53 protein-coding genes and 4 pseudogenes (2 of these 57 cut by a window edge) are annotated in these 56113 nt (G+C 58.4%); 28 read left to right on the top strand and 29 right to left on the bottom strand.

Annotated elements, in window-relative coordinates; genetic code table 11:
* Nucleotides 1-271, bottom strand: the beginning of a protein-coding gene (gene dapB, locus NQ492_RS16135) for a 4-hydroxy-tetrahydrodipicolinate reductase (RefSeq protein ID WP_015547720.1). 491 nt of this gene lie to the left of the window's left edge; only the first 271 of its 762 coding nucleotides appear in the window; the start codon lies at nucleotides 269-271; its stop codon lies off the left edge, out of view.
* Between the two features lie 114 nt (nucleotides 272-385).
* On the opposite strand from dapB, the gene truA reads away from it, so the two are divergent.
* The 5 genes and pseudogenes from truA to NQ492_RS16110 all read left to right on the top strand — a co-directional run bounded on the left by truA (nucleotide 386) and on the right by NQ492_RS16110 (nucleotide 3841).
* On the top strand, nucleotides 386-1165 hold the full coding sequence (gene truA / locus NQ492_RS16130; RefSeq protein ID WP_015547719.1) for a tRNA pseudouridine(38-40) synthase TruA: 780 nt from the start codon (nucleotides 386-388) through the stop codon (nucleotides 1163-1165).
* Nucleotides 1162-1350: a PLDc N-terminal domain-containing protein gene (locus NQ492_RS16125; RefSeq protein ID WP_015547718.1), complete on the top strand. Its 189-nt coding sequence runs from the start codon at nucleotides 1162-1164 to the stop codon at nucleotides 1348-1350. The genes truA and NQ492_RS16125 overlap by 4 nt, the downstream gene beginning before the upstream one ends.
* A 468-nt stretch (nucleotides 1351-1818) precedes the next feature.
* A pseudogene (locus NQ492_RS16120) lies at nucleotides 1819-2469 on the top strand (heavy-metal-associated domain-containing protein); the annotation flags it as partial.
* Between the two features lie 151 nt (nucleotides 2470-2620).
* Complete coding sequence (locus NQ492_RS16115) at nucleotides 2621-3247, top strand: OB-fold nucleic acid binding domain-containing protein (RefSeq protein ID WP_009597723.1); 627 nt, start codon at nucleotides 2621-2623, stop codon at nucleotides 3245-3247.
* A gap of 33 nt (nucleotides 3248-3280) precedes the next feature.
* On the top strand, nucleotides 3281-3841 hold the full coding sequence (locus tag NQ492_RS16110) for a PepSY-associated TM helix domain-containing protein (RefSeq protein WP_015547716.1): 561 nt from the start codon (nucleotides 3281-3283) through the stop codon (nucleotides 3839-3841).
* Nucleotides 3842-3913: 72 nt separating this feature from the next.
* On the opposite strand, the gene NQ492_RS16105 is transcribed toward NQ492_RS16110, so the two are convergent.
* The 7 genes from NQ492_RS16105 to NQ492_RS16075 are packed head-to-tail and all read right to left on the bottom strand — an operon-like array spanning nucleotide 3914 to nucleotide 12694.
* Complete coding sequence (locus NQ492_RS16105; RefSeq protein WP_015547715.1) at nucleotides 3914-5137, bottom strand: DUF4857 domain-containing protein; 1224 nt, start codon at nucleotides 5135-5137, stop codon at nucleotides 3914-3916.
* A gap of 19 nt (nucleotides 5138-5156) precedes the next feature.
* Nucleotides 5157-5828, bottom strand: a complete 672-nt coding sequence (locus NQ492_RS16100) for a hypothetical protein (protein WP_014776532.1) — start codon at nucleotides 5826-5828, stop codon at nucleotides 5157-5159.
* A 9-nt stretch (nucleotides 5829-5837) separates the two neighbouring features.
* The gene (locus tag NQ492_RS16095) at nucleotides 5838-6725 is read right to left on the bottom strand and encodes an ABC transporter ATP-binding protein (protein WP_009597708.1); all 888 of its coding nucleotides are present in this window, start codon (nucleotides 6723-6725) and stop codon (nucleotides 5838-5840) included.
* A 22-nt stretch (nucleotides 6726-6747) separates the two neighbouring features.
* Entirely contained in the window at nucleotides 6748-7959 is a 1212-nt protein-coding gene (locus tag NQ492_RS16090) for a DUF4876 domain-containing protein (protein ID WP_015547714.1), read from the bottom strand.
* 43 nt (nucleotides 7960-8002) lie between these two features.
* Nucleotides 8003-9505 (bottom strand): DUF6850 family outer membrane beta-barrel protein, encoded by a 1503-nt coding sequence (locus NQ492_RS16085; RefSeq protein WP_015547713.1) that lies wholly within the window; start codon nucleotides 9503-9505, stop codon nucleotides 8003-8005.
* Between the two features lie 2 nt (nucleotides 9506-9507).
* Nucleotides 9508-9891 carry a hypothetical protein gene (locus NQ492_RS16080; RefSeq protein ID WP_227901092.1) on the bottom strand — a complete coding sequence of 128 codons (384 nt, stop codon included), beginning with the start codon at nucleotides 9889-9891 and terminating at the stop codon, nucleotides 9508-9510.
* Between the two features lie 10 nt (nucleotides 9892-9901).
* Nucleotides 9902-12694 carry a TonB-dependent receptor gene (locus NQ492_RS16075; RefSeq protein WP_015547712.1) on the bottom strand — a complete coding sequence of 931 codons (2793 nt, stop codon included), beginning with the start codon at nucleotides 12692-12694 and terminating at the stop codon, nucleotides 9902-9904.
* Nucleotides 12695-12912: 218 nt separating this feature from the next.
* Here NQ492_RS16075 and NQ492_RS16070 point away from each other — a divergent pair, with 218 nt between their 5' ends.
* Together NQ492_RS16070 and NQ492_RS16065 are read left to right on the top strand one after the other, a co-directional pair.
* A complete protein-coding gene (locus NQ492_RS16070; protein ID WP_009597720.1) occupies nucleotides 12913-13404 on the top strand; it encodes a flavodoxin in 492 nt (163 codons plus the stop codon).
* A gap of 2 nt (nucleotides 13405-13406) precedes the next feature.
* On the top strand, nucleotides 13407-13787 hold the full coding sequence (locus tag NQ492_RS16065) for a DUF2023 family protein (RefSeq protein WP_009597722.1): 381 nt from the start codon (nucleotides 13407-13409) through the stop codon (nucleotides 13785-13787).
* Between the two features lie 25 nt (nucleotides 13788-13812).
* Here the strand turns inward: NQ492_RS16065 and NQ492_RS16060 are convergent.
* The 5 genes and pseudogenes from NQ492_RS16060 to NQ492_RS16040 form a co-directional block, all read right to left on the bottom strand.
* Nucleotides 13813-14115: pseudogene (locus NQ492_RS16060) on the bottom strand (PfkB family carbohydrate kinase); the annotation flags it as partial.
* A gap of 71 nt (nucleotides 14116-14186) precedes the next feature.
* Nucleotides 14187-14594 (bottom strand): annotated as a pseudogene (locus NQ492_RS16055) (relaxase/mobilization nuclease domain-containing protein); the annotation flags it as partial.
* A complete protein-coding gene (locus tag NQ492_RS16050) occupies nucleotides 14579-14761 on the bottom strand; it encodes a plasmid mobilization protein (protein ID WP_231839960.1) in 183 nt (60 codons plus the stop codon). The gene NQ492_RS16050 and the pseudogene NQ492_RS16055, both read right to left, overlap by 16 nt.
* A gap of 85 nt (nucleotides 14762-14846) precedes the next feature.
* Nucleotides 14847-16655: a reverse transcriptase/maturase family protein gene (locus NQ492_RS16045; protein WP_259873402.1), complete on the bottom strand. Its 1809-nt coding sequence runs from the start codon at nucleotides 16653-16655 to the stop codon at nucleotides 14847-14849.
* Between the two features lie 546 nt (nucleotides 16656-17201).
* On the bottom strand, nucleotides 17202-17489 hold the full coding sequence (locus NQ492_RS16040; protein WP_118406431.1) for a plasmid mobilization protein: 288 nt from the start codon (nucleotides 17487-17489) through the stop codon (nucleotides 17202-17204).
* A gap of 456 nt (nucleotides 17490-17945) precedes the next feature.
* Here NQ492_RS16040 and NQ492_RS16035 point away from each other — a divergent pair, with 456 nt between their 5' ends.
* Nucleotides 17946-18464: a DUF3408 domain-containing protein gene (locus NQ492_RS16035; RefSeq protein ID WP_009596716.1), complete on the top strand. Its 519-nt coding sequence runs from the start codon at nucleotides 17946-17948 to the stop codon at nucleotides 18462-18464.
* 448 nt (nucleotides 18465-18912) lie between these two features.
* On the opposite strand, the gene NQ492_RS16030 is transcribed toward NQ492_RS16035, so the two are convergent.
* From NQ492_RS16030 to NQ492_RS16015, 4 genes and pseudogenes are all read right to left on the bottom strand, one after another.
* Nucleotides 18913-19920 (bottom strand): IS110 family RNA-guided transposase, encoded by a 1008-nt coding sequence (locus NQ492_RS16030; RefSeq protein ID WP_015546535.1) that lies wholly within the window; start codon nucleotides 19918-19920, stop codon nucleotides 18913-18915.
* Between the two features lie 380 nt (nucleotides 19921-20300).
* Nucleotides 20301-21505: pseudogene (locus NQ492_RS16025) on the bottom strand (phage integrase SAM-like domain-containing protein).
* A gap of 307 nt (nucleotides 21506-21812) precedes the next feature.
* Nucleotides 21813-23189, bottom strand: coding sequence for a dihydrolipoyl dehydrogenase (gene lpdA / locus NQ492_RS16020; protein ID WP_083810276.1), 1377 nt, complete (start codon nucleotides 23187-23189; stop codon nucleotides 21813-21815).
* Nucleotides 23189-24883: a C69 family dipeptidase gene (locus NQ492_RS16015; RefSeq protein ID WP_015546232.1), complete on the bottom strand. Its 1695-nt coding sequence runs from the start codon at nucleotides 24881-24883 to the stop codon at nucleotides 23189-23191. Before NQ492_RS16015 ends, lpdA begins: the two co-directional genes overlap by 1 nt.
* 218 nt (nucleotides 24884-25101) lie before the next feature.
* Between NQ492_RS16015 and NQ492_RS16010 the strand changes: the two genes are divergently transcribed.
* From NQ492_RS16010 to proC, 3 genes are all read left to right on the top strand, one after another.
* The gene (locus tag NQ492_RS16010) at nucleotides 25102-26328 is read left to right on the top strand and encodes a WD40-like domain containing protein (protein WP_044054006.1); all 1227 of its coding nucleotides are present in this window, start codon (nucleotides 25102-25104) and stop codon (nucleotides 26326-26328) included.
* A 103-nt stretch (nucleotides 26329-26431) separates the two neighbouring features.
* A complete protein-coding gene (locus tag NQ492_RS16005; RefSeq protein ID WP_022061126.1) occupies nucleotides 26432-27109 on the top strand; it encodes a YggS family pyridoxal phosphate-dependent enzyme in 678 nt (225 codons plus the stop codon).
* Between the two features lie 38 nt (nucleotides 27110-27147).
* The gene (gene proC, locus NQ492_RS16000) at nucleotides 27148-27930 is read left to right on the top strand and encodes a pyrroline-5-carboxylate reductase (protein ID WP_195285621.1); all 783 of its coding nucleotides are present in this window, start codon (nucleotides 27148-27150) and stop codon (nucleotides 27928-27930) included.
* 186 nt (nucleotides 27931-28116) lie between these two features.
* Here the strand turns inward: proC and NQ492_RS15995 are convergent, their stop codons facing one another.
* The 6 genes from NQ492_RS15995 to NQ492_RS15970 form a co-directional block, all read right to left on the bottom strand.
* Nucleotides 28117-29316: a M23 family metallopeptidase gene (locus NQ492_RS15995; RefSeq protein WP_015546230.1), complete on the bottom strand. Its 1200-nt coding sequence runs from the start codon at nucleotides 29314-29316 to the stop codon at nucleotides 28117-28119.
* A 10-nt stretch (nucleotides 29317-29326) separates the two neighbouring features.
* Nucleotides 29327-29899 carry a DUF3109 family protein gene (locus NQ492_RS15990; RefSeq protein ID WP_015546229.1) on the bottom strand — a complete coding sequence of 191 codons (573 nt, stop codon included), beginning with the start codon at nucleotides 29897-29899 and terminating at the stop codon, nucleotides 29327-29329.
* The gene (locus NQ492_RS15985; RefSeq protein ID WP_044054004.1) at nucleotides 29896-30879 is read right to left on the bottom strand and encodes a D-alanine--D-alanine ligase family protein; all 984 of its coding nucleotides are present in this window, start codon (nucleotides 30877-30879) and stop codon (nucleotides 29896-29898) included. Before NQ492_RS15985 ends, NQ492_RS15990 begins: the two co-directional genes overlap by 4 nt.
* A 1-nt stretch (nucleotide 30880) precedes the next feature.
* On the bottom strand, nucleotides 30881-31690 hold the full coding sequence (locus tag NQ492_RS15980; protein ID WP_015546228.1) for a nicotinate-nicotinamide nucleotide adenylyltransferase: 810 nt from the start codon (nucleotides 31688-31690) through the stop codon (nucleotides 30881-30883).
* A gap of 1 nt (nucleotide 31691) precedes the next feature.
* Complete coding sequence (gmk, locus tag NQ492_RS15975) at nucleotides 31692-32255, bottom strand: guanylate kinase (protein WP_015546227.1); 564 nt, start codon at nucleotides 32253-32255, stop codon at nucleotides 31692-31694.
* Between the two features lie 124 nt (nucleotides 32256-32379).
* The gene (locus NQ492_RS15970) at nucleotides 32380-33240 is read right to left on the bottom strand and encodes a YicC/YloC family endoribonuclease (RefSeq protein WP_015546226.1); all 861 of its coding nucleotides are present in this window, start codon (nucleotides 33238-33240) and stop codon (nucleotides 32380-32382) included.
* A gap of 277 nt (nucleotides 33241-33517) precedes the next feature.
* Between NQ492_RS15970 and serC the strand changes: the two genes are divergently transcribed.
* The 7 genes from serC (at nucleotide 33518) to NQ492_RS15935 (ending at nucleotide 39882) form a co-directional block, all read left to right on the top strand.
* Nucleotides 33518-34591 carry a 3-phosphoserine/phosphohydroxythreonine transaminase gene (gene serC / locus NQ492_RS15965; protein WP_015546225.1) on the top strand — a complete coding sequence of 358 codons (1074 nt, stop codon included), beginning with the start codon at nucleotides 33518-33520 and terminating at the stop codon, nucleotides 34589-34591.
* A gap of 83 nt (nucleotides 34592-34674) precedes the next feature.
* Nucleotides 34675-35598: a 3-phosphoglycerate dehydrogenase gene (locus NQ492_RS15960; RefSeq protein WP_044054692.1), complete on the top strand. Its 924-nt coding sequence runs from the start codon at nucleotides 34675-34677 to the stop codon at nucleotides 35596-35598.
* Between the two features lie 79 nt (nucleotides 35599-35677).
* Nucleotides 35678-36925: a DUF1015 domain-containing protein gene (locus NQ492_RS15955; RefSeq protein ID WP_022061116.1), complete on the top strand. Its 1248-nt coding sequence runs from the start codon at nucleotides 35678-35680 to the stop codon at nucleotides 36923-36925.
* Between the two features lie 310 nt (nucleotides 36926-37235).
* Nucleotides 37236-37463, top strand: coding sequence for a 4Fe-4S binding protein (locus NQ492_RS15950; protein ID WP_015546223.1), 228 nt, complete (start codon nucleotides 37236-37238; stop codon nucleotides 37461-37463).
* 3 nt (nucleotides 37464-37466) lie between these two features.
* Nucleotides 37467-38561 carry a 3-methyl-2-oxobutanoate dehydrogenase subunit VorB gene (locus tag NQ492_RS15945; RefSeq protein WP_015546222.1) on the top strand — a complete coding sequence of 365 codons (1095 nt, stop codon included), beginning with the start codon at nucleotides 37467-37469 and terminating at the stop codon, nucleotides 38559-38561.
* Nucleotides 38562-38567: 6 nt separating this feature from the next.
* Entirely contained in the window at nucleotides 38568-39335 is a 768-nt protein-coding gene (locus NQ492_RS15940) for a thiamine pyrophosphate-dependent enzyme (protein ID WP_015546221.1), read from the top strand.
* Between the two features lie 4 nt (nucleotides 39336-39339).
* A complete protein-coding gene (locus NQ492_RS15935; protein WP_015546220.1) occupies nucleotides 39340-39882 on the top strand; it encodes a 2-oxoacid:acceptor oxidoreductase family protein in 543 nt (180 codons plus the stop codon).
* 106 nt (nucleotides 39883-39988) lie between these two features.
* On the opposite strand, the gene NQ492_RS15930 is transcribed toward NQ492_RS15935, so the two are convergent.
* Nucleotides 39989-40384 carry a hypothetical protein gene (locus NQ492_RS15930; RefSeq protein WP_118406326.1) on the bottom strand — a complete coding sequence of 132 codons (396 nt, stop codon included), beginning with the start codon at nucleotides 40382-40384 and terminating at the stop codon, nucleotides 39989-39991.
* A 544-nt stretch (nucleotides 40385-40928) separates the two neighbouring features.
* Between NQ492_RS15930 and NQ492_RS15925 the strand changes: the two genes are divergently transcribed.
* Nucleotides 40929-41621 carry a peroxiredoxin gene (locus tag NQ492_RS15925; RefSeq protein WP_015546218.1) on the top strand — a complete coding sequence of 231 codons (693 nt, stop codon included), beginning with the start codon at nucleotides 40929-40931 and terminating at the stop codon, nucleotides 41619-41621.
* Nucleotides 41622-41726: 105 nt separating this feature from the next.
* On the opposite strand, the gene fmt is transcribed toward NQ492_RS15925, so the two are convergent.
* The 4 genes from fmt to NQ492_RS15905 form a co-directional block, all read right to left on the bottom strand.
* Nucleotides 41727-42698: a methionyl-tRNA formyltransferase gene (gene fmt, locus NQ492_RS15920; protein WP_015546217.1), complete on the bottom strand. Its 972-nt coding sequence runs from the start codon at nucleotides 42696-42698 to the stop codon at nucleotides 41727-41729.
* Between the two features lie 3 nt (nucleotides 42699-42701).
* The gene (locus tag NQ492_RS15915; RefSeq protein WP_022061338.1) at nucleotides 42702-43925 is read right to left on the bottom strand and encodes a bifunctional 3,4-dihydroxy-2-butanone-4-phosphate synthase/GTP cyclohydrolase II; all 1224 of its coding nucleotides are present in this window, start codon (nucleotides 43923-43925) and stop codon (nucleotides 42702-42704) included.
* On the bottom strand, nucleotides 43900-45402 hold the full coding sequence (locus NQ492_RS15910) for an LptF/LptG family permease (protein WP_015546216.1): 1503 nt from the start codon (nucleotides 45400-45402) through the stop codon (nucleotides 43900-43902). The genes NQ492_RS15915 and NQ492_RS15910 overlap by 26 nt, the downstream gene beginning before the upstream one ends.
* A gap of 85 nt (nucleotides 45403-45487) precedes the next feature.
* The gene (locus tag NQ492_RS15905; protein ID WP_022061339.1) at nucleotides 45488-46318 is read right to left on the bottom strand and encodes a metal ABC transporter permease; all 831 of its coding nucleotides are present in this window, start codon (nucleotides 46316-46318) and stop codon (nucleotides 45488-45490) included.
* A 99-nt stretch (nucleotides 46319-46417) separates the two neighbouring features.
* On the opposite strand from NQ492_RS15905, the gene mtaB reads away from it, so the two are divergent.
* The 7 genes from mtaB (at nucleotide 46418) to NQ492_RS15870 (ending at nucleotide 54704) form a co-directional block, all read left to right on the top strand.
* Nucleotides 46418-47716 (top strand): tRNA (N(6)-L-threonylcarbamoyladenosine(37)-C(2))-methylthiotransferase MtaB, encoded by a 1299-nt coding sequence (gene mtaB, locus NQ492_RS15900; RefSeq protein WP_044054003.1) that lies wholly within the window; start codon nucleotides 46418-46420, stop codon nucleotides 47714-47716.
* A 35-nt stretch (nucleotides 47717-47751) separates the two neighbouring features.
* Complete coding sequence (locus NQ492_RS15895) at nucleotides 47752-48540, top strand: hypothetical protein (protein ID WP_138266363.1); 789 nt, start codon at nucleotides 47752-47754, stop codon at nucleotides 48538-48540.
* A gap of 7 nt (nucleotides 48541-48547) precedes the next feature.
* A complete protein-coding gene (locus tag NQ492_RS15890; RefSeq protein WP_231839861.1) occupies nucleotides 48548-49993 on the top strand; it encodes a TrkH family potassium uptake protein in 1446 nt (481 codons plus the stop codon).
* Nucleotides 49994-50001: 8 nt separating this feature from the next.
* The gene (locus NQ492_RS15885) at nucleotides 50002-51549 is read left to right on the top strand and encodes a hypothetical protein (protein ID WP_015546212.1); all 1548 of its coding nucleotides are present in this window, start codon (nucleotides 50002-50004) and stop codon (nucleotides 51547-51549) included.
* A gap of 85 nt (nucleotides 51550-51634) precedes the next feature.
* Nucleotides 51635-52105, top strand: a complete 471-nt coding sequence (locus NQ492_RS15880; RefSeq protein ID WP_015546211.1) for an NfeD family protein — start codon at nucleotides 51635-51637, stop codon at nucleotides 52103-52105.
* Between the two features lie 8 nt (nucleotides 52106-52113).
* A complete protein-coding gene (floA, locus tag NQ492_RS15875) occupies nucleotides 52114-53085 on the top strand; it encodes a flotillin-like protein FloA (RefSeq protein WP_022061344.1) in 972 nt (323 codons plus the stop codon).
* Between the two features lie 68 nt (nucleotides 53086-53153).
* The gene (locus NQ492_RS15870; RefSeq protein WP_083810170.1) at nucleotides 53154-54704 is read left to right on the top strand and encodes an alpha/beta hydrolase-fold protein; all 1551 of its coding nucleotides are present in this window, start codon (nucleotides 53154-53156) and stop codon (nucleotides 54702-54704) included.
* Nucleotides 54705-54746: 42 nt separating this feature from the next.
* On the opposite strand, the gene NQ492_RS15865 is transcribed toward NQ492_RS15870, so the two are convergent.
* On the bottom strand, nucleotides 54747-55514 hold the full coding sequence (locus NQ492_RS15865) for a CDGSH iron-sulfur domain-containing protein (RefSeq protein ID WP_015546209.1): 768 nt from the start codon (nucleotides 55512-55514) through the stop codon (nucleotides 54747-54749).
* 74 nt (nucleotides 55515-55588) lie between these two features.
* Here NQ492_RS15865 and NQ492_RS15860 point away from each other — a divergent pair, with 74 nt between their 5' ends.
* Nucleotides 55589-55741: a hypothetical protein gene (locus tag NQ492_RS15860; protein WP_153811586.1), complete on the top strand. Its 153-nt coding sequence runs from the start codon at nucleotides 55589-55591 to the stop codon at nucleotides 55739-55741.
* A 5-nt stretch (nucleotides 55742-55746) separates the two neighbouring features.
* Nucleotides 55747-56113: the 5' end (the start) of a hypothetical protein gene (locus NQ492_RS15855; RefSeq protein WP_044054690.1), read on the top strand. The gene runs 1067 nt beyond the window's last position; only the first 367 of its 1434 coding nucleotides appear in the window; it begins with the start codon at nucleotides 55747-55749; the stop codon falls past the right edge of the window.

The following is a 56113-nucleotide window of genomic DNA, read 5'->3' as shown; positions in this document are numbered from 1 at the left end:
GGCACAGCTCCTGCAACTCCCCGAGGCGGTCGGTCCAGCCCGTCGTGCCGCTCACCGCCGCCACGCCGCATTCGATGCAGGTGCGGATGTTCCGGTAGGCCGTTTCGGGCGTCGTGAACTCCAGCGCGACGTCGATGCCCGCCAGATGTGCGGCGTCGAGTTCGTGCGCGTTGTCCGTGTCGATAATCAGAGCCGCTTCGTGCCCTCTTTCCGTGAGAATCCGTTCGATTTCGCGGCCCATCTTGCCGTATCCTATGATCGCTGCTTTCATTTGTTTTGTCGAAATATTCGTACAAAGATACGAATTATTTATGAATCTAAACGCAGGAGAGCGTACAATAGTATTCCGGAATTTCGTATATTTGCCGGACAAATCATTTCCGGTATGCGCTATTTTCTCGAACTCCGGTACAACGGGGCCGCCTACTGCGGCTGGCAGCGGCAGCCCGACCAGCCGTCGGTGCAGCAGACGCTCGAACGGGCGCTCGCTACCCTGCTGCGCGAACCGGTTGCTCTGACGGGCGCCGGGCGTACCGACACGGGGGTCAATGCGGCCTATTACGTGGCGCACTTCGACTGCGAACGTCCCGTCGCCGATCCTGCGCAGACGGTCTACAAACTCAATTTCCTGCTGCCGGGCGACATTGCCGTGGGCAGCATGACGCCCGTGGCGGAGGATGCACACGCCCGCTTCCACGCCCGCGAACGGGAGTACCGCTACTTCATCGAGCCGCGCAAGAATCCCTTTACGCGGCACGAGACGTGGCAGTATTACGTGCCGCTCGACGTCGGGCGGATGAACGAGGCGGCGGCGATGCTGACCGCGTACGACGACTTCACCTCTTTCGCCAAGCTCAATTCGAACAACAAGACCAACATCTGCCGTGTGAAGGAGGCCGTCTGGACGATCGACTCCCGCGGCACGATGTGTTTCACGATCCGTGCGGACCGGTTTTTGCGGAATATGGTGCGGTCGCTGGTAGGCACGCTGGTCGACGTGGGGCGCGGACGTTACACGCCCGACGGGTTCCGCTCGATCGTCGAGAGCCGCGACCTGTCGCGGTCGAGCGCCGGCGCGCCGGCCCAGGGGTTGTTTCTCTCGGACGTGGTTTACCCGGCGGACATATTCGAACATCAATGTTTCTCTAAATTCAAAATGTTATGATTGGAACGATTGTTTGGCTGATCGGCCTCGTGTGCGCAATCTGGTGCGTGCTGGACATTTTCAAAAAGAACATCTCCACGGGCGGAAAGGTCATCGCGGCGGTCGTGGTGCTGCTCACCAGCTGGGTGGGGCTTGCGGTCTACTACTTCTACGGCCGCGACCATTTGCAGGAGTGGTTCAAATAACCGTCCTGTGCAGGCGAAAACATGCGGCGGACCCACAGAGGTGCGGGATTAAAGTAATGTAACGACTTGATTTATATGGTAGTTACATTTTTGTATAGGAGAGTAGGTAACGAGAAGGCAACGGTTTGTTTTCAGCTTCTTGCGCTCAAATACCGCATTTCAAATAACCTATCGCAAGATACGAAAAATTTTCGAGATGGGCAAATTAGGCAGGGTCAACCGGCGAGTGCAATTTTAAGAAATTAGTTTAAAGAACTTTTTTAGACGAAGAAAATTTTAATTTTCCCGATGTCTTCTGTTCATTGTATTGCACTTGTTTAATAAACTCTTCCGTTAACACAAAGAAATCTGCCCCCATTCAGTATATATTGCCTGATGGTTTATTCTGATTTTCAATTGCCCCTTTTCTGTCAGGGGAAGCATATGAATCGACAAAACATACTTTTGTACCGATAGTTTTTGCAATTTTCTTATGACAAAAGAATTCGCTGCCATGGTCGCTGTGTCGCAATGGTCGGGGACGGCATCAACGACAGTGCGGCGCTGGCGCAGGCCGATCTGGGCATTGCCATGGGGCAGGGGAGCGACATTGCGATCGACGTGGAGAAGGTCACGATTCTTTCGTCCGACCTGACGAAGATCGCCGCGGCGGTCCGCCTTTCGGCCGCGACCGTGCGCACCGTTCGGCAGAACCTTTTCTGGGCGTTTATCTACAACCTGATCGGCGTGCCTGTCGCCGCTGGCGTGCTCTATCCGCTGACCAGGTTTCTGCTCAATTCGATGCTCGTCGGGGCCGCCATGGCCCTGAGTAGTGTGAGCGTTGTGGCCAATAGCCTGCAGCTGAGTACAAAACGGCTCGGCACGAAAGCCGTCCATAAAATAAATACAGAATTTATAACCAAAAAACAAACAGCCATGAAAAAAGAGTATCGTATCGAAGGAATGATGTGCAACCACTGCCGGATGCATGTCGAAAAGGCCCTGAACGGCATCGAAGGTCTCCGTGCCGTTGTTACTCTCGATCCTCCTGCCGCGACGGTCGAATTCACTGGGCGGGAGCCGGAGCTGGCCGAATTGCAGCGGGTGCTGGGCGAAGATTATAAGATCACGGAGCGTTGAAACCCCGGTCTCGGAGCGGCCGCTATCCATCTATAAAGGTATTGCGGCTCCTGAAAACCCCTAAAATTAGGTATTGCCGTTCCCGGCGTAATGTCGTTTCTTTGTATTACTAAAATCTGCCGAGACGCTGCGGGACGGCCCGTTGCGCCGAATGCGGAAAACGAAGAAAAAATTCAAACCGATTATGAGACATTTCGTTTATTGTGCGGCGCTTGCAGCCGCCGTATTTTTCCTTGCTGGGTGCGGCGGGAACCCGAATAAAAAGAACGCTTCGGAGACTCAAACCTCAGAAACGCAGAGTTCCGTCATGGAGGTCGATAACCTGCTCGCCGATGCTGAGAAGTTGACCGGCGGCAAGGTGACGGTCGAGGGCGTCTGCACGCATATCTGCCGCCACGGGGGCCGCAAGATTTTCCTAATGGGAACCGACGATACGCAGGTGATCCGCATTGAAGCCGGAGAGAAGATCGGCAGCTTCAAGCCCGAATGCGTGAACAACGTCGTGCGGGTGACGGGCACGCTGGTCGAAGACCGGATCGACGAGGCTTACCTTGCCGAGTGGGAGCTGCGGCTCAAGGACCAGATCGCCCGGCAGCACGGCGAGGGCGAAGCCGGATGCAGCGCCGAACATCAGGCCCGCGGCGAATCGGTTGCCAGCAGCACCGAAAAGCGTATCGCCGACTTCCGTGCCCGTATCGCCGACCGCAAAGCCAAAGAAGGCAAGGAATACCTTTCGTTCTACCATGTGGACGGCGGGAGTTATGAAGTTTTGAAATAAGAAGTTTTGCACGTCATGGGGACACGGTCGTTTATGTCCGCCGTGAGGAAATGGAGCAGGCCCGTTCACCGCGACCTCTCCTTTTTCTTTTCGGGCGTACTGCTGATTTATGCGGTTTCGGGCTTCATGCTCAACCACAAACGCGATTTCAATTCCGATTATTCGGTGCGCCGGACCGAGCTGGTCTTCGCACAGGAGATACCGCGCGCCGAGCAGGAGTGGACCCGTGCGCGGGCCGAGGAACTGCTCCTGCGCGTCGGCGAGGAGGGCAATTACCTGAAACATTACTTTCCCGAACCGGACCGGTTGAAAGTCTTTATCCGGGGCGGCAGTTCGCTGACGGTCGATCTGGCGTCGGGACACGCCGTCTACGAGTCGATCCGCAAGCGGCCCGTGCTGAGCAGTCTGAACCGGCTGCATTACAATCCGTCGCGCTGGTGGACGGTCTTTTCGGATGTCTTTTTAGCGGGATTGATCGTAATCGTGCTTTCCGGGCTGGTGATGATGCGCGGCCCGAAAGGATTGCGGGGCCGCGGAGGCGTCGAGCTGATCGCGGGGATTCTGATTCCGCTGCTGTTTATTTTCCTGACCTGATCCGGGAAACTGCGTGTGATAAAAGGGCGGACGTCGAAAACGTCCGCCCTTCTCTTGCGTATGGGTTTGTTGTCATCGTTTTGCCGTGCCGAATACCAGCAGCGGGACGAAGAGGAAGAGTCCGAACAAGACGACGCCGACGGTCTGCCAGAGCCGTCCGCCGGGCGATCTGCGGCGGATGAGCGCATAGAACGCGCCGAGCACGAGTCCCAGCCAGAGGGCCTGAAACGACACCTCCGCAATCCGGGGCTTTACGTAGCCGTCCAGCGGCGAGGTGAACGACAGTTCGAAGGGAAACAGGTATTTTGCGTATTCGGCCCATGCCTGCGGTTTCTCTTCGGGGCGGTATTCGTCCGCCAGTGAATAGTCGCGGGCGTTCACGGCGACATAGCGTTTCGATTCGGCGCCTTGGATGGTGACCGTCCAGTAGAACATGTCGCCGATGATCATCATGTTCTCCCGTGTGGGGCCGAATTTCCCGACGGGAATCTCGTGCAGTTTGTAATCCTCCGCACCGAGCGTATAGAAACGCTTTTCGCTGTCCACCAGAAAACCGAGACTTTTGCGGTCGGCGAACTCCGTGACGAAAATCTGGCCGATTTGCAGCGAGTCCGCAACGTCGGTACGGCGCACGAACGGGCGGCCGCGGACCTGCTTCATGTGGTAGACGCGCAGCGCGTCGTCCACCAGCAGGTAGCCGTTGTCGTACCGCTTGCGCGTCGAGGGGTTGCCGGAGACGACGCGGGCCGGGAACGAAAATCCCTTGTCCCGCAGGACTTTGGTGAATGCCGCGCTCTTCTTTTGGTCGATGGTGTTGGTCTCCATATCGACGAACTCGATTCCCTCGCCGGTGATGCGGAACACGTCCGTCGCCGGTTCTAAATCGATGCGGTCGGGCATCGATTCCAGCAGTTGATAGACCGTCGGTCTGCGGCGGTTGATTTCGCCGGGCGACGTGCGGAACATGAAGTTCGTGCGCTCCACGTCGCGCGATTCGACCGCCACGCCCTCGATTTCGGACGGAAACCTCCCTTCGGCGGCGAGTTGGCGGTAATAGAACGTCGGCAGGATACTGTCGAACTGCTGCTGGGTGTAGGTGTTGCCCTGCAGATCGCGTCCGGCGACGTTGTTTTCGCGGTCGAAATCCACCGATGCGAATCCGTGCGTCACGCAGCTGTAGAGCGTGAACGGCGACCACGAAGGCGATGCGAACACGAACGCGTAGCACCACGGCAGCAGCCATGCCAGCAGAAGCGCCGCAAGGAGGATTATTCCGGTTTTGATACTCTTTATCATAGATTTGTCGTTTTGCGGGTTAATCCTGACATCCCTGCTTGAAACGGTATACCGAAAGCAGCGGGAAGAACAGCGAACATACCAGCAGCAGCGCCAGCCACGGCAGCATGCCGTCGTAGGCCTGCGGGGTGTCGGAGAGGAAGAAGATCCGGCAGACGCCCACGGCGATCAGCAGATTCGCCAGCCGCCGTTTCCATGTGGGTTCGAGACAGATCCATGCCGTCAGCAGGTAGAGCGTCAGCCCGGCCAGATACCACGGCAGCGCCGTCAGCAGAATCCGCGCGACCAGTTCGGGCGCCAGCAGGGCGTGGAAGTACCCCCACAGCACGGCGGTTTGCACGATGAACAGCAATGCCAGCGCTCCCAGCCCGATGCCTGACATCAGCAGAATCATCTTCCACTGTGGAAAGGGCAGGTGAAGCGTCAGCTTCAGCCGTTTCTGGGCCATTTCGGGGACGAACTGAACCACTGCGAGCAATACGCCCAGCAGGGCCGGCAGGTATTGGAGAATGTCGATGAAGACAACTTCCTTTTCGAGCATCACCTCCCAGACGTGCGCCGCACCCTTGAAGGTTATCACCCGTTGGACGCGCAGCAGCGCATAGGCGGTGGCTCCGAAGAGGAACAATGCGCTCAGCGGATAGAAGCAGCGCATTTTGATCCACTCTTTGTAGAATATGGCTTTGATCATAATTCGGGTTTAGTATTTTCCGGTCAGTCCGATGAAAGCGTCTTCGAGGTTCAGCGTTTCGCCGCGCAGGTCGCTGCAGACAATGCCCGCGCGCTCCAGCACGCCCTGTACCGTCGCAGGGGAGTCGAACGAATAGAGTTCGGCGCGCCCGTTCACGACGCTCGGGTGGTAGAGGCCGTCGCCGGCGGGGATCGTGACGTCGGCGCCCGGCGTGAAGGTGTATCGCCGGAACGTGCCGAGCAGTTCGCCGACGGGCATCTGTACCAGAATGCTTCCGTAATCCATGATGATACAGTCGTCCACGAGCTTTTCCATGTCCTGAATGATGTGCGAGGTAAGGAAAACGGTCTTCTCCTCGCTCTGCGCATAGTCGCGCAGGTATTCTACGAACAGGCGGCGGTAACCGGGGTCCAGTCCCATCGAGAAGTCGTCAAGCACGAGCAGATCGGCGTTCTGGGCGAGAATCAGCCCTAAGGCCACCTGCGAACGCTGTCCGCACGACATGCGCGAGATGCGCTGCCGGGGCGCCACCTTCAGCATTTCCATCAGTCCGTAATAGGCGTCGCGGTTCCAGCGGGGATAAAACCGCGCATAGAACCGTTCGATCTGCTCGATGGTCATGAAGGCGTACTGCACGTGTCCCTCGATCAGCAGGGCGATCCGGGCGCGGGTTTCGGGCCGCATCGTGCGGATATCCTCGCCGAAGATCAGACACTGTCCGGCGCGCGGTTGGAGATAGCCGCTCAGAATGTTGATGGTCGTGGTTTTTCCGGTGCCGTTTTTACCCAAAAGTCCGAGGATCCGCCCGCGCGGAACCTCGAAACTCAGGTCTTTGTATATCAGCCGCTCCCCGTAACAATGGGTGAGGTTGCGGCATTCGATGACAGAATCGGTCATAAAGAATGGTCGTTCTTCCGGCTTACTTGATCAGCGACGCCTTCGTATTGGACTCGAAGTCGTTGGTCGAGTTGTTCGAGTCGATGAGTTTGCCGTCGGAACCGGTCTTGCGGATCACCGACTTGCCGAAGCGGTAGGCATCTCCGTCGGCCGTACCGCACCATGCGTAACCTGCGTCGAGCGAAGCGTCCCACGGGGCGATGTAGTATTCGTCGCGGCAGCCCGTGTTCACGGCGTCGAGCACCCATTCGTTAGGCACGCGGTAGCAGTTGCGCAGCGGCATCGTGTAGTCCGAGCCGTTCGGGGAGTGGAAGATATACTGGGCGTCTTTGAGCGGGTATTCGGCGAGGAACTGCTTTGCAGTCAGGCCGACGGGCGGCATGGCGATAGCCACGGCGTTGAAGCCGCGGTTGTGGAGCACTTGGACCGTCAATGTCGAAGCGTACCATTTGTCGAGGTTGGGCACGTCGGGGTTGTCGATATCCAGATAGTTCTCGTTCGACGAAACGTCGTACCACTCGAAATCGGCTTTCGTGGCGTCCCACGAGTTCGGGTTGCCGATGGTGTGGTTCTGGGCGTTGTTGACGACGATCAGCGACTCGCCGGCTTTGACCAGCACATCCTGTCCGTGGCCGGGAATGCAGTAGAACGCATTGCCCGCACAACACTCCTTGCGGAAGTCCTTGCCTTCGATCATCTCGCTGTTCATGCCCGAATTGAGTCCGCTCGAAAGGATCAGCATCATGCCGTCGGCATAGAGGTCTTCGTCGGAGTTGTTACGGATCTTGATGTACTGGTCGCCCAGCCACCTGTCAGGCTTTCCCGTTTCGGGAAGCGCCGTGCCTGTGAAGTAGATCTCCTCGATCACGAATTCGCCGGCTTGCAGCGTGATGTCGCTCTGTTTGATGGTTACGGTCGCCAGAACGGTGCTCTTGCCGCTCCGCGTCACGTTCACGACGGTCGAACGTTCCGTCCCCGTTTCGTTCTCATCGACGGACAGCACCAGCGCTTTGCCCGAAGATTCGGCTTTATTGATCTGAACCCACGACGCAGCATCGGCGGGAATATTCACGTCGAAATTTTCCTCGGGCACGTTTACCAGCACATTGCCGCCGAGCGCGCGCAAGATTTCGGATACGACGACGGGATTGACCGTTTCTTCGGGATCGTCGGTGCAGGATGCGAAGCCCGCTGCGAAGAGGGCCGTGGTGAGAATTAAGAAAAGCTTTTTCATAATTGGTTTTTATTATTGGTTTGACAAATATTGGTTCGATCGTTTAGAACAGGATGCCGAACGTCGCCGTCAGAACGTGTTCGGACAATCCTCCGCTGTAAAACCGGGGCGTCCACCCCGCCTCGGCGAAGCAGGCCAGATTCCGGCTCAGGCGGCGTTCGGCCCGCAGGGACACCTCGGGGGCGACGGCCCGGCCGCTCAGCCGCGCCGCCGTGTAAGTCAGGTATTCCGAAATGTTGTTCAGCACGTTGCTGAGCGAAACCTCCTCGTCGGGCGAGACGTAACAGCCGATTCCTGCCGTCGCTTTCACGCGCCACTGCGGACGGAGCCATTCTGCGCTGCCGCGTACCGCTCCGCAGAACTGCGCGAGCCGCATCCGCCGTACCGGGTAGGCGTACGTGGCCGTGGACTGCCGCCATTCCGCGCGGGGACTGAGCATGTAATTCACCGTGCCGCGCCGCCATTCGACGGTCGCTTCGGCGTCGGCGTGCCAGATACGGTTCTTATACATCGCCTGTTCATCGACGATGACGCTGTGTCCCGTACGGTCGGCTATCATTTCGATACTGCGGCGCAGTTCATAGCCGCCTCCGGCGCGCAGGCACCAGCGGCCGCTGCGGTAGGCTGCGGAGAGGGTCGCCTGACGGGTTTTGAGCCGGGTTATGGGGACCGTGTTGTTGGATTTGTTGAGCCGCTCCGTCGTAAGGCTTTCGAATGCGGCACGGGCATACCAGCCTTTCGCGTGCCGCGGCATGAGCTGTGCCGCCAGCAGACAACCCTTTCCGTCATAGCCGATGTTGAAACTCTCGCTGTTCAGTGAATAGCGGGTGTAATAACTGCCCAGTCCGGTCATATACAGCTCGGAAGAGCTGGCGCCGGGCGGATAGAAAAAGTCTATGTCCTGATCCTGTTTATAGAGCCGCCCCTGCAGGTCCAGCCCCAAAACGTACTGAGGGAACTGCATGCCTACGCCGAGTTTGATCGTGAAATCCGACACGACGTTGTGGGGCCGCGGATCGACCTGACGGTATTCCTGTCCGGCGCGGTAGTCGCCCCGGATCGCAAGGTCGAAGCGTCCCACCCGGTGGACATAGCCGCCGCCGAAAGCATATTCCTCGGTCGAGAGGTTTCCTCCGGCGGAATCCGCCGTGATGCAGGGATAGAGCAGCAGGTAGTCGGCCGTGGAGTTCCAGCAGACGTTGCGGCGGTTGCCGCGGACGTACCGGGCGTCTGCCCACGTTGCCGACCGCTCGCTGAGCCGCCGGTAGCTTTCGGCATAAAATCCCCCGTCGAAGGCTCCGTCGCCCAGCGGCTGCAGCAGCGCCTCCTGCTCACGGCGCAGGTCGATGCGGAGCGAGATCTGCGAAAGCGACTGTTCGCTGCGGTAGAGCATCATCGCGGGCGACTCCGTATGAAATCCGGCTACGGCCCGTTCGTCCTCCGCGCTGAAAACGGAAGAACGCTCCAATACGCCGAGCGTATCGCGCTGGGCGGAAGCGGCGGCGGGCAGCAGCGCCAGTATCGACAGGAAAAGGGCCTTCATCATCGTCAGATCGATTTTAGTAACAACACGATCGATTCGCTGTCCTCTACCCAAGTCATTGCTGCTGGAATCTGATTGTAATCCGTGCAGCGCAGAATCTTCTTTTCTCCGGTCGAATAGGTCGCGTCGGCTTCGACGATGAACGTGTAAACCCCTTTGCGGAGCCGTATTGTCGCGCTGTTCTGTTCGGCGGCGGGAAATGGCACCCGCTCTCCGGAGTTGATATTGTCGAAGTAGGAGATGTCCGTGCGTATTTCCAGCTTTTCGACGGGGCGGCTGTCCGGCATCACGAACCGGATGGACAGTTCGGTGAAAATCGAATCGTCTTTTTCGCAGGCCGAAAACAGCAGTGCGGAGAGCAGAAACAGGGTCCGTATGGTAGATTTCATCATCATCGCATTACAGTTTGAAGTTGAGTTCCATGCCGAAATAGGGGCTGGAATAGCGGCGTACCAGTGCGCTGGTCTCGTTTCTGTACGAAGGACTGTATGTGAACAGCCGGTTTACGAAAATCGCAATGTTGAGCCGGTCGCGGTAAAGCCGTTTCGAGATTTTGAGATTGACGTTCATACTGAAAGGCGTGAGACGGTAGAGATAGGCTTCTTTCGATACGTTGTCGTGGATCATATGCTGCAAAATACCGTCGGCTGCCGACTCGGCCGTAAACGGATGTTCCTGTAACTGCAGGTCGAGGTAGCTGGTCGGCGCAGGATTGCACCATTCGGCCTTCATGCCGGAAAACCACTGGCATTGGAACGACGTGGAGAAAATCAGCCCCAGTTTGGGAATCTGGGTGTCGAGCAGGAAATTGGTGTTGCATACTTCGTGAAACGTGTTGTCGTCCTGATCGTAAAGCCCGATGTAAGGATAGGGCGTCCCTTCTGCGAGCTGTACGGTCGTCAGGACGTACTGGGGTTCGCTGTTCTCATAGCGGGTTTTGAAATAGGCGCCCGAGACGATGAGTTTCGTGGCCAGCGCCCGGATGCGCCGCGTGGAGAGCGAGAATTCGATGCCCTGCTTGAATGTGCGGCTTCCGTTGGTCTTGACGCCGACGGTCTGGAATACCGTTTTGTCCTTGTAGGGAAGCCATTCGAGCTGCGGCGGTCCGGTGAACTCCATATCCTTGAGCGGTCCGGTGTCGTATTCGCGGTAGGTCCGGGTGAGTACGTCGGTCGAGGTGCGGAATCCCGAGGTCATATTCTCCCGGAAATAGGTTACCGACAATCCGTATCCGTTCCACTCCGCATTGCCGCGCACCTCCCATTTGAAGTTCCGCGCCGCCTTCAGGTCGTAATTGGTGGGGTCGTGCTTGAAGACTTCCACATTGATACGGCGTTTCGATTCGTCGTCCGCCGGGAAATAGTTGAGCCGCGTGTAATAGGAGTAGTCCGGTTCGGGGAAGAGCTGGTCGAGCGTAGGCGTTTTGGTGTGCCATCCCGCGCCGCCCGCGAATGTGATGCGCATCGGGTCGCCTGCCATGTCGAACGCCGGAAGCGTCACCGAGAGGTTGGCACGCGGATCGAAATGGAATTTGCCCTGCAGGGTGTAACGGCTTCCGAGATTGGCCATGGCCGTCGTACGCAGTCCGGCCATTATCTCGATCCGCCACTCGCCGGCCGTAATCGTCGTATTGTCCTCCAGAAACGCCGAGAGCCGGTGCAGCGCCGGCAGGGCGTCGTAACGCCGCGGATGGGAACTCATCAGGTCGGTAAATGGGCGCGTCACGTCGTAAAGCAGACCGCCGCCGTAATTTTTCGACATGTTCCATTCGGCTCCGATGCGGATCGTGTTGCGGCTCAGCGGGGTGTCGGCTCCCAGCAGGGCTACCGCCTTGGCGTTGGCGTAGAACGGTTTGTTGTCCACCTGCAGGGTCGCTTCATAGCGGACCGGCAGCACTTCCATATCGAAGACGCCCTCTTCGACTGCCGTGCGTATAGGGACGTTGCCGCTGTTCGCTCGGTAACGCCAGCGGTCGATCAGGTCGAATTCGGAAGAGACGGAAGCGGAAAAATCGAAGCTGCGGAAAAAATTCGCACCCTTGGATTCGGCGGTGAAATTCACCGCCGCGACGACGTTGTTGTAACTCGATTTGTAGCGTTCGAGGGGGATGCCCGCCGGGCCTTCGTCGATATCCCGGTCGCTTTTTTGGCGGTCGAAAGAGCCGGTGTAGTCGAGCGATCCGCCCAACGTGTAACGGTAGGCCGAGGTGCTTTCCCAGCGTTTCTTCATGCGCCACGATCCGGTCGCACGCTGGTAGTTCTGGCGCGTATTGCGCGGGTCGTCGTGGGAGTTGAGCCATGTCGCGCCGACGTTCATCGTCAGCAGGTCGGCCGGAGCGCCCCATTCGAATCCTTTGCCGACATAGAGCAGCTGGCTGCCCAGATCCGCTTTGAAGCGGGCTTCGAGGTTGCGGCCTCCCTCCTTGCGCTTGATCTTGATCAGTCCGCTGGTCAGATCGCCGTATTCGACCGACGGAATGCCCTGCTGAATCTCTACCGAAGCTATTTCATCGGTCGGCATCGTGCGCATGTCGACGCCTCTGTTCAATGAAATATTATTGCCGACGGTCGTTCCCGAATTGTATGTCATGCCCGCGTCGTTCGACATCGGAATTCCGTCCATGACGAACGAAACGCCGAGCGATGTAGTCTGGTAATCGCTGTTCGAGGTGCCGATCTCGCGCAGATGAATGTGGTTCGAGGAGGAAAACGAGGGGTCGGAGGCCCGTCCGCCGGGCAGCAGTTCGAGCAGGTCCCCGAAACTCGACGGCTGGATGTGGTTCATCGCGTCCCGGCCGATATGCACGCCCGAGACCGGTCCCCGCACTTGGGTCGCCGTGATTACGACCTCGCGGATCTGCGTGTCGCTTGTCCGGAGCCGGACGGTCCGCAGCATGTCGCTGCCGCTGACGGGCCGTACCTCCATCCGTTGGGAGACATATCCGATATATGAGATATCCGCATTGTAGGTATTCGCGGGCAGGGTGAAACGTGCCCGGCCCTCCTCATCGGTCGTCGTCGCGTAGGCCTTTCCCCCCCCCGACATAGGAGTCAGCGCCACCGTAGCATACGCCAGCGGATTGTGCAGGGAATCGGTAACTTCGAACGTGATCCCGGCGTCGGGCCGGCCGGACTGCCCGTACGTGTACGCAGGCAGCAGGATAAATAGCAAATATTTCAGGAGTAGCCGCATAGTTCTGTTTTCACGGGACAAAAGTATAGCGCCCCGGCATATGCGGCAATCGCCATATCTTGGTAAATTGCATTGCAATCATCACCAATTAATAATGAGTTGCGTTCGTGCGGCATCCCATCATAATGCTATCCGGCCGCGCCAAAACCCCTAAAATCCGGTATTGACGATCCGGTGGGAATGCTGTTTCTTTGCCGTAAACCAAAAACGACGAAATTATGACTGGTATCTTTTTCGGCAGTACGATGGGCACGACCGAGGCCGTGGCTGCGGATATTGCCAAACAATTGGGCGTCGCGGACGCCGATGTACACAATGTGGCCGATACGCCGGCCGGCGAAGTGCAGAAATACGACCTGCTCGTGCTGGGTTCTTCGACGTGGGGCGCAGGCGAATTGCAGGACGACTGGTACGGCTTTTTGGATCAGCTGAAGGCGCAGGATCTGAGCGGTAAAAAGGTGGCGCTTTTCGGCTGCGGCGACAGCGGTTCCTATCCCGATACGTTCTGCGATGCCGTCGGGCTGATTTACGACGGCTTGCAGCAGAGCGGCTGCACGTTCGTCGGAGCCTATGCGCCCGAAGGGTATGACGAAACAGGTTCGCTGGTCTGCCGCGGCGGAAAGTTCGTGGGACTTGCCGTCGATGAAAGCGCGCCCGACAAGACCGACCGGCGGGTTGCCGCATGGTGCGAACAGATTAAAAACGAGTAACGATGAGCGCCGAGGAGTTCAGCCGTTACGATTCGATGAAGCTGTTCCTGCACCAGATTTACGAGTTCCAGAAAGGTGTACGGAGTCTGGTGCTCTGCACGATGTGCCGCACCTGCGCTTCTCTGCTCTCCGAGCGGCTGGAAAGGCTGGGTATCGCTTACCGGATTCAGTCGGTGACCGACAGCAAGGTGAATCTTTACTTCGGCAACCGCATGTGTCTGGAGACCGTGGCGACATTCATCCACAAGCCGCTCAACGAACTCTCCGCCGAGGAGGATTTCATGCTCGGCGCGATGCTCGGCTACGACATCGCCGGGCAGTGCGAACGTTATTGCAAACGAAAGTCTCCGGGTGTTTCATCAGAACAAGCGGCGGTCAACTGACCGCCGCCTATTCCTTCCTGATCTGCGCCGTGAACGAATCCCCCGCGCCGACACCGTCGGCCACTTCGACGTGCGGCGTGGCGACGTACGACATGCCGTCCGGAGTGAATACATGGCTTCCGACGGCGCCGCAGGTGAGTATCACGGTACGGAGTCCGTATTTTTCGAGCAGGTCGCGGCACTGCGCCTGTATGCCGAACATCCGGCTTACGACGGTCAACTCCTCGTCGTTTGTTTTCAGAATATTGCTGCGGCAGAGCGAGTCGTGGACCACCTCCGGCGAATAGAAATGCTGCCGCAGGTTGATGTCGAAGATCTTATAATGTCCCGCTGCGCAAAAAACGGAACCGCGGAAAAGCCACAGTCCCGATTCTTTGCCGTTGCTCTCCGTTATTCTGTTTCGAAATCATGCGACAGCTTATGTCCGTTCTCATCGACACGCAACGATACGATATGGAGGTGCTGCCGATCAATGTCCTTATGTTTGAAGACGATATAGGGCTGATCTCCGTAACCCATCTTCTGCATGTATTCATTTGCGATTTCCCGCAACTGTTCGTCTGTCAGCCTGTCTTCCGGTGAAGGGTTCAGCGAAGCATGGAAGACCGTATTGGTCGTTCTGCGGTTGGCTTCGAGGTAGGGCCAGAAACTATCCATGCAGGCATCGATATCCAGTCGTACGTGTTTATCGAACGGTTCGAGCATCTTCTGCCAAAGCGGCACCTCGGCTTCATCCTTATCCACTTTCTCCTTGTTATAGCGCAAAGCCCCACCGGGCGAGGAACCCGATCTTATATTCGCAACCACTCCTTAGCTTGTTTTGCAAGGTTGAGAATCTCGATACTCAGAGCCTTTAATTCTCTCGTTCGCTGTTCCAAAGCAGCGATCTGATGCGGGATCGCGATGTTGGAAAAGTGCGAATTGATGACCTTTACAATCTGATTATGTAGGCTAAGTACCCGGCGCCTTGTCATATTTCTATGATAGGTTTCCCAATACTCGCCTCCGAACCGGACGTACACCTTCCAGCGTATCCGGCTCTCCGCTAATATTGTCAGTCTAAAACGTTCCATGATGTATCTTTTGATGACAGCTGCCGCAAACGGCCATAGCCTTACGCCGTCTGGCAATCATCAGTTTTTCCCAATTCTCCTTGCCTTTCAGTTCTCCGAGTTTACGCACATGGTGCATAACCAGATTGTCCGTAGCACCGCACAACTCGCATTTCCGAGCTTTCAGCCTGTCTATAAGGCTTGTGGTGCTGACGCCGGGCATTGGATTCGGGCATCTGTCAATCGACCGATCATAAGAAGGTCTTTTTCTTTTGAACCCTTCATTGTATAAGCGACGTTCTTTTACCTGGCCGTTTTTTACCGTATACCCGACTGTAAAGACTCCGTTGCGTTTGTATTTCCGGCAAATTCGTCTTACTGTGGTTCGGTATTTCCCGGCAAAGGTTTTGTACATACTGTACTGCATGATGTAGTGAAAAGTGTTCAGTTCAGAAGCGTTGTTAGCTATCGAGTAATAGTTGTAAAACCCTCTGATCTCGGCATTGTAACTGTCAAGGATTTCAAGGTCGTCATTATTGATAAGTTCCGACCGGTGTTTGGGAATCCATTGCTCGTGCCCGTTATGATAGCTGAATTTCAGCACGCAGAGTTCCAGCAATTTTTTCTTTATTACTTCGGTCGTTACCTTTAATCTGACCTTGTTTCCATACACACGGGACAGGCTTCCCCGTTTGTTCCGTTTTTGCAGGTTCGACCTGCGGACAGTCACCTCATATCCGAGGAATTTTGCAGGCTTTTCAGTATGAGTGATGAGCGTTTTCTCATCCGATAATTCCAATGCCAGTCTGTCTGCAAGGAAACGCTTTATATCGTCCTTGATCTTTACGGCATCTTCTTTACTGCCGATAATTCCAATGAGGAAGTCGTCGGCATACCTCACATATTTAAGCCTCTTGAAGTTTCCGTCCATAGGTGCGAAGCACGGCATCGCGGATCGGGTTTTGTCTATCTCTTTAAGCCGGTTAACAAGCACTTTTCTTTCTACATTATTTGTCGCTGTTTTGAGTTCACGCATAACCAGCCTCTTTTGGTAAGTGAGAACTTCGTATTCCCGTTGCTGTCTTCCCCTATCTCCCTTGTCGAATTTGGAAGCATATTCTTTCATGTACTTATCCAGTTTGTCCAAATAGATATTGGCCAATATCGGACTGATAATTCCACCTTGCGGCATTCCGCTGTACGTTCCATGAAATTGCCATTGTTCCAAGTAACCCGCTTTTAGAAATTTTCTGATAAGTCGTATGAATCGTTCGTCGGAGATACGTTCCTTTAAGATGTCGATCAGAATATCATGATTGACATTGTCGAAGAAACCTTTTATATCTCCTTCGATGAACCACTTCTTACCCGTAAAAGTCTTCTGTACGGCATTCAATGCGGTGTGGCAGCTGCGATGCGGACGGAAGCCGTGCGAAGTATCTTCAAAGTGACCTTCGTAAATAGCTTCCAGTACCATTCGTACTACCTCCTGCACCAGTTTGTCGTCGAAAGAGGGTACGCCGAGAGGTCGTGTCTTTCCGTTTTTCTTCGGGATGTGCACTCTTCTCGATGGCTGGGGAGAGTAGCTTTCGTCTTTCAACGAAAGGATCAGTTTCTCAATGCGGGAAAGGCTCATACGGTCGATGGTTTTCCCGTCTGCACCTTGTGTCATATTACCCGGCTTGGCATATATTCGCTGATAAGCCAGATAATACATTTCCTCATTGAAAAGAATACGATAAAGCCTCTCAAACCTGTATTCCGTGGTTTGACTATGCTTTGTCAGACTGTTTAATACTCTTGCGGGACTTCTCATAATGCCTCTCGCATTTTCCGTTAATCGTATTAATGAATATTAGCTGCCGCCCTTCGCCTTGTACGAGGCTTTCCCCCGCGCGGACTACTACGGCGGCTCCGTTACCATACCGGATATTCATAGACCTTCGTCCAATAGCCTTACGGCATTCCGGTTTAGGTAATCCCCGTTTGCGATATAATAACTATGGCGCGACAGATTGTCGGATATGACGTCCGCCTTTTACTGCTTATTGCAGTTGCGTCGTGATAAGTTCTTGCTCTCTCTGTACAACTACCACAATGAGAGTATCACGATATGACGAGTATAGTTACCTTAACGTCACAGTTTCGCTAGGTACCGCTCAGGCTGTCATTCAATCAATCCGGATTTTATCCTCATACCTGTCTTTCATCACCCCATTCAGTCGCAGTCCGATAACTGACTGACTTATGGTTTACCCCCGACATGCTACACTCCCTGTCCGGTTTCCCTTTCAGATAAGTCGGTTGATGATAGGTTATTTTCAAAGAACACTTACCTAATAGCTTGCCATCGCTATATTTATTATATCGCCTTGACGGGCACACAGTTATTCCCCAGCTTTTGAAATTGGAAATAAAAGTCATTCAGCCGGGCAATAAACTGCGTCTTCGACGGGTCGCGTTTGATGACGACAAACTCCTCGGCGAAGATTCTTTTGACGATAAAACGGCTCCGGTTATGCTCCGATCCCGCCTTATAAAGCATCTGCTTAAAGCGGATATTCTCCTCCGTGGTGAGTTTGAAATTATACCTGTGGACTCTGGGATCTGTCGTTGTCGGGCGTCCGATCCTCTTTTTTGAACTTGTCATATCGTAGGTTGTAAGGTGGCGTGACTCGGGAACGCCACCCGGCCTCGCAGAGCGAGCACCTTTCGTATGCCGAAAATTTTTTCGGCATACGAAGGTACAGCTCGCTCGCCTCAAGTGAGGCGAAAAATCCGCGGCGGAAAAATTTTCGAAAAATCTATGCCAAACCTCCGCTACGGCTTCCGAGGGTGGGTCGTTTCCCTCTGCAATATTACAACCATGCGGGCGCCAAAACAAACCCTCGGTACGGACTGGAGCGGTCTGGAGCGGACATCGGAACCGAGGTATTTCACCCAGTTGTATCTTGCAGCATGAAAGGTCGATTTTCTTATTGCGTTCATTATCCCGATATAAACTGCATGAAATAGAAAACGGTATTTTGAATGGTTTAACCCAATAAACCAGACATACATACTCTATGCTCGTATGGCTGACAATCAATCTCAAAAACGTTGCACCATGGATTCATTAAAGGAAAAAGACAACCCCGCACCCAATCCTGCTAAGCGTCCCCGTATCGAAGTCGACGAGGAACTGATGCGTCAGATGATCGCCGGACAAGCCCCTTTGGACTCGGAAGTCGTCCGCAGGATTCCCGAGCCGGAAGAGGAAGATACGAACGCTCTTGAGGAAAACACATCGGAAACGGTATCCGGAGCATCGGCACCGACTGCTGAGAAAACAGGCATAGACTCCACTGCGAGTACCGTAAAAGAACATTCCGGTTTCCGTCGGAAAAAGCTCACGCTACCGGATTTTGAACGCACGTTCTTCGCTCCGGTGGATTGCCGCAACCGCTCTGCGATCTATGTCAGTACCCGAACCAAGCACAAAGTATCGGAAATACTCCACCTGTTAGGGAATGAGAGTACAAGGCTTACGGCCTTGGTCGACAATATGCTGCGATTTGTCATGGACATTTACAGCGGTGAGCTGAATTATCTCCACGAGAAGAAGAACAACAGACGACCGTTTTGAACAGACAATGCGAATTATAACGGACAGCTGAACGAAACGTCGGGAGCGGTTGTTATGCCTATTGGGGTATATGACGTGCGTGTCGTGGATTATGGCTATTGGAGGGGCAGTCCGCAGGGTAGCGTCCGGGCCGCAGAAAGCCGCCTATTCCGACGGTAGAATTCTAAGATAAAACCAAATAAAAGCTGCAAAAAGTTTCATGCCCGGAAATTGTCATTTTTTGTCGTAGCGTTTAGCAAAATGATTCTGGTTATGGGATGCAAGGCCGCGAAGCGCTTGTATAGCCTTGCATCCCATAGTCAGAATCGTTAATTTGCGGAGTACGGAAATGACAATACATTAATTATGAGTAGGTTCGGCTCCCAATTAGACGGACTGTTCCGACAATAAGATTTTGAGATTTTGAATGATCTCAAAATCTTATCGAATGGCAGATATGTATGCCGGATTATATCTGCAACGCTACATATGGTGTTCCACGCCTTACGACGGCAAAGCATCTGGCGGCGATTTTGGCCCTCACAGCATTCAGGACGCTGAATTTATGTTTACCTTCAGCCGCTTTGCGTTCGTAATATGCCTTTAGTTGCGGATCACACCTGATGGCAATCAGTGCACTGCGGTTCAGTTGTACTTTAATGTCTCGATTCGCCATGCTCGATGTGTGGCATCCCCCGCGAACGCTTGTGCCGGAGCTATGTTCGAACGGAGCCAGCCCGCAATAGCAGGCAAACTTGCGGTGGTCTGTGATTTTGGTGAAATTAAGCGTCGAACAGAGCATCACAATGGCCGTGATCGGCCCTACACCTTTGATGCTGGTCAGCAGCTTGTAGTTCCGGCAAATGTTGCTGTCGGCGGCTATCAGTTCCTTCATTTCCCGTTCGATGGTTTTCATATGAATTTCTGCATACGCGATCTCCTCCTGGAGCATGGAACGTTGAATAGATACATCCGCGAATTTCTCTTTGTAGTCTAATTTTTCGAGCAACACCAGTTTCGCTACACGTTGTTTTGCCAGATGAGCCCTTAAGATCAGCCATGTGCGCAACTGACACAGCTCCTTCTCTGCAGGCAGATAAAGGGCTATCTTCCGATAGTGAGTGATCGCATACTCGGCGATACGCCGGGCATCCACTCTGTCTGTTTTGCCACGGGCAATACCCATCGAATACTTGATTACCAACGGCGAGATCAGTGAAAAATTGAAATTCAGCGTCCTGTCGGAAGCACAAACCGCCATCTCGGATATGTAGCTCCCCATATCCTCGGCGCAGAAAATCACATCGTCGAGCAGAATACCATGCCGCTTCTCAACCCAGTGCAGACACGAGCAGATCCCTTTTCGGGAGTTGGCGAATTTGCGGTGAGCCATCTCGTTTGCATCCTCGAAGGCGACCAAAGACGCATCGAAAGTCTCTTTCGACACATCCAGACCCACATAATACAAATAGTGCATAACTTGTTAGTTTTGTGAGAGTCGTATGCTATCACATGTACCAGGTCTTCAAACCTACAATTCTAAACAGCCATTCTCTCTGGTTAATGGAGTCGCAGTCCAAATCTACCGCCAAGCCTCAAAGCTTACGACAAGCCCCGGTTCACTGCGACTCCATATCGAAATTACCTGTGATTACATCACGCTGCAAATCTACATGCGACCAGCAAAATGCCGGAGATGGAAATACGCAAGGCTCGCCCTTTGGGCGATTCGCATGGCCTTGCGTATTTTCATCTCCGGCGTTTAATTCCCTGCCGGTGGGAAAACTTACATCGAAAATTACCCTGCCATTGACGAAGCAAGATCGGAAATCGAACTAGCTGTAAGATCGTAGGCCATTACTGTGCGACCTTGAAGACGCTGCTGAGTTTCTCGCTTAATGCCGCCATATCCTGTCCGATCTTGTCATTGGTGATTTTGGCATAGATTTGGGTCGTGGTGATCCGTTTATGTCCCAGCATCTTGCAGACCGTTTCCAGAGGCACGCCTTGCGTAAGCGTGACCGTCGTAGCGAAGGTATGCCGCGCCATGTGGATCGTCGGATTGAACGACAATCCGGCATGTTCAGTGTTTTATAAGTGCCTTTAAGCGGAAAAACCTTCTCGCTTGTGCGATATGTATCCTTATAACGCTTGTAGAGCATTTCAGCGGCGGGAAGGAGTTTGACTCGGAATTGCGTACCCGTCTTCTGGCGTCTGTCGATAATCCACCGCTCTCCGTTGTCGTCCGTATGGATGTCCGCGTGGGTGAGTTTCACTACGTCCGCATGGCTCAAACCCGTAAAGGCGCAGAAGACGAAGGCGTCACGGTTGATGCCCGTCCGGTAGTTGGGGAGCCTGACATCCATGACGGCCTGCAATTCCGAAGCGGATAGATAACGTCGTTCAGCGTATTCCGCTTTGACATAGAACCCGGCGAAAGGATCGACGGCAATCCAGCCGTTCTTATACGCCGTGTAGGTCATCAGCTTCAGCTTCTTGAGTGTAGAATGGATCGTCCCGGAAGCAAGACCCTTTACCGTGGAGAGGTAGACGACGAACTTTTCCACGAACTCCCGCTTCAGCTCTTTGAACGCAATATCCTTGACGTGGTATTCGTATTCGAGGAAAGAGGCAAGGCGGTTACGGCGTTTGCGGTAATTGTCATAGCTCGAATAGGCGCGGTCTTTGCCCACACGTTTGAGAAAGCCTGCGAGGTATTCGTCGAAAGTCTGTAACAGCAGGCGGCAGTCGTCCCCCATACCCAGAAAGGCGTTACGGACTTTTTCGGCCGTAACATACGAATCCCGGTCGCAGAGACGCTGGTACTGCTTGCCGATATTGGTCTTGATATTCTCCAGATTCTCGTTGATGCGCTGCGATTCGAGGCTTCTGCCTGCGGCTTTGTTCGCTTTGGCATCCCAGAGAGAAGAACGGACGGTGAGTTTGCAGCTGAACTGCGACATCGTACCGTTGATCGTGATACGACCCATGACGGGAACCTGACCCGATTTTTCGGACTGCCGTTTCACATAGAAAAGGACTTTGAAAGTGCTGCGTTGCATAATAACTTGAACTTTGTGGATGGGTTAAACGTAATGTCAAGTTATTTGGTATGCGGTAATTCGATGCAACGAACTGAAAACGAATGTTTTGATGCAAATCAAAGCATTTCGGGCAGGTAACGGATAAGTAACGAAACTCACCGTTAAACCTGCCCGATTCTGCTATTTTATTGCTTCGGGCACATGCGGAAAAGAGAATTAAATACTTATAAACAAGACATTTACTCTTTTCTGCATATTCCGTTACCTACAAATACCGAACCATGAAGGTCCGCCGCATGTTTTTTCCGGGGATGGCCGGAGGCCTTTACAGGTGGATCGCCGCGCCCAGGGCCGCTTCGGCGGCTTCCATGACGCCTTCGTTCATCGTCGGATGGGCGTGGATCGTGCGGGCGATCCGGTGGGCCGTGACGCCCAGCGTGCGCGCCAGCGTCGGCTCGGCCAGCATCTCGGTCACCGACGCCCCGACCATGTGCGCTCCCAGCAGGCGGTCCTCTTCGTCGAAGAGCAGTTTGACGAATCCGTCGCGGTCGCCCGCCGCCGTGGCCTTGCCCGATGCGGTGAAGGGGAAGCGGCCGGCTTTATAGGCGATGCCGCGCTCCTGCGCCTGCTGTTCGGTCATGCCGACCGACGCCACTTCGGGCTGGGTGAAGATGCACGACGGAATGGTCGTGTAGTCCACCGGCGCGGGGGCGAGTCCGCAGATGGACTCCACGCAGCAGACGGCCTCGGCCGAAGCCACGTGCGCCAGCGCCGGACCCGGCACGATGTCGCCGATGGCGTAGACGCCCGGAACGTTGGTGCGGTAGAATTCGTCCACGACGACCTTGTCGCGTTCGACGGCGACGCCCAGCTCTTCGAGGCCGATGCCTTCGATGTTGGATTGGATGCCCACGGCCGACAGCACGACATCGGCCGTCAGGGTCTCCGCGCCTTTTTTGCCCTCGATCTCCACTTCGCAAAGCCCTTCGGCGTTGACCTTCACTGCTTTCACCGTGGTCGAAGTGAGCACCGTCGCGCGCAGTTTGCGGAATGCGCGCTCCATGGTCTTCGACACCTCCTCGTCTTCGAGCGGCATCATGCGGGGCATGTATTCGACGATGGTGACCCGCACGCCCAGCGCGGCGTAGAACCACGCGAACTCGCTGCCGATGGCTCCCGAACCTACGACGATCATTGATTCGGGCAGGCGCGTGAGCGTCAGCGCCTGCCGCGACGAGATCACATGCTCGCCGTCGATGGGCATGAAGGCCATTTCGCGCGGCCTGGCTCCCGTGGCGAGGACGATGTGGTCGGCCTCGTACTCCGCCCCGTCGACGTCTATGCGCCCCGGGGCCGTGAGCCGCCCGAATCCGGGGATCAGGTCGATCTTGTTCTTGTTCAGCAGGAACCGCACGCCCTTCGACATGGTTTCGGCCACGCTGCGCGAACGCGCCACGATGGCTTCGAGGTTGGGGCGCACCTCCCCTGCAAGTTCCAGTCCGTAATGCTCCGCGTTTTTGCAGTATCCGTAGACCTGCGCGCTCTTGAGCAGCGCCTTGGTCGGGATGCAGCCCCAGTTGAGGCAGACGCCTCCCGGTTCGGCGCGCTCCACGAGCGCCGTCTTTTTCCCTAACTGCGCGGCGCGGATCGCCGCCACATAGCCTCCGGGGCCGCTGCCCACGATGATGATGTCGTACCGCATCATTTCACTACTTTTAGTATTTCACCATTGTCTTTGGCCACGGCGCGCTTCCATTTCTCGTTGTAGCCCGGGAACTGGATCTTGCCGGGAATCTGTTTCCCGTTGCCGTTGTCGACGAAATGCGCCGCAGAGCCGTCGCCGTCGAGGAACGTCAGCACGTCGCCGTGCTCGCTCTTGACGTTGCCGTCCATGTATTTCACCAGCAGGTAGTTGTTGAGCCGCTGCCAGCGGTCGAACAGCTGCTGCGCCGTCTCCACGCTCAGCTGCGTGAGGTGGCTGCGGCGTGCCTCGGGCGACATTTTTCCGACTCGGGCGTTGAGCGCCTGCACGTTGCGGAGCATGTCGTTCTCCCACTTGTCCGTGACCTTGCGGATGTCCGCGGAGATCATGTCGTAGCGCATGTAGGCGAAATTGGTCGTGCGGTTGAAGAGCCAGAACGCCGACGTGGGCGAATATTCGAGCATCGAGCCGTTGTCCTCGCGGAAACACCCGGGGACCTCCTGCGCCGAGCAGAAGATCGGCGTCAGGCACGAGGTGGCCGCGTCGTCCACGCCGAACCAGAGGATGCCCATGTCGCGCGTCACGTCGGGCCGGGCCTGCGCCACGAACCAGAATCCGGTCTGCTGGGTGGCCGTGGCGCGCTCGTTGACGTACTTCACGCCGTCGACCTCGAATTCCATCGGACGCCAGCGGTAGGGGCAGTTGTGGCCTCCGGCGCCGAGATCCGCGGTCATGTCCATCGGGGTCCCCTCGTAGTGGTCGCGCATGCAGTCGAAGAGCGTCTTGGGCGACACCTTCGCGCGGGGCTTGACCCACAGCGGCATGCGGTTGTCCTTGTTGTGGCCCATCGCGTAGTCGGTGTATCGGTCCATGTCGTCGGCCACGGTGCGGAAGAAGGCCCACACGCGGGCTTCGCAGGCGCGCATGCCGCCGAAGTCGAGCGGCGCGTAGGCGTCCGAGAAGCTGAAATCGGCGTCCGGGCCGTTGTAGTAACCCATTTCACGGGCGAACGAGATCACGTCCGGGGAGTAGAGGCAGTTCTCGGGATCGTCCTTCGGGAAGGTGGTGATGCGGGCCTGGTTGGCGTGGGCCGAGACGTAGCCGTCGGGAATGCGGCGGGCCACCCAGACGATGCCTTTGCGGGCGTTGCCGCCCTTGCCGTCGTCCTTGAAACCCTTGCCGATCAGCTCCATGATCCACGCCTCGTCGGGGTCGGCGATCGAGAACGACTCGCCGCTCGACGCGTAGCCGTAGGTGTCGGCCAGCTCGGCGATCACGCTGATGGCCTCACGTGCGGTTTTGGCACGCTGCAAGGTGATGTAGATCAGCGACCCGTAGTCCATGCGGCCCGTCGAGTCCTCCAGTTCGGGGCGGCCTCCGTAGGTCGTCTCGCCGATGATGAGCGAATGTTCGTTCATGTTGCCGATGGTCGACCAGGTTTCGCGGACCTGCGGGATGTCCGTCAGGTAACGGCCTGTGTCCCATTCGTAGACGGGCAGCATCGCCCCGGACTTGTGTTTGCCGCCGGGGGTGTGGTACAGTGCGCCGTAGAGCGCGTGGGAGTCCGCCGCATAGGTGACCATCACCGAACCGTCGGTCGAGGCACCTTGGGTGACGATGAAATTGGTGCAGGCCGACGCCGCGCCGTATGTGAGGGCGGCCGCCGCTGCAAGAATCAATCGGATTTTTTTCATGCTTTTCAGGTTTTGAGACCAAAGATACGAAAAAGTCGGATGGATTCAAAACCGAATCTTCCGACTGATGAATAAAAGTGTCGTTACGACGCCAAAGATGGAAAACAAATCGGATAACGGCGAAAAAACGTTATCTTTGTGAGCGGATACGCTTTCTGCGCACCCCGGAAATACCCCCCCCCGGAGTGGTGGTAAAAATATGAAATCCAGCTATTTGAATGAGAAAGATGCTGTTTCTGCTCCTTTCCGGGGCGATCTTCGGGGCCTGTTCTTCGGACAAGGACCGGGTTCTCGTTTTCGTGAAGAACGTCGTCATGCCGCCCGATTCGTGGGTCTTTGCGCCCGGCGACGGGGTGACCGTCTCGGCCGAAGGGTTTGAGGCTGATGACGAAATCATGCTCGAAATCCATTGGCAGGAGAGTGCCGAAGGGTTCGCTCCGGAGGGTTATGCCAAGGGCGTGCGCGGGATCGTCACGGTGCGTTCCGCCACGAGCGTCACCTTTCTGGCCCCGGGGCACTACCCCGCTTCGACGGTTCGGGTGCTGTTGCTCCGCCGGGGCCGGATGATGCCGCTGGGCAAGATCCGCGTTGCCGACGGAACCCCGAAAGCCGAAGCGCTCTACGGCATTTCGAAATCCGATACGGACGAAACCCTGATCGAGCGCATCGACCTGTCAACGGGCGGGGTGACACGGGTTGCGACGCTCGGCATCGGCCGGGGAATCGCCTGCGCCGTGGGGCTTCCCGGCTCGGGCTGGATTTACGGCGTCTGCTCCGGTTCGATGGCAGGTTTCGACCTCACGATGAATTATTATGACGATTTCGGGTACCGGAATTACCTGTTTGCCGGGCAGGTCACCGATTCCTCCGTCGGACTCATTTCCCACGACGCGGGGCGGCTGACGCTGACGACCCGAAGCGCGACCCGCTCTCCCTCCCCGGCTCCGGTCTCCTGGCAGGTGCCCGACGAGGTCGTGCAGACGCTGGCCGTGCAGCCGTTCGTGCGGGTCGGTTCCGACCTGCTGCTCGCGCAGCGCAATGCCGACGGGACGTGCGCTCCGCTGGTGTTGAGGGTCTACGGCGGGGCGGGACCGGGCGAAGCCGTCGGGGCCGATGCGATGATCCCCTTTTGGACCGTGGTCGCCTCGGCCGACGAGCCGGACAGGATGGTTCAGGCGGGCGGCTATGCCGTTTCGGCCGGGGGCAAAACGCAGCTGCGGCTGTTCAACGCCGCCGGTGACGGCGCTTTCGGCGAGACGCTGGCCGAAGTTCCGGGCACGGCGCTTTCGGTCACGGAGTATGCTCCCGATAAGGATTCGCTGGAAATCTACCTGCTGTGCGAGGCGGACGGCATGCGTCGCATCCACGTCTACGATGCGCTGAAGAAGACGCAGCGAACCCTTCCCGGGGAGTTCGGCTGCTCGGAGATCGTCATGGCGAAATAGTGTTTTCGTGCAGAAAAACGAGTCGCAGACCCGGATTTTTCCCGGGTCTGTTTCGTGTTGTACGAATTTTGCGTATTTTTACCGGGCAAATACCGAAAAACTTATGTCTTCAATAGCCTGTCAACTGTCGTTCGTGCGCTCGACGCTTCCCGAGGGGGTGAAGCTGGTCGCCGTGTCGAAAACCCACCCTGCGGAGGCGATCCGCGCGGCCTACGACGCCGGCCACCGCGTTTTCGGCGAGAGCCGCCCGCAGGAACTGCGCGAAAAACACGAAGCCCTGCCCAAGGACATCGAGTGGCACATGATCGGCCACCTGCAAACCAACAAGATCAAATACATCGCCCCGTTCGTCGCGCTGATCCATTCGGTCGACAGCGCGCGGCTGGCCGAGGCTATCCAGCGCGAGGCGGCCAAGTGCGGCCGGACGCTCGAAATCCTCCTGGAGATCCACGTCGCCGAGGAGGAGACCAAAACGGGCTGGAATATGGCCGAACTGATGGAGTATGTCCGCACGGCCCCGTTTGCCCGTATGCCGGACGTCTGCGTGCGGGGCGTGATGGGCATTGCCACCAATACCGACGACGGCACGGCGATACGCCGCGATTTCATGGAGCTGAAACGCTGTTTCGAACTGCTGCAACCCTACTTCGGACCGCGGTTCGACACGCTGTCGATGGGCATGTCGCACGACTATCCGCTGGCGGTCGAGTGCGGCTCGACGATGGTGCGCGTCGGCTCGTTGATATTCGGCCGGCGCGGGCTTAAGAAGCCCGTTTTATGAGTGGTTGCTGTACGAATGATAAATTATACCAGACTTATATGAAAATCGGATTTCTTGGATTCGGAAATATGGCGCAGGCCATGGCGGGCGGGCTTGTCCGCTCGGGGGCCGTGCAGCCCGGCGACATCGGCGCGTGCGCGCGCGACCGGGCGAAACTGCGGAGCAACACGGAGCCGCAGGGCTTCCGGGCTTTCGACGACGCGGCGGCGGTCGCGGAGTTCGCCGATCTGGTCGTCGTCGCCGTGAAACCCTATCAGGTCGAGGCGGTGCTTGCGCCCGTCCGGGAGCTTCTGGCGAAGAAGATCGTCGTATCGGTGGCCGCGGGCGTTACGTTCGACGACTGCGAGCGGATGCTCGCCCCCGGCACGCACCATTTGAGCATCGTTCCCAATACGCCCGTTTCGGTCTGCGAAGGCATCATCGTCTGCGAACGCCGCCATTCGCTTTCGGACGGGGAGTGGCGGCAGGTGGAGGCGCTCTTCTCGAAGATCGGCCTCGTCCTGCCGATGGACACCGCCCTGCTCGGCATATCGAGTGCCGTCTGCGGCTGCGGCCCGGCGTTCGTCGCCATGTTCATCGAGGCGCTCGGGGACGCTGCCGTCAAGCACGGCGTTGCGCGTGCCGACGCTTACCGCATGGCGAGCCAGATGATCGTCGGGACCGGGAAATTGCAGCTCGCCTCGGGGCAGCATCCCGGTGCGATGAAGGACGCCGTCTGTTCGCCCGGCGGAACGACGATCGCGGGCGTCGCCGAACTGGAGCGCAAGGGCTTCCGCGGCGCGGTGATCGACGCCATCGACGCTATTCAGAATAAAAAATAACCCGCCCGCCTAAAAGGCGGGTTTTAGGGGCGGATAGTGGCTTCGGGACGCTTGTCATCCGGTTCTGCGCCCGGGGCCGGAAATCGTTTTTTGGGGGCTGCGGGACGAAGCGACGCCGTTTGCGTCCGAATAGGAAAACCGCCGGACCTTGCGAAAAGGTCCGGCGGTTTCTCATCGGGAGCTGCCCTATCGCACCCGCAGCGAGCGTCCGATGCGCAGCACGGTGGTCGATTTGATGCCGTTCAGGCGGCAGATGTTCGTCACGGTCGTTCCGTAGCGCCGGGCGATGCCGCCCAGCGTGTCGCCCGAACGGATCTTGTAGTATTTCATGGCCGCTTTCTCGGCGGCTTCCTTCTTGTCCTGCTCCTCGTTGGCGATCTCGTCTTCGAAATCCTGTCCGGCGTTGGAGTAGATACTGAAGAACGACTTCTTCAGGAGGAAGGTCTCGCGGCTCAACGTTCCGTTCTTGAAATCGATCAGGCGTTCGGGGTCGAACGACTGTCCGTAGTAGCGGGTCTCGAAGTGGAGATGAGGTCCCGTCGACCGGCCCGTCGAACCGCCCAGACCGATGATCTGCCCCGCCTCGACCCATTGGTCGGGTTCCACCAGACGTTCCGACAGGTGGCCGTAGTAGGTCTCCAGCCCGTTGTCGTGGCGGATGATCACCAGGTTGCCGTAACCGCCCCTGTTGTACTGCGAGATGCGTACGCGGCCGCAGAAGGTGGCGTAAACCGGGTCGCCTGTCTTGAGCGGCAGGTCCACGCCCTGATGCTGGCGCCGGCGTCGCGGACCGTATTTGCCGCGCGGGTGCACCGAACCCTGATAGGGGCAGTGGTAACTGGTCAGCGAGTCGACGAGGTCGATCACCACCGATTTGGGCATTTCCGACATGTCGACCTCCTTGTAGGGAAAGAGCGTCGTCGTGTCCCAGTATTTCTCGAAAATCGTGCTGTCTTTGGCCACCTCGCGGTTGAGGACGTATTTCCACGAATTGTTGCTGTACAGGATCACCTGCACGGCGTCGTTTTCCGTGGCGAGGGTGTCGAGCACGGTCAGCCCGTTGGTGTCGAAAATGGACTCGATCTTCGTGGGCCGGAGACGGAGGCGCAGCGCCGCCACGGAATCCGCCGCGGCCTGCTCCGGGTCGACGACCGGATCGGGAGCGGCAGTCTCGCTCTCAGCCGTTTCATCCCGCTGTTCGGCAACGGCGACGAGGTTTTGCAGCGAGTCGATCAGCGCGGCCTGCCGCGACGCAACCAGGCGCAGCGAATCGGCCGCGGCGATTTCGCGGGCCGCCGCCTCTGTCGTTCGCGTGTTTTTGGGCTTGCGGGCCGTCGCGGTGAAGACCATCGAGAGGGCGATAAGGGTGAAAATGTATTTTTTCATAATCTCTTTCTTATTGTTGCTTGATCAGCTCTTCGGCGGCTTCCAGCGCCTTGTAGAATTCCTCGCCGAAACGGCGGACGATCGGTTCCCGGAGGGCTTTGTAGACCGGAATGCCCAGCCTGGCGCCGCACCGGCGGGCCGGAGCGCACACCGACCAGCGGTGGTAGTTGAGTCCCACCGTGCCGTTCGAGAAGCGCATCACGCGGATCGGATAGAGGTGGCACGAAATCGGCTTGCGGAACGGGGTTTTGCCTTCGGCCCACGCTTTTTCGATGGCGCAGAGCGTGACGCCGTTTTCCGTGTAGGTATAGGCGCACTGGGCGTCGTCCACGAGCGGCGTCGTCAGGTCGCCGTCTTCGTCGACGACCATGAATCCCTGCCGTTCGACCGACTCGATGCCTTCCGCCGTCATGTAGGGCCTGTAATTGGGGTATTCGCGTTCGAGTATCTCCACCTCGTCGGCTTCGAGCGGCGCCCCGGCGTTGCCTTCGACGCAGCAGATCCCTTTGCACTGCGCGATGTCGCAGGCGAAACACTCGCGCAGCAGGTCGGCGCTTACGATTTTGTCGTCTATCTCGATCATTTGCGGCAGGTGTCGGCGATGATGATGTCATAGAGTTTTCCGAGCGACATGCCCATTTCGCGGGCCTGTTTGGGAACGATGCTTCCCCTGCTCATGCCGGGAATCGAGTTCAGCTCGATGAAATAGGGCACGCCCGCGGGGGTGACGATGAAGTCTACCCTTACGACGCCCGAACAGCGGCAGGTGCGGTACGCCTCGCGGGTCATGCGGTTCAGCTCGGCCTTCACCTCCGGGGTGATGTCCGCAGGGGTGATTTCGTCGGAAAATCCGGCGGTGTATTTGGCTTCGTAGTCGAAGAAATCCTTCTTCGAAACGATCTCCGTGATCGGGAAAACATACTCCCTGCCGCCGGCGACGAGCATGCCGCAGCCCATTTCGCGGCCCGTGACACACTCCTCGATCAGGATTTCGTCGCCCTGGGCGAATGCCGCTTCGATGGCTGCCGGAAGCTCCTCCGGGGCGTGCACCTTCGTCACGCCGAACGACGAGCCGTTGGCGTTGGGCTTCACGAACAGGGGCATTCCCAGTTCCGCGACGATCTGCGCCGGGTCGAACGCTTCGCCGCGGCGCAGGAAGACCTCGCGGGCCAGGTTGACACGCCCTGCGAGCGTGCGTTTGGCGGTGATCTTGTCGAAGGTGATGACCGACGAGGTCATCGAGCACGACGAATAGGGAACGCCCATCATGTCGAGGTAGCCTTGCAGCTTGCCGTCCTCGCCGGGCGTGCCGTGAATGATGATCAGCGCGTAGTCGAACGCCTTGCGCACACCGTCGACGGTGATCGAGAAATCATTCTTGTCCACCTGCCACTGCCGCCCGTCGGGGGCCGTATGGTGCCAGTCGCGGCCGTGGAGGTCGATGACCGTGATGTCGTATTTCGAGTGGTCGAGGGCCGCCTCGATCTGGGCGGCGCTCTGAAGGGCGATTTCCCGTTCGGGCGAATCGCCGCCCGCCAGGAGGGCTATCTTCAAACGTGTCATTTCAGGGGTTGTATATATCTTTGTATCGGAATTCCAGTATCTCCTGCACCATCCGGGCGAACTCCTTGGCTTCGACATGCGTGTCGTCGATACGCAGCGCCGCGTTGAAGTCGTTGAGGGCCGGACCCCACTCGCCCATCCGGTAATGGAGTTTTCCGCGCTCGACCAGAAGCGCCGTGTTTCCGGGCTCGGCGGCGATCTGCGCCCCGAGGGCCGCGATGCGCGTCGCGGGACTCCACAGCCCCTTGCGGCGGATGTAGGCGGCGACGCCCTCGTCGAGCATGGCGGCGACGTCCTCGCCCCGCCCGATGCGGTCGCGCACGTCCGTCGAGGCGAAGTCCTGCAACGGGGCGTCCGTCAGCGGCGTGATGCGCCCTTCGAATCCCTCCGCCGGTTCGCCGCGCCGCGGGTAGACGTAAACCGGGTATTCGAGGATTTGTTCGTACTCCTTCCATCCCGCGAGGCGCGCGATCTGGTCGCTGCCCATCAGGATCGAGAACTGCATCCCTGACCCGAAGTTTTCCTTGAGGTAACGCAGGGTATCTATTGTGTATGAGGGTTTCGGCAGCAGAAATTCCACGACCGAAGGTTTGATGCGATCCGGGTATTTCGAAGCGGCGCAGGCGATCTCGGCCATTTCGAAACGGTCCATTTCGGGAGCCAGTTCCGCGGCCTGTTTGTAGGGGCTTTGGGGCGAAACGACCAGCACGGCCTCGTCGCAGAGACCCTGCCCGACGACGTATTCCGCCAGCGCGATGTGGCCGCGGTGCACGGGGTTGAACGACCCGAAATAGAGCATGACCCGTTTCATCCTACCGTGCGATGAATTGGTCGAGGATGCTGCACGTGCCGCACACGGCCTCGTCGAGGCAGTCGTTGACCACCACGTGGTCGAACTCGGGGGCTTTCGTCAGTTCGAATTCGGCCTTGGCCACGCGGCGGTCGATCACCTCCGGGGCGTCCGTGCCGCGGCCTTCGAGCCGTCGGCGCAGCTCCTCGACCGAGGGCGGCATGATGAACACCGAGCAGGCGTCGTCGCCGAAGATGCGCTTGAGGTTGATGCCGCCGACCACGTCGACGTCGAAGACGATCACATGGCCCTTGGCCCAGATGCGCTCCACCTCCGAGCGCAGCGTGCCGTAGCAGGTTCCCTTGTAGACCTCCTCCCACTCCACGAAGCGGTTTTCGGCCACGGCCTGCATGAACTCCCCGTGCGAGAGGAAGTAGTAGTCCACCCCGTCGCGCTCCTGGCCGCGGGGGGCGCGGCTGGTCGCCGAGATGGAGAATTCGAACTGCGGATAGCGTTCCAGCAGGTGCCGGACGATGGTGGTTTTGCCTGAACCGCTCGGGGCGGAGAATATGATGACCTTACCCATTTGATGAAATTAAAAATGAAAAATTAGAAATGAAAAATCGTTCTCTTCTCCGGATGATTTTGCCGAATGGAATTTTTAATTTTTCAGTCTCAATTTTTAATTGGAATATCCTGTAATCTGCGGATTACAGGATATTCAATACCTGTTCCTTGATCTTCTCCAGCTCGTCCTTCATCTTGACGACGAGAATCTGGATGTTCGGCTCGTTGGCCTTCGATCCCATCGTGTTGATCTCGCGGCCCATCTCCTGCGCGATGAAGCCCAGCTTGCGGCCTGCGCCCTCCTCCGAAGAGGCCACCTCCCGGAAGTAGTTGCAGTGGTTCGTGAGGCGCACTTTCTCCTCGGTGATGTCGAGTTTCTCGAGGTAGAAGATCATCTCCTGCTCCAGCCGGTTGCGGTCCACGTCGACGGCCAGTTTCGAGAGGTTGTCCAGAATGCGGGCCTTGACCGTTTCGGTGCGGGCCTTCTCGAAGGGCACGACCTCTGTTTTATATTGCTCGATCAGCTCCACGCGGCGCAACAGGTCGGCGATCAGGATGGCGCCCTCCTGCTCGCGGAACGCGTCGAGATGCGCAGCGGCAGCCTCCACGGCGGCGAGCAGCGCGGCGTGCTCCTCTTCGGAGATGGCTTCGGCCTCGGTCGCGACGACATCCGGAAGACGCATGATCACGGGCAGGATGGCGTCGTAGCCAGCGTCGATGCCCGAGAACGAAAGCGTGTCGTTCATCTGGCGGAGGTATTCGCGGAACACCTCGCGGTTGATGCGCGCCGACGTTTCGACAGCCTGCGACTCGACCGTGACGAAGACGTCGACCTTGCCCCGCTGGATCGTGCGGGCGATCAGGTTGCGGATCTCGTATTCCGACTGCCGGTAGACTGCCGGGAGGCGCAGCGAGAGGTCCAACTGCTTGGAGTTCAGCGAGCGGATCTCGACCGTGATTTTCTTATTCCGGAGTGCGGCCTCGCCTTTGCCGAAGCCGGTCATTGATTTTACCATGTGTACGGGAACTTGTAATTTTTCGGCAAAGATAGTGCAAGCCGAGCGCAAAAGCAAGTTTACTTGCATTTTGCCGGGGCGCAGCCTGTCCGAGCCGGGGTTTGTTCCCGGTAAAATTAACAAAAACAATCCGAAAAGAGGGGCGTTCTTCCTGCGGAGTGAAATTTATTTGGCTATCTTTGTATTTCTGAAATTTTTTTATTTATATTTGTGTTAGCAAACTAACAGTTAAGAGTCAGATCATTCAAATCACATACGAATTATTATGAAAAAGCACAACTTCAATGCGGGACCTTCCATTCTGGCGGACGAGGTCATCGAAAATGCGGCCAAGGCGATTCTCGACTTCAACGGATCGGGTCTTTCGCTGCTTTCGATCTCGCACCGGACGAAGGATTTCGACGACGTGATGGCCGAGGCCGACGTTCTTTTCCGCGAATTGCTCCACATTCCCGACAACTACAAGATCATCTATCTTGGGGGCGGTGCAAGTACCTATTTCTATGAAATTCCCGCCAACTTCCTGGGCAGGAAGGCCGGTTATGTGAATACGGGTGTCTGGGCCAAAAAGGCCATCAAGGAGGCGAAACGTTACGGCGAAGTGGAGGTGCTGGCTTCGTCCGAGGACAGGAACTTCACCTATATTCCCAAGGGGTTCGCCATTCCCGCCGACCTGGACTATGTGCATATCACCTCGAACAATACGATCTACGGCACGGAGTACCACGAGGACCTCTCGTCGCCCGTGCCCCTGATCGCCGACATGTCTTCGGACATCCTCTCGCGCCCGGTGGACGTTTCGAAATACGCCATGATCTACGGCGGCGCGCAGAAGAACCTGGCTCCCGCGGGCGTGGCGTTCGCCATCATCCGCGAGGATATGCTGGACAGGATCGTCCGCGACCTGCCGACGATGATGTCGTTCAGGACCCATGTCGAGAACAACTCGATGTTCAACACTCCTCCCGTGTTCCCGATCTACGTCCTGAAGGAGACCCTGAAGTGGCTCAAGTCGATCGGCGGCGTCGACGAAATCTACCGCCGCAACAAGGAGAAGGCCGCGCTGCTCTACGACGAGATCGACCGCAACCCGCTCTTCCGCGGTACGGTCGAGAAGGAGGACCGTTCGCTGATGAACATCTGCTTCGTGATGGCCGAGGGCTGCGAGGAGCTGGCTCCCGAGTTTATGGAGTTCGCCAAGAGCCGCGGCATGGTCGGCATCAAGGGCCACCGTCTGGTGGGCGGCTTCCGCGCGTCGTGCTACAACGCCCTGCCCAAGGAGAGCGTCGAGGCGCTGGTGGCCTGCATGCAGGAGTTCGCCGAGGCGCATAAGAAATAGCTCCGATGTGTCCGACCATCGTCCCGCTGATGCGGGAGACAAAAAAAGAACAGGATATTTATTTCACGTCATTGATCGAAACTATGAAGATACTGGTTGCAACGGAAAAACCCTTCGCCAAAAAGGCCGTGGACGGAATCCGTAAGATCGTCGAGGACGCCGGATACGAACTGGCGCTGCTCGAAAAATACACCGACAAGGGCCAGCTGCTCGAAGCCGTGGCCGACGTCGACGCGCTGATCGTCCGCAGCGACAAGGTGACCGCCGAGGTCATCGCCGCGGCGAAAAACCTGAAGATCGTGGTCCGCGCCGGCGCGGGTTACGACAACGTGGACCTTGCGGCGGCTTCGGCGCGGGGCATCGTGGTGATGAACACCCCGGGTCAGAACTCCAATGCCGTGGCCGAACTGGCGCTGGCCATGATGATCTTCATGTCGCGCAACCGCTTCACGCCGGGTACGGGTACGGAACTCCAGGGCAAAACCCTCGGCATCCACGCCTACGGCAACGTCGGCAGACTGGTGGGCCGCAAGGGCAAGGCGTTGGGCATGAATGTCGTCGCCTACGATCCGTTCATCGCCGACGGGGCGGTCTTCGAGGCCGACGGCGTGAAGAAAGTGGCTTCGGTCGAGGAGCTTTACCGGGTTTCCGACTTCCTTTCGCTGCACATTCCCGCCACGGCCCAGACCAAAGGCTCGATCGGCTACGACCTGATGATGTCGATGCCCAAGGGCGCGACGCTGGTCAACACCGCCCGCAAGGAGGTGATCGACGAGGAGGGCGTCGCGCGCGCTATGACCGAACGCGAGGACCTGAAATACATCACCGACATCGCCGCCGGCAATCAGGCCGAGCTGGACGAGAAGTTCGGCAAACGGGTTTTCGCCACGGCGAAGAAGATGGGCGCCGAGACCGCCGAGGCCAATGTCAACGCGGGACTCGCCGCCGCCAACCAGATCGTCGATTTTCTGAAGAACGGCAACACCCGTTTCCAGGTCAACAAATAGAAACCAACCGTGCGAAAAGGCGGGTGCGCATATCTCATATGACGGACCCGCTTTTTCGCCTTAAAACAACCGATGCATTATGGTTAGAATAAAACCTTTCCGCGCAGTCCGTCCCCCGAAGGAGCATGCCTCCGAGGTGGCTTCGCGCCCCTACGACGTACTCAACTCCGCCGAGGCGAAGGCCGAAGCCACGGAGCGTTCGCTGCTGCACATCATCAAGCCCGAGATCGACTTCGACCCCATCGCCGACGAGCATTCGCAGCCCGTCTACGACAAGGCGGTCGAGAATTTCCGCCGCTGGCAGTCCGAAGGCTGGCTGCGGCAGGACCCCGAGGAGTACTACTATATATATGCGCAGACGATGGAGGGCCGCACGCAGTACGGTCTGGCGATGTGCTGCCATTTCGAGGACTATCTCTCGGGGGCGATCAAGAAGCACGAGCTGACGCGTCCCGACAAGGAGGAGGACCGCATGATCCACGTCCGCAACCAGAAGGCCAACATCGAGCCGGTGTTCTTCGCCTATCCCGACGATGCCGAGATCGACGCCATCGTCGCCGACGTGGTGAAAAACAACGCCCCGGAGTACGATTTCACGGCTGCCGACGGCTTCGGGCACCAGTTGTGGGTGATCCGCGACCGGAAGACCAACGACCGTATCACGGAGATTTTCGCGGGCATCCCGGCGCTCTACGTCGCCGACGGACACCACCGCACGGCCGCCGCGGCGCGCGTGGGACAGGAGTGCCGCGCGAAGAATCCGAACCACACGGGCTGCGAGGAGTACTGCTATTTCCTGGCCGTGACCTTCCCGGCGGGCCAGCTCCGCATCATCGACTACAACCGCGTGGTGAAGGATCTGAACGGCCTGACGCCTGCCGAACTTCTCGAAAAACTCAACGAGTCGTTTGTCGTTGAGGACAAGGGGACGGAGGAGTACCGCCCCGCGGCGCTGCACAATTTTTCGATGTACCTCGACGGCCGCTGGTACAGCCTGACGGCCCGGCCGGGCACCTATGACGACAACGACCCGATCGGCGTGCTGGACGTTACGGTGCTGTCGAATCTGGTGCTGGACCGGATTCTGGACATCAAGGATCTGCGCACCTCGAAGCGGATCGACTTCGTGGGCGGCATCCGCGGTCTGGGCGAGTTGAAACGCCGTGTGGACAGCGGGGAGATGAAGGCGGCGTTCGCCCTCTACCCCGTCTCGATGCAGCAGCTGATCAACATTGCCGACACGGGCAACATCATGCCGCCGAAGACCACGTGGTTCGAACCCAAACTGCGGTCGGGAGTGGTGATCCACTCGTTCGACGAAAAATAATCGACGAGGGCCGCCTGCGGGCGGCTCTTTTTTTGCGGGAAACTTGCGGAATCCCGAACCGCCTCTGGGCCGGATTGCCGGCAGCTCCCCGTTCGGTGCCGTACGCCCGGGACGCGGGGCGGAAATAAATACGGTCCCGATCCGAAAGCCGGATGACGGCCGAACGGTTTTGTATGCAGGGAGTTCGCACGGGAACATGCGGATTTTCTGCTTTTTGTTTGTCGTTTATGCCGAAAGAAATGTTGCAATCCGAATCGTTTTTATCCGATTATTTATTATATTTGTAAGCAACTTAACAATATTAGGCGTTATGGCAAAAATCAAAGGAACAATCGTTGTCGACAAGGAGCGCTGCAAGGGGTGCGGGGTCTGTGCTTCGGCCTGTCCGTGCGACGTGCTCGCGCTGTCGGCGGAGGTCAACAGCAAAGGTTATCCCGTTGCGTGGATGGTCAATCCCGATTCCTGCACGGGCTGTGCCTCCTGTGCGGTGATTTGTCCGGATAGCTGCATTACGGTTTATCGTCAAAAATTCGAGTAAGCTATGGCAGAGAATGAAGTGAAACTGATGAAAGGCAACGAAGTGATCGCCCATGCGGCCATTCGCTACGGTTGCGACGGATATTTCGGATACCCCATCACTCCGCAGTCGGAGGTGATGGAGACCCTCATGGAACTCAAACCGTGGGAGACCACGGGCATGGTCGTTTTGCAGGCCGAGTCGGAGATCTCTTCGATCAACATGGTCTACGGCGGCGCATCGACCGGAAAACGGGTGATGACCTCCTCGTCCAGCCCCGGCATCAGCCTGATGTCCGAGGGGTTGAGCTACCTGGCGGGCGCCGAGCTGCCCTGCCTGATCGTCAATTGCCAGCGCGGCGGCCCGGGCCTGGGTACGATCCAGCCTTCGCAGGGCGACTATTTCCAGGCCTGCAAAGGCGGCGGCCACGGCGATTTCCACATGATCGTGCTGGCTCCCAACTCGGTGCAGGAGATGCACGACCATGTGTTCGAGGCGTTCGACCTCGCGTTCAAATACCGCAATCCGGCGCTGATCCTCGCCGACGGCGCCATCGGTCAGATGATGGAGAAGGTGGTGCTCGCACCCCAGCGTCCGCGCAAGACCGACGAGGAGCTGAAAGCCGAGTGCGGCGCGTGGGCCGCGCAGGGCAAACCCGCCGGCCGCGCGCGCAACATCGTGACTTCGCTCGAATTGCAGTCGGAGAAGATGGAAGTCATCAACAAACGGTTGCAGGAGAAATACAAGGCGCTGGAAGAGAACGAGGTGCGTTACGAAGCCATCGAGTGCGACGACGCCGACTACGTGATCGTGGCCTTCGGTTCGTCGGCCCGCATCTGCTCGGCGACGGTCGAAATGGCTCGCGCCGAGGGGCTGAAAGTCGGCCTGCTGCGTCCGATCACCCTCTACCCTTTCCCCAAGAAGCAGCTTGCCGAGATGGCCGCGCGGGGCGTCAAGGGATTCCTCTCGGCGGAACTCAACGCCGGGCAGATGGTCGAGGACGTGCGGCTGGCCGTCAACGGCAAGGCCCCGGTCGAGCATTACGGGCGTCAGGGCGGCATGATGTTCAACCCGGACGAAGTGCTCGACGCGCTCAAGGAAAAACTGATTAAAAAGTAGAAGACGATGGCAGAGGTTGAAAAGAAAACGGAGAATCTGGTTTACGCAAAACCGAAACTCATCACCGATAACGTCATGCACTACTGCCCGGGTTGCAGTCACGGCACGGTGCACAAGCTCATCGCCGAGGTCATCGAGGAGATGGGACTCGCGGAGAAGACCGTGGGCATTTCGCCCGTGGGCTGCTCGGTGTTCGCCTACAACTATATCGACATCGACTGGATCGAGGCGGCGCACGGGCGCGCGCTGGCCGTTGCGACGGCCGTGAAGCGGCTCTACCCGCAGAATATGGTCTTCACCTATCAGGGCGACGGCGACCTGTCGGCCATCGGTACGGCGGAGTCGATCCATGCGGCGGCGCGCGGCGAGAACGTCGTGGCCGTCTACATCAACAATGCGATCTACGGCATGACCGGCGGCCAGATGGCTCCGACCACCCTCTTGGGCATGAAGACCGCGACGACCCCCTACGGCCGCGATCCGCGGCTGAACGGCTATCCCTACAAGATCGCCGAGATGATGGCCCATCTGGACGGCGCGACCTACATCACGCGCCAGAGCGTGCATACGGCGGCCAACGTGCGCAAGTGCAAAAAGGCGATCCGCAAGGCGTTCGAGAATTCGATGGCCGGCAACGGTTTTTCGCTCGTGGAGGTCGTCTCGACCTGCAACAGCGGGTGGAAACTCTCGCCCGTGGCTTCGAACCAGTGGCTTGCCGAGAACATGCTGCCCTTCTATCCGCTGGGCGACATTAAAGATGTTAAAAAAGAGTAACGCTATGAAAGAGACGTTGATAATTGCAGGATTCGGAGGACAGGGCGTCCTCTCGATGGGTAAGATTCTGGCTTACTCGGGGGTGATGCAGGATTTCGAGGTGACGTGGATGCCCTCCTACGGTCCCGAGATGCGCGGCGGCACGGCCAACGTGACGGTGATTCTCTCCGACCGGAAGATTTCGTCGCCTATCGCCCATGAATTCGACACGGCGATCATCCTGAACCAGCAGTCGATGGAGAAATTCGAGCCGATGGTCAAGCCGGGCGGCGTGCTGATCTACGACACGAACGGCATCACGCGGCACCCCGTGCGCAAGGACATCGAAGTCTATGCGATCGACGCCACGGCCGAGTGTGCGAAGATGGGTCAGGCCAAACTGTTCAACACGATGATCCTGGGCGGTTACCTCAAGGTGCGCCCCGTGGTCGCGATGGAGAACGTGATGGTGGGTCTGAAAAAGTCGCTTCCCGAGCGCGCGTGGAAAATGCTTCCGGCCAACGAGGAGGCCATCCGCCACGGCGGCGAGATAATCCGCAAGCGGTGATTCAGTGACATATTTTATGAAGAAGGAGGCGCCCCCGTTGCGGGGGCGCCTCTCTTTGATATTACAAATCATCCATTGCTTTTCATGTAGATTGTATTCGTTGTTTTTAATCTTGTTTTATGGATTTTTCTTCTTTCGGCTGAAAGTCAATCTGATAGAATTTGAATTCCGGTTTGGTCATGGCTCCGGTCGCAGCGTCTATTCCCCATCCGAGTATGTTCAGCAGATTGATGACCGATACGGCGTTGAAACTTTTGTTGATGATAACCGTTTCCGTTGTATAGGCAGGCGATTCGGCTTTGACGACCGTTTCGTCGAAACCGCGTCTGATTTTGGTCGTGTAGGGGAAAGTGACATTGGTGTATTTGCGGCCGTCGATCGTAAGGGTCGCTTTTTCTGCGATGTCGCTGTCGAAGGTCACTTTTGCTTTCGATCCGCAAAAAACGGTGGCGCAGGAGGTCATCAAAAGAGATGAGCACAGGAATATTCCGAAATATTTCATTGTATGGTGAATATGTGCCGTGTCCCTGCGGCTGGGTTGGGTTAGGTACATAAAAAACGTGGGACATAACTTTTATCATCGCATATCGAGGTTCTGGAATACCTTGTGGCAATAATAGAAAGTGAAGCCCACGCCATAGACGTGAGCATCAACTTCACTTCTTTTGCCACAATTTGAAATTTTCCAGATTTCGATATGCAAAGACGCAAAGCTAACGCTTTTTATATGTATGCGCCGGGAATGCCGCGGCGCGGTTGGATCGGGATGGTGTTCGGTTTGTTATCTGACCATAGGCTACGGGTTTAGGGGTTCTTCACGCAAATATACAAATCTTTCCGGAGGAATGAAATCGGATGCCTTTTTATTTTATTCAGAAGTCCGGAAATGCCGTCCGCCTATCCGAAAAAGCCGTTTGTGTATACGCTTCCGTGTGCGGCGGGAAATCGGCGGATAACGTACCGGCAAATTCCGTATCTTGGAAAATGAATTCCGGCAGGGCATCGACTTTGCATGTCCGGGTATAAACTTTTAAAAACTCCGATTTATGGAAAAGAACGAACAGCAGATGCCGCGGCTCGGCGAGCCGGTTCCGGCATTCGAGGCCATGACCACCAAGGGGAAGATCAGCTTCCCGGACGATTACAAGGGCAAATGGGTGATTCTTTTCAGCCACCCTGCCGATTTCACCCCGATCTGCACCACCGAAATACTCACTTTCGGGGCGCGTACCGAGGAGTTCCGGGCGTTGAACTGCGAACTGGTCGGCCTGTCGGTCGACAGCCGCAACAGCCATATCGCATGGCTCAAGACCATCCGCGAGAAGATCGAGTACAAGGGCATGAAGGATGTGAAGGTCGGGTTCCCGATCATCGACGACGTTGCGATGAAAGTGGCGTCGCTCTACGGCATGATCCAGCCCGGCGAGAGCCAGACCGCCGCCGTGCGCGCCGTGTTCTTCGTCGACCCGAAGGGCGTGCTGCGGGCGATGATCTACTATCCGCTGGCTCTGGGCCGCAATTTCGACGAGATCAGGCGGGTTTTGGTGGGCTTGCAGACCATCGATGCCTTCGGCATCGCGCTGCCCGCCGACTGGCGTCCGGGCGACGAGGTGATCGTGCCGATGAAGGGCGACGATCAGGAGAAGGTTCCCGAAGGGGCGAAGTGCTACGACTGGTTTTTCTGCACCAAACCGCTGCCGAAAGAGGAGATCGGACGGAAACTCGGCGAGAAGGTATGACGCCCCTGCATTGCACGACAGAAGAGGCTTCCCGCGGGAAGCCTCTTCTGTCGTGTGCATTCGTATCTCTGCAATCCGGGGACGGTCGGCAAAGGCCGCTCCGCTCTATTCCCGGAAGCGGCATTGCTGTACGTCGCGCCACCCGAGGAGCAATTCGCGCACCGCGAGCCGTTTTTTGCCCGCTATTTGCAGTTCTCCGAGGGCGATCCATCCGTCGGCGCACGCCACGCGGATAAAGGTTCTTCCGTCGCTCTGGAGCGTGCCGCACGCCTCGCCGTGGACCGCGGCCTCGAACGACGCCGAGAAAATCTTGGCGCTCGACGCTTCGCCGTCGCCCTCGCGGTACATCTCGGTCCATGCCGCCGGATAGGGTGACAGTCCGCGGACGAAATTCACGATCTCGCGGCCCGGTTTTTCCCAGTCGATCCGGCAGTCCTCCTTGAAAATCTTCGGCGCCGGGCGCAGCGTCGCCTCGTCGATGTGCTGCTGCTCCACGGGCCGGATCTCCCCCGCCGCAATGCGGTCGACGGTTTCGGTTACGAGCGAGGTTCCCGTTGTCATCAGACGTTCGTAGAGCGTCCCGACGTTGTCTTCCGGAAGGATCGGAACCCGGATCTGCCCGATGATGCCGCCCTTGTCGATCTCGTGGTTCAGCAGAAACGTGGTGACGCCCGTCTCGGTCTCGCCGTTGATGATCGCCCAGTTGATCGGCGCGGCCCCGCGGTATTGGGGCAGCAGCGAGGCGTGGAGGTTGAAGGTCCCCAGCCGCGGCATGGCCCAGACGACCTCGGGGAGCATGCGGAAGGCGATCACGATGCCCAGGTCGGGCCGCAGCGCCTCGAGGGCCTCGACGAACTCCGGGGCTTTCAGCTTTTCGGGCTGCAATACCGGCAGACCCAGTTCCAGAGCCGCGATCTTAACCTCGCTTTGGTGTATTTTCTGTCCGCGTCCGGCGGGTTTGTCGGGCGAAGTCACCACGCCCACGACGTTGTAGCCGCCCCCGACGAGCGCCCGCAGCGACGGCGCGGCGAATTCGGGCGTGCCCATGAATACGATGCGAAGGTCTTTGGCGTTCATGCGTTATCTCTTTTCCAGTCCCAGCGTGTGGTGCATGCGCTCCTGCTTGGTCTCCAGATAGTGTGCGTTGTAGGGGTTCGGGGCGATGACGATGGGCACGATCTCGTCGATGCAAAGCCCGTAACCCTCCAGCCCGGCCCGTTTGAGCGGGTTGTTGGTCATCAGGCGCATGTGGCGGATGCCCAGCTCGCGGATGATGCTGGCGCCCACGCCGTAGTCGCGTTCGTCGGCCTTGAAGCCCAGTTTGAGGTTGGCGTCCACCGTGTCGAGACCCTCGTCCTGCAATTTGTAGGCGTGGATTTTGTTGCACAGCCCGATGCCGCGCCCCTCCTGATTGAGGTAGACGACGGCGCCCCGGCCTTCGCGGTCGATCATCTCCATCGCCTTGTGGAGCTGCTCGCCGCAGTCGCAGCGGTACGAGCCGAAGATGTCGCCCGTGGCGCACGACGAATGCACGCGCACCAGCACCGGTTCGTCTTCGGTCCACTCCCCTTTCGTCAGGGCCACATGCTCCACGCCGTTGGATTTCTGGCGGAACGGCGTGATCTGGAATTCGCCCCACTCCGTGGGCAGGGGCACCGTCACGCCCTTTTCGATGATCGACTCCTCGCGGAGGCGGTAGGCGATCAGCGAGGCGATCGAGATGATTTTCAGGTCGAATTTTTTTGCGGTCTCCAGCAGTTGCGGCAGGCGGGCCATCGTGCCGTCCTCGTTCATAATCTCGATCAGCGCGCCGGCGGGCTGCAATCCGGCCAGGCGGGCCAGGTCGATGGCCGCCTCGGTGTGTCCCGGACGGCGCAGCACGCCCTTGTCGCGCGCGCGCAGGGGATTGATATGTCCCGGGCGGCCCAGGTCGGTGGGTTTCGTTTCGGGGTCGGCCAGCGCGCGGATCGTCGCGGCGCGGTCGTGGATCGAGACGCCCGTGGTGCAGTCGTTGCCCAGCAGGTCGACCGTCACGGTGAAGGGCGTGCCCAGCAGTGAGGTGTTGTTCTCCTCCATCATGTTGAGCCCCAGTTCGTCGCAGCGTTTCTCCGACAGCGGGGCGCACAGCACGCCGCGGCCCTCCTTGAGCATGAAGTTCACGATTTCGGGCGTGATCTTCTCCGCCGCGACGATGAAGTCGCCTTCGTTCTCGCGGTCCTCGTCGTCCACGACGATAACGGGTTTGCCGATGCGGAAGTCCTCGATGACCTCCTCCACGCTATTGAGCACAGTCTCTTTTGCCATTTCGTTTGAGTTTTATTGCTTTCGTCAGTTTCTTGAATTGCGGAACCAGTTTCTCTTTCAGCGCCTTGAACTTTCCGGCGTACCAGTCCGTGTCGAGCAGCGCCGAGTCGTTGGTGGCCTTGTAGGTGAGGTATATGGCTATCGGCGTGAGGATGAAGGTCGAGAGCCACATGCCGTAGACGGCCTCCCAGTTACCCTCCTTGGCCAGTTTTTCGCCCGAGAGGCTGATCATGTAGTAGATCACGAAGAAGATCACCGACACCACCACCGGAAGCCCCAGGCCGCCCTTGCGGATGATGGCGCCCAGCGGCGCGCCGATCAGGAAGAAGATCAGGATCGACACCGGAAGCGACATTTTCTTGTGCCACTCGACCTTCGATCGGTAGAGCTGGTTGAGCGCCTCCTTGGCCGTCGATTCGTCGAATGCGAACATGTTGCGCGAGTTTTTGGCCAGCGTCCGCGCCTGGTTCCAGACACGTTCGCGTTCGCGCGTGGGCAGCATGATGACCGAATCCGTCGCCAGCAGGTCGCGGAAGTCCCGTTTGTCCACCTGCAGGCTGTCGGGCAGCGGCAGCACGGTGTTGTCGCGGGCGAAAATCTGCTCTTTCAGCAGCGGTTCGTAGGAACTCGTCGTGGCGGCGTTGACCTTGATCTCCAGCGAGTCGATGTCGTGCTGCAATTCGCTGATGTTCTTGGTCTGGCTGCTCGTGAACAGGTCGGCGTCGGTGCGTCCCATGGCGAATCCCGACATGGGGATCACCTGTTTTTGCAGGTCGAAGGTGTGGTGGCGCAGGGCGCTTTTCGTGAACCACTGGCTGTTGCGGGTCTGTTCGTAGGTCTCGCCGTGGAAGAGCGTCACCAGCAGGTATTTCTTGTCGTCCGACAGGCGGATATAGCCCGAGTCGGCCACGATGGTGTTCATGTTGCCGTTGGCGGCGCGGTTGTCGTAGATCAGCACGTCGTGCAGCAGGTGCGTGTCGGGTTCCTGGTGGCTCACGCGGATCGACATGTTGTCGATGCCGTTGAAGAAGAGCCCGTCCTGGAATTCGAGGGCCTGTTTCTGCTGCCGGATGTCGTAGAGCGTGCTGAATAGCTTCTTGTTGGCGTTCGGCACGAGGTTGTTGCCGATGAAGAAACTGCCGACGGAGACCAGGCTCACCAGAATGATCAGCGGCTTGGTGATCTGCACGAGCGACATGCCCGCCGATTTCATGGCCAGCAGTTCGTAGTTCTCACCCAGGTTGCCCATGGTCATAATCGCCGCCAGCAGCATCGAGAGCGGCAGCCCCATCGGGATCATGTTGGCCATGAAATAGGTCATCAGCTCGATGATGATGCCGGCGCTCAATCCCTTGCCCACCAGCTCGTCGATGTAGCGCCACACGATGTTCATCATCAGCACGAACATGACGATGAAGAACGTGAGGACCATCGGGCCGAGGTAGGACTTCAGAACGAGTCTGTGAATGGTTTTCATGCGGCGGATCGCAGTTTTTTGTTACGCAAAGATAGTGCAAGGCGAGAGGAGTGCCAAATTTATTTGAGCACTTCCGGGTCGCAGCCTATCCAAACGGCAGCCTTTTTTGTCGTAAAGATAACAGTTTTACCATTATAAGCGTAAGAGTGAGGGTAAATATTATGGCGGCGCCGGGCGGAACCTCGAAATTGTAGCTGACGACAAGCCCTGCGACGTTGCCCGCCACAGCCACGAGGGGTGCGGCGAGGGCGATGGTGCGGTACGACCGCGAGAGCGAGTTGACGATCACCACGGGCATCGTCACGAGCGAGATCAGCAGCACGATGCCCATGATGCGGATCGAGAGCACGATGGTCACCGCCACCAGCGCGGCCATCAGATAGGAGATCACGCGCGTGGGGATGCCCCGGCTGCGGGCGAAGTCGCGGTCGAAAGCCGTGTACATCACCGGGCGGAGCCACAGCAGCGCCCCGGCGATGATCACCGCCGTCAGCGCGGCGAGGGCCGCGACGTCGCTGTCGGTCACGGTCACGATGCTGCCGAAGAGGTAGGCCGACAGATCGCCCGAGGTGTAGCCCGGGCGGAGGCTCATAAAGAGCGCGCCGACGGCCATGCCGACGGACCAGATGATGCCGATGGCCGAATCCTCGCGGATGCGTCCCCGGCTGCCGGCCCATTCGATGCCCAGCGCCGAGAGCACGGCGAAGATCATCGCCCCGGCGATCGGGTTGGCGCCCATCCAGAAGGCGATGCCCAGTCCGCCGAACGAGGCATGGGTGATGCCGCCCGCGAGGAACACCATGCGGCGGCAGACGACGTAGGTTCCGATCACTCCGCACGTTATGCCCGACAGCACGCACGCCGCGAGCGCGTTCGAAAGGTAGCCGTATTGGATCAGGTCGCTGAAAAATCCCATGTATTCCTTATAATTGCGCGCAAATTTACGCTTTTTTATCGGAAAAGCCTCCTCCTTTCGCGCAGTTTTCGTAATTTCGTGCCGGAAAAACACGAATCCATGCAACCTCGCAGAGTCAATTTTCATACCTTGGGCTGCAAGCTCAATTTTTCGGAGTCCTCGACCCTCGCCCGCGAGTTCGAGCGCGGCGGTTTCGTGCGCGTCGCGCCCACGGCCGAAGCCGATATTTGCGTCATCAACAGCTGTTCCGTCACGGAGCACGCCGACAAGAAATGCCGCAACCTGATCCGCAAACTCCACCGCCGCAACCCTGAGGCGATCATCGCCGTGACGGGATGCTACGCGCAGCTCAAGCCGCAGGAGATTGCCGCGATAGAGGGTGTGGACATTGTGTTGAGCAACAACGATAAGGGGGCGTTATTTAAACGAGTGGTTGAACTGTCGGGCAAGGGCCGGGCGCAGGTGTACAGCTGCGAAACCGATTCGCTCACGTCGTTCTTCGCGGCCTTTTCGAGCGGCGACCGCACGCGCGCCTTCCTCAAGGTGCAGGACGGGTGCGACTACTGCTGTTCCTACTGCACGATCCACTACGCCCGCGGTTCGAGCCGCAACATGCCCGTCGCCGACCTCGTGGCCGAGGCGCGGCAGATCGCTGCCGGGGGGCAGAAGGAGATCGTCCTGACGGGCGTCAACACGGGGGATTTCGGCCGCACGACGGGAGAGCGGTTCATCGACCTGCTGCGGGCGCTCAACGAGGTCGAAGGGATCGAACGCTACCGCATTTCGTCGATCGAGCCGAACTTGCTGACCGACGAAATCATCGCATTTTGCGCCGCGTCGCCTAAATTCATGCACCATTTCCACATTCCGCTCCAGAGCGGTTCGGACCGGATTCTGGGCCTGATGCGCCGCCGCTACACCACGGCGCGCTTCGCCGAGCGGATCGCGGCCGTGAGACGGCTGATGCCCGACGCCTTCATCGGCATCGACGTGATCGTCGGGTTCCCGGGCGAGACGGAGGCCGATTTCCGCACGATGTACGATTTTCTGGCGGGACTCGAACCCGCTTTCCTGCATATCTTTCCCTTCTCGGAGCGTCCCGGGACGCCGGCCGTCGACCTGCCCGGCAAGGTGCCTCCGTCGGTCGCCACGCAGCGCGTCGCCGAACTGGAGGGCCTCTGCGAACGCCTGCACGGCGTGTTCTGCGCCCGGGCCGAAGGCACGGAGGATACGGTGCTCTTCGAAAGCACGCGCCGCGACGGCATGATGTTCGGCTTCACGGGCAGCTACCGCCGGGTGAAAGTCCCCTACGACCGTTCGAAGGTCAATGCCGTCTGCCGCGTGAAACTCGGCGCGATGGACGAAACTCACGATTTGTTGGGGGAAATTCTGGATTAATCACTATATTTGCAGGAATGGAAATTTAAAACGCTATGACGGGTTTGCGCAAACGGGTGACGGTCGGTTTTTTGAGCATCGTCTGCCTGCTGTTTTTTTCGGGTATGGTCTCGTTTCTCGAATTGAGCCACCTGAGCCGGGATACGGGCGAGATTCTCAAGGCCAACAAACGGAATATCGAGCTGGCCAAGGAGATGCTCGATGCTGCGCACGAGCAGAACATCGCGTTGATCCGCCTTTCGGTTTTCGGCGACAGGTCGTGCGACAGCCTTTGCCGCAAGAGCATGGAGCGGCTCGAAAACACGCTGCTCGTGGCCCAGAGCGAGGCGCTTGAGAAGTCGTTCCTCGACTCGCTGGCCTTCGCCACGACCGAGCTGCGCCTCGTGACGGACAACTACCTCGCCTTCGGGGGCGCCGCCCGTGCCGACTCGCCGGCGGCCCTGCGGCCCGATTCGCTGGGCGGCAGGTGGTACAGCGAAGAGTACCAGGCCCTTTACGGCCGTCTTACGGCCGCCATCAAGAGTTATATGACCTCGACGCAGAGTTCGCTGGTTCCGCGCGCCGAGCAGATGAAGAAAAACGCCTACCGCGCCGTGACGCCCGTGCTGATCTCGCTGGCCGTGATGATCGCCATCGTGCTGATGCTCTTTTACTTCATGTCGATCTACTGCGTGACGCCCATCGAGCGGATGAACAAGGGGCTGGGCGACTGGCTCTCGTTCCGAGTGCCCTTCGCCGTGAAGGGCGACCTCAAGGACGAGGTGCTCGAACTCAAGGAGAAAATCGAGTCGCTGATCAACATTTCCAAACAGACCAAATCCTGATGCGGCGATGCGGGTAGACGTGGTTTTACGGTATATCGGGGTCGTGATGCTCTTCATTGCGATGTTCATGCTGCTGTCGGCGGGAATCTCCTACCTGAGCGGCATGGATTCGGCGTTCTATCCCCTGCTGCTCTCCTCGCTGCTCACGGCCCTGCTGGGCGCCTTTCCGCTGATCTTCGTGGGCAAGCGCGAGCAGATCACCAACAAGGAGGGGTTCTGCATCGTCGTCGGGGCGTGGCTCGTGGCCTGCGTCGTGTCGATGTTCCCCTACCTGATCTGGGGCGGGGAGTTCTCGCTGGTCAACGCCTGGTTCGAGAGCGTCTCGGGCCTCACGACCACCGGATCGACGATCCTGAACGATGTCGAAGCCCTGCCCCGCGGATTGCAGTTCTGGCGCATGTCGTCGACGTGGATTGGCGGTATGGGCGTGGTGATGTTCGCGCTGGTGGTCCTGCCGTCGATGGGGCGCAGCAAGATGATGCTCTCCAACGTGGAGCTTTCGACGATGGCCAAGGACAACTACCGCTACCGTTCGCAGATCATCGTGCAGATCCTGCTGGTGGTCTATGTGGGGCTTACCGTGCTGTCGACCGTGCTGCTCAAGATGGCGGGCATGAACTGGTTCGACGCCCTGTGCCATGCCATGTCGGCTTGCGCCACGAGCGGATTCTCGACCAAGAACGCCAGCATCGCCTATTTCAACAGTCCGGCGATCGACACGATCCTGATCTTCGCGATGGCCACGGCGGGCGTCCATTTCGGGCTGATCTACGCCACGGTGACGGGCAAGCGCAGCAACATCTTCCGCTCGGAGGTGACGTGCTGGTACTTCGGGATGCTGCTCGCGGGCGGCGTGCTGATCGCCGTCAGCCTCTTCGCCGCGGACATCTACCCCACGCTGACCGCGTCGTTCCGCTACGCGATGTTCCAGTTCGTGTCGGTGGTGACCACGACGGGTTTCGCTACGGCCGACTCCAACACGTGGACTTCGTTCGCCGTCATCCTGCTGATTTTCGGCTCGATCGTCTGCGCCTGCGCCGGGTCCACGGCCGGCGGCATCAAGGTCAACCGCCTGGTGCTGGCCGGGAAGATGATGCGCACGCGCCTGCGGCAGCAGCAGCATCCCAACGCCATCATCCGCATCCGCCTCGACGGCGTCATTCAGGAGAACGAGGCCCTGCACGCGGTGATGATCTTCATCGTCACCTACCTGATGTTCATACTCGCCGGCACGGTCTTCGGCACGATGCTCGGCGTCGATCTGACGACCAGTTTCACCGGGGCGGTGGCCTCGATGGGCAACGTCGGCCCCGGGTTCGGGGAGGTCGGCTCGATGGATAACTTCTCGGCGATGCCCGCGGCGTTCAAGGTTTCCAATTCGCTGCTGATGCTGCTGGGGCGTCTGGAGATTTTCGGACTCATACAGATTTTTTTCATTAAATGGTGGAGGTGACCCAAACTATGTTTCGCAGGATTCTCATATACGCGCTGGGTGCGGTTTTCCTAACCGCCGGCGGAGTGCGGGCGCAGCAGCCCGAGGTCGAAGCCCGCATTGCGGGGCTGGAGGGAAACGCCGAGTACATGTCGCTGCTCCGCGAGGATGCGCAGTTGCAGATACGCGAGGATTCGATCGTCAACGCCGTGGAGCGCATGCGCCGGCAGCTGCGCGAGGACCCGGGCAAGCGGCAGCAGTATTCGCAGGAGATTTTGCAGCTCGAAAGCAGGATTTTCGAAATCCGCAATGCCAAGGGACGCCTGATCGACCGTATCAACACCATCGAGCAGGAGTGGGTGCTGGCCAGCCTGAACGGCGCGGCGCAGCAGCCTGCGGCGTCTGCTGAAAAAAGCCCTGCGGAGGCGGTCCCCGACTCGCTGAAGGTCCGCAATCTGGTGGACAACCTCTATTTCCGCGAACACCTCCCGGCGGAGGATTATGCGGCCCTGCGCGACGCGCAGCGGCAGGAGATGCGGGCCGTGGACTATGTCAATCGCTATTTCGCCAACCATGGCACGCTGACCGAGCTGGCCGAAACCTACGCCGCCGTGCAGACCGAGGCCGAGGCGATGGAGGTTTTCGAGCGTTACAACGCCTTGCAGGGCGTGAACCGCGCGCTGGCCGACTCGCTCGCTGCGACGTGGAACTCGATTTTCGACAACAAGAGCTACGCCTACGGCTATCTGCTCGACAAGATGGGCGAGGAGGAGGTGCTCGCCCGCGAGGAGGAGGCGCTTTCGGAGGCTTCGCGCCAGCTGTCGGCCTTGCAGGGCGAGACGGCTTCGGACGCCGTGGCGGACTATTTCCTGCGCAAACGGGTCGTCGTCGACTACGAGGCCGCCGTGGCCGGAGTGCTGGCGCTGGACGCCGCACGCGATTCGCTGCGCGGCGTTGCGGCGCAGCTCGAATCCATCGACTACCGCCTGCCGAGGGTCGAAGTCGCCGAGCGTTACTTCCTCGACTACGACAGCGTGGCCTTCTCGTCGAAGCCGGTGTACTCCTACCAGAATCCCATTCCCGAGTGCCGGGTCTATGCCAACGGCACGATCTACCGCATCCTGCTCGGAACGTTCAACACCAAGCGCGCCGCCGCGACTTTCCGGGGCGCCTATCCGCTCTTCTACCTGATCAACGACGAGGGCAAGTGGTGCTACTATGCGGGCGGCTTCGCCACGCTGGCCGAGGCCGAGGCGGCGCAGGCGCTGCTGAAAAAGCGCGGGTTCGTGCGGCCCGAAATCGTGGTGTGGACCGACGGCGCGGCCCGCAACCTTTCGCTCGACCCCGAGGCGGCGAAAGTCACCTACCGCGTCGAGATCACCGGGACCGACGCCCTGTCGGACGAAGTGAAGGGGGTGATCGCCGCAACGGGCGAAGGCTACGAACTTTCGCGCGTGGGCAGCCAGCTCTTCGTCGTGGGGGCTTTCGACGACCGGGCCGTCGCCGACCGTCTTGCCGAGTCGATACGGCAAACGGATGCCGCACTGGAGGTAAAAGTCGCCGAAATCGCAGAATAAATCGGAACCCGGATGAAATTTATCGCAGAATTCGTCCGGGTTCTGAATTTTTTACCTATCTTTATTGCAATATTCCACAAGCCTTATGGAGATGTTCTATATTGTACTGCTCGTTTTTTTCGGCCTGCTGTTCCTGGTGGCCGAATTGGTCCTGCTGCCCGGGGTGTCGATCGGGGCCGTGCTGGCGCTGGTCTGCTACGGCAGTTCGGTGTACCTCGCCTTCCGTGATTTCGGTCCCGTGACGGGGACTGTCGTCATCCTCGTCATTCTCGTATTGTCGGTCATCGCCACCGTCGTCTCGCTGCGGGCCAAGACCTGGCAGCGTTTCTCGCTCAAGCAGGAGATCCGGTCGTCGTCGATGCCCGTCATTCCGGCCGAGGAGTTGCAGGTCGGCGACCGGGGCGTGACCCTCTCGCGCCTCTCCCCGATGGGCAAGGTCGAGATCGGAGGCCGCACCTACGAAGCCAAGTCGCAGGGGGCCTATGTCGACCAGCAGCGAGATGTCGAGGTCGTGGGATTCGAGAATTTCAGCGTTATCGTAAAAACAATCAAATAAGCTAAATTATGGATTTTCAGGGTGGAATGATCGTGTTGATCGTCTTCGTGAGCCTTTTTGCGATCTGGCTCCTCTTCTATTTTATTCCGGTGGGACTGTGGTTCTCGGCCCTGGTGTCGGGCGTGCGTATCAGCCTGCTGCAACTGGTGCTGATGCGTTGGCGCAAGGTCCCGCCCTCGACCATCGTTTCGTCGATGATCGAGAGCACGAAAGCCGGACTGAGCCTCAATCCCAACGAGCTGGAGGCCCACTACCTCGCGGGCGGCAACGTCACGAACGTGGTGCACGCGCTGGTTTCGGCCCAGAAGGCCAACATCATGCTGGATTTCAAGATGGCGACGGCCATCGACCTGGCGGGCCGCGACGTGTTCGAGGCCGTGCAGATGTCGGTCAACCCCAAGGTGATCAACACGCCTCCCGTGGCCGCCGTGGCCAAGGACGGCATCCAGCTGATCGCAAAGGCCCGCGTCACGGTGCGCGCCAACATCAAGCAGCTGGTCGGCGGCGCCGGCGAGGAGACCGTGCTGGCGCGTGTCGGCGAGGGCATCGTTTCGTCGATCGGCTCGGCCGCGTCGCATAAGATCGTGCTCGAAAATCCCGACTCCATTTCGCGCGTGGTGCTCGAAAAGGGCCTCGACGCCGGAACGGCCTTCGAAATCCTCTCGATCGACATCGCCGACATCGACGTGGGCAAGAACATCGGCGCCCAGTTGCAGATGGACCAGGCGCAGGCCGACAAGAACATCGCCCAGGCGAAAGCCGAGGAGCGGCGTGCGATGGCCGTGGCGCTCGAACAGGAGAACAAGGCCAAGGCGCAGGACGCCCGCGCCAAGGTGATTCTCGCCGAGGCCGAAGTGCCGCTGGCCATGGCCGAGGCGTTCCGCAACGGCAACCTGGGCATCATGGACTACTACAAGATGAAGAACATCATGGCCGACACGCAGATGCGCGAGACCATTGCCAAACCCGAAAAGAAATAGTTTTGACGGATTTGTTATCAGGGGGTGCGCGTCGTGCGCGCCCTTTTTTGTGAAAGATTCAGACAGTTATGAGAAAGTGCCTTTTGATTCTGTTTTTCGCCTTTGCCGCGGCGGGAGCCTCCGCTGCGCAGATCGACACGGTGGCGGTTTTCAGCGCGAAGATGCAGCGCGAAATTCCGGCGCTGGTCGTGGTTCCCGATGCCGGCGTCGGGCGGCGCATGCCCGTGCTCTACCTGCTGCATGGTTTCGGCGGTTCGTACACGACGTGGCAGAACATCACCGACCTGCGTCCGCTGGCCGACGCCTGCGGGATGATCGTCGTCTGCCCCGACGGCGCGAACAGTTGGTATTGGGACAGTCCCCTCGATCCGGCGTCGCAGTTCGAGACCTTCGTGGCGCAGGAACTGCCCGACTGGATCGACGCCCGCTACCTGACGATTCCTTCGCGCGAGGGCCGCGCCGTCACGGGCTTGAGCATGGGCGGTCACGGCGCGCTGTGGGTAGCGCTGCGCCACAAAGACCGTTTCGGGGCTGCAGGATCGACCTCGGGAGGCGTGGACATCCGGCCTTTCCCCGACTCGTGGGAGATGAAGAAACAGTTGGGCGAACTGAAAGACAATCCGGAACGCTGGAACGCGCATACGGTGATCCGTCAGGCCGCTTCGCTCCGGGACGGCGAGCTGGCGCTCGTCTTCGACTGCGGTTATCAGGATTTCTTCTATCAGGTGAATCTGAACCTCCACGAACAGCTGATGCGGCAGGGCGTGGGGCACGATTTCCTGGTGCGTCCCGGTGCGCACAACGCGGCCTACTGGTCCGCGTCGCTCCCCTGCCAGATGCTTTTCTTTCAGCGCTGGTTCGCCCGGAATGCGCCCCAGCCGGCCGTGACGGCCTCGGGGCGGCGTGTGGTGTATATCGGCGACTCGATCACCGACGGTAATTGGGGCAAGGCCAACGGAAAACCGTCGTCGCAGCGCAATCTGTGGGATCGCAACCACCTTTTCGGCAGCGGGTATATGTATTTATGCGCCAGCTATTACCAGGGCTATTTCCCCGACCGCGACTACCGGTTCTTCAACCGCGGCGTGGGCGGTCATGCGTTGGGCGACCTTGCCGCCCGCTGGCAGGAGGATGTGATCGACCTGTGGCCCGACGTGCTGTCGGTGTTTGTCGGGACGAACGATGCGGAACGTCACCTTGGCAGACTGCTGCGCGCCGACGATCCGAAAACGGTTCCCGACTTCGATTTTGCCGACTGGGAAAGGACCTATCGCGGCCTGCTCGATCAGGCCCGGCAGGCAAATCCTGCGTTGAAAATCGTACTGTGCACGCCCTTTGCCGCACCCTGCGGGAAGATCGTTGAAGGCGCATTGGGCGAATATTATCCCCTGCGGCAGCGGATACTGGCACAATGCTGTGTGATCGTGGAGCGAATCGCAGCCGACTACGGTGCGACGCTCGTGCCCTTCCACCGGCTTATCGCCGATCTGGAAACGCGGCTGCCGAACGGCGATGCGACCTATTGGGTGTGGGACGGCATCCACCCCACGCCTGCCGGTCAGCGACTGATGGCCGATTGCTGGATCGGCGCCGCGGCCCGGAACGGTGTTATGGAATGACAAAAGCGAGCCTTCGAAGGCTCGCTTTTGTTTGGCGCGGGGTCAGTAGACCTCCTCGGGCAGCGTTTCGCCGACCGGTTCGCCTTCGAGGTTGTCGCGCCACTTGATCGCCGCGTGCGTGCCGTCGCAGTAGGGTTTGTTGGCCGACTGGCCGCAGCGGCATGCGACCACGCGGTTGCGGATTTCGTAGGTATGGCCGTCTTCGCGCCGCAGGGGAATGCCGCCGCGAATCCACAGGCCGCCGCTGCTGCCGATGGTGACGTCTTCGATCAGCCCGAGACTCGGGGCGAACCGGAATTCGTAGGGGCTGCCCGTTTTTCGGTCCCAGGCCGTCAGCCGTCCGCCGGGGCACATCGACGCTTCGCGGATGGCCAGCTGGCGTGCTTCGGGATCGGCGGACCGCTCGGTGAGCGTCCACGCGTCGCCCCCGGGGTGGCAGAAGCGCGCGAAGACGCAGTATTTCGGATTGTCGGTCATCGTGAGGGTCCCGCCCTCGACGGTCTCGGCCTTGTCGAGCAGCGATTCGTCGGGTGCGGTGAGCCTCGGGTCCCAGGCCGCCGTTTCGTGGCTCCCGTCGCAGTAAGGTTTGCGTTTCGAGGCCCCGCAGCGGCAGAGCGCCGTAGGTTCCGCCTCGGTCGAGAAGCGCCGCCCTTCCTGGAAATACCAGCTTTCGTTCTGCTCGTTGGGCATGATGAACTGCTCGGCCAGCGGCGGGCGTCCGTAGACCAGGAAGGGGCCTTTTTCGGTCACGGTGATGCTGAAGCGCTCCTCGGCGGGAGAACTTCCCGTTTCGATTTTCAATTTCGACATACTATATGCGTTTCTGATTCGTTAGGGAATAGGCGGCAATAATTGTTCCCAAATGCAATTATTCGGACGGGCATGTGGCATTTATTCCGCTTTTTGGTATCTTTGGTGCCGTGACGGCACTTTCGGGAGGGGAAGTTTTGTTGAACCGTGCGCAATTCGGTTTTGCACCCGTCCGACTTTTTATTATCTTTGCCGTTGATTTTGAAACTGAAATAAGAAAAGAATGAACTATATGAAAAGATTTGCAGGGTTGGTTTGCGCGGTTGCGGCCGTCGTTTTTTTTGCTTCGTGCAGCAAGGACAAGGAATCGGGAACGATCGCGTTCGATTCTCCGGCCGTTTTCCTCAATGCGGGCGACGCAGTGACGGTGGGTTTTTCGGCCTCCAACATCGAGAGTTTCTCGATAACGGGCAAACCCACGGGCTGGAGCGATCCCGTTATCGACGCGGCGAACCGCACCATTACGGTCATCTCTCCCGAGAAGTTCGACGACGACAATGATGCCGTAAAGTCGGGTTCGGTGACCCTGACGGGCAAGGTGCACGGCGGATCGACGGCTTCGGCGACGCTTTTCGTGGGTGTGGTCGACTCCGAGGATT

The organism is Alistipes shahii WAL 8301 (assembly GCF_025145845.1).
GTDB lineage: Bacteria > Bacteroidota > Bacteroidia > Bacteroidales > Rikenellaceae > Alistipes > Alistipes shahii.
This window is presented reverse-complemented; position numbering and strand designations above follow the sequence as displayed.

Coding starts and splice junctions, on each gene's coding strand:
- NQ492_RS15990 (WP_015546229.1), bottom strand. CDS start 29,899: ATGATCGAGATAGACGACAAAATCGTAAGCGCCGACCTGCTGCGCGAG.
- truA (WP_015547719.1), top strand. CDS start 386: ATGCGCTATTTTCTCGAACTCCGGTACAACGGGGCCGCCTACTGCGGC.
- NQ492_RS15905 (WP_022061339.1), bottom strand. CDS start 46,318: ATGGGATTTTTCAGCGACCTGATCCAATACGGCTACCTTTCGAACGCG.
- NQ492_RS16125 (WP_015547718.1), top strand. CDS start 1,162: ATGATTGGAACGATTGTTTGGCTGATCGGCCTCGTGTGCGCAATCTGG.
- NQ492_RS16080 (WP_227901092.1), bottom strand. CDS start 9,891: ATGAAATCTACCATACGGACCCTGTTTCTGCTCTCCGCACTGCTGTTT.
- NQ492_RS16095 (WP_009597708.1), bottom strand. CDS start 6,725: ATGACCGATTCTGTCATCGAATGCCGCAACCTCACCCATTGTTACGGG.
- NQ492_RS16100 (WP_014776532.1), bottom strand. CDS start 5,828: ATGATCAAAGCCATATTCTACAAAGAGTGGATCAAAATGCGCTGCTTC.
- NQ492_RS15885 (WP_015546212.1), top strand. CDS start 50,002: ATGTTTCGCAGGATTCTCATATACGCGCTGGGTGCGGTTTTCCTAACC.
- mtaB (WP_044054003.1), top strand. CDS start 46,418: ATGCAACCTCGCAGAGTCAATTTTCATACCTTGGGCTGCAAGCTCAAT.
- NQ492_RS15960 (WP_044054692.1), top strand. CDS start 34,675: ATGAAGATACTGGTTGCAACGGAAAAACCCTTCGCCAAAAAGGCCGTG.
- NQ492_RS15865 (WP_015546209.1), bottom strand. CDS start 55,514: ATGTCGAAATTGAAAATCGAAACGGGAAGTTCTCCCGCCGAGGAGCGC.
- NQ492_RS15985 (WP_044054004.1), bottom strand. CDS start 30,879: ATGACACGTTTGAAGATAGCCCTCCTGGCGGGCGGCGATTCGCCCGAA.
- NQ492_RS16085 (WP_015547713.1), bottom strand. CDS start 9,505: ATGATGAAGGCCCTTTTCCTGTCGATACTGGCGCTGCTGCCCGCCGCC.
- floA (WP_022061344.1), top strand. CDS start 52,114: ATGGATTTTCAGGGTGGAATGATCGTGTTGATCGTCTTCGTGAGCCTT.
- NQ492_RS15935 (WP_015546220.1), top strand. CDS start 39,340: ATGAAAGAGACGTTGATAATTGCAGGATTCGGAGGACAGGGCGTCCTC.
- NQ492_RS16050 (WP_231839960.1), bottom strand. CDS start 14,761: ATGACAAGGCGCCGGGTACTTAGCCTACATAATCAGATTGTAAAGGTC.
- NQ492_RS15970 (WP_015546226.1), bottom strand. CDS start 33,240: ATGACCGGCTTCGGCAAAGGCGAGGCCGCACTCCGGAATAAGAAAATC.
- NQ492_RS15895 (WP_138266363.1), top strand. CDS start 47,752: ATGACGGGTTTGCGCAAACGGGTGACGGTCGGTTTTTTGAGCATCGTC.
- NQ492_RS15955 (WP_022061116.1), top strand. CDS start 35,678: ATGGTTAGAATAAAACCTTTCCGCGCAGTCCGTCCCCCGAAGGAGCAT.
- NQ492_RS15915 (WP_022061338.1), bottom strand. CDS start 43,925: ATGGCAAAAGAGACTGTGCTCAATAGCGTGGAGGAGGTCATCGAGGAC.
- proC (WP_195285621.1), top strand. CDS start 27,148: ATGAAAATCGGATTTCTTGGATTCGGAAATATGGCGCAGGCCATGGCG.
- NQ492_RS16045 (WP_259873402.1), bottom strand. CDS start 16,655: ATGAGAAGTCCCGCAAGAGTATTAAACAGTCTGACAAAGCATAGTCAA.
- serC (WP_015546225.1), top strand. CDS start 33,518: ATGAAAAAGCACAACTTCAATGCGGGACCTTCCATTCTGGCGGACGAG.
- NQ492_RS16090 (WP_015547714.1), bottom strand. CDS start 7,959: ATGAAAAAGCTTTTCTTAATTCTCACCACGGCCCTCTTCGCAGCGGGC.
- NQ492_RS16035 (WP_009596716.1), top strand. CDS start 17,946: ATGGATTCATTAAAGGAAAAAGACAACCCCGCACCCAATCCTGCTAAG.
- NQ492_RS16005 (WP_022061126.1), top strand. CDS start 26,432: ATGTCTTCAATAGCCTGTCAACTGTCGTTCGTGCGCTCGACGCTTCCC.
- lpdA (WP_083810276.1), bottom strand. CDS start 23,189: ATGCGGTACGACATCATCATCGTGGGCAGCGGCCCCGGAGGCTATGTG.
- NQ492_RS16040 (WP_118406431.1), bottom strand. CDS start 17,489: ATGACAAGTTCAAAAAAGAGGATCGGACGCCCGACAACGACAGATCCC.
- NQ492_RS15925 (WP_015546218.1), top strand. CDS start 40,929: ATGGAAAAGAACGAACAGCAGATGCCGCGGCTCGGCGAGCCGGTTCCG.
- NQ492_RS15950 (WP_015546223.1), top strand. CDS start 37,236: ATGGCAAAAATCAAAGGAACAATCGTTGTCGACAAGGAGCGCTGCAAG.
- NQ492_RS16030 (WP_015546535.1), bottom strand. CDS start 19,920: ATGCACTATTTGTATTATGTGGGTCTGGATGTGTCGAAAGAGACTTTC.
- NQ492_RS16075 (WP_015547712.1), bottom strand. CDS start 12,694: ATGCGGCTACTCCTGAAATATTTGCTATTTATCCTGCTGCCTGCGTAC.
- NQ492_RS15980 (WP_015546228.1), bottom strand. CDS start 31,690: ATGAAACGGGTCATGCTCTATTTCGGGTCGTTCAACCCCGTGCACCGC.
- NQ492_RS16015 (WP_015546232.1), bottom strand. CDS start 24,883: ATGAAAAAAATCCGATTGATTCTTGCAGCGGCGGCCGCCCTCACATAC.
- NQ492_RS15870 (WP_083810170.1), top strand. CDS start 53,154: ATGAGAAAGTGCCTTTTGATTCTGTTTTTCGCCTTTGCCGCGGCGGGA.
- fmt (WP_015546217.1), bottom strand. CDS start 42,698: ATGAACGCCAAAGACCTTCGCATCGTATTCATGGGCACGCCCGAATTC.
- NQ492_RS15945 (WP_015546222.1), top strand. CDS start 37,467: ATGGCAGAGAATGAAGTGAAACTGATGAAAGGCAACGAAGTGATCGCC.
- NQ492_RS15890 (WP_231839861.1), top strand. CDS start 48,548: ATGCGGGTAGACGTGGTTTTACGGTATATCGGGGTCGTGATGCTCTTC.
- NQ492_RS15940 (WP_015546221.1), top strand. CDS start 38,568: ATGGCAGAGGTTGAAAAGAAAACGGAGAATCTGGTTTACGCAAAACCG.
- NQ492_RS16105 (WP_015547715.1), bottom strand. CDS start 5,137: ATGATAAAGAGTATCAAAACCGGAATAATCCTCCTTGCGGCGCTTCTG.
- gmk (WP_015546227.1), bottom strand. CDS start 32,255: ATGGGTAAGGTCATCATATTCTCCGCCCCGAGCGGTTCAGGCAAAACC.
- NQ492_RS15930 (WP_118406326.1), bottom strand. CDS start 40,384: ATGAAATATTTCGGAATATTCCTGTGCTCATCTCTTTTGATGACCTCC.
- NQ492_RS16065 (WP_009597722.1), top strand. CDS start 13,407: ATGAGCGCCGAGGAGTTCAGCCGTTACGATTCGATGAAGCTGTTCCTG.
- NQ492_RS16115 (WP_009597723.1), top strand. CDS start 2,621: ATGCGGAAAACGAAGAAAAAATTCAAACCGATTATGAGACATTTCGTT.
- NQ492_RS16010 (WP_044054006.1), top strand. CDS start 25,102: ATGAGAAAGATGCTGTTTCTGCTCCTTTCCGGGGCGATCTTCGGGGCC.
- NQ492_RS16110 (WP_015547716.1), top strand. CDS start 3,281: ATGTCCGCCGTGAGGAAATGGAGCAGGCCCGTTCACCGCGACCTCTCC.
- NQ492_RS15995 (WP_015546230.1), bottom strand. CDS start 29,316: ATGAAAAAATACATTTTCACCCTTATCGCCCTCTCGATGGTCTTCACC.
- NQ492_RS16070 (WP_009597720.1), top strand. CDS start 12,913: ATGACTGGTATCTTTTTCGGCAGTACGATGGGCACGACCGAGGCCGTG.
- NQ492_RS15910 (WP_015546216.1), bottom strand. CDS start 45,402: ATGAAAACCATTCACAGACTCGTTCTGAAGTCCTACCTCGGCCCGATG.
- NQ492_RS15880 (WP_015546211.1), top strand. CDS start 51,635: ATGGAGATGTTCTATATTGTACTGCTCGTTTTTTTCGGCCTGCTGTTC.